52 protein-coding genes (2 of these 52 running past the window's edge) are annotated in these 56,264 nt (G+C 68.1%); 20 read left to right on the forward strand and 32 right to left on the reverse strand.

Annotated features, from left to right (window positions below):
• Positions 1–682 carry the 3' portion of a carbohydrate ABC transporter permease gene (locus ACT3UL_RS02995; RefSeq protein WP_444576648.1) on the forward strand. The gene continues 206 nt to the left of window position 1, outside the view, so the window shows 682 of its 888 coding nt (coding positions 207–888); its start codon lies beyond the left edge, outside the window; it ends in the stop codon at positions 680–682.
• Here ACT3UL_RS02995 and ACT3UL_RS03000 read toward each other — a convergent pair.
• Positions 619–1,926, reverse strand: a complete 1,308-nt coding sequence (locus tag ACT3UL_RS03000) for an acyltransferase family protein (protein WP_444576650.1) — start codon at positions 1,924–1,926, stop codon at positions 619–621. The genes ACT3UL_RS02995 and ACT3UL_RS03000 overlap by 64 nt on opposite strands.
• A gap of 121 nt (positions 1,927–2,047) precedes the next feature.
• On the opposite strand from ACT3UL_RS03000, the gene ACT3UL_RS03005 reads away from it, so the two are divergent.
• Positions 2,048–3,361, forward strand: coding sequence for a sensor histidine kinase (locus ACT3UL_RS03005; RefSeq protein WP_444576651.1), 1,314 nt, complete (start codon positions 2,048–2,050; stop codon positions 3,359–3,361).
• Entirely contained in the window at positions 3,358–4,002 is a 645-nt protein-coding gene (locus ACT3UL_RS03010) for a response regulator (protein ID WP_444576653.1), read from the forward strand. Before ACT3UL_RS03005 ends, ACT3UL_RS03010 begins: the two co-directional genes overlap by 4 nt.
• An 18-nt stretch (positions 4,003–4,020) precedes the next feature.
• Here ACT3UL_RS03010 and ACT3UL_RS03015 read toward each other — a convergent pair whose 3' ends face one another.
• The gene (locus ACT3UL_RS03015; RefSeq protein ID WP_444576654.1) at positions 4,021–4,905 is read right to left on the reverse strand and encodes a formyltetrahydrofolate deformylase; all 885 of its coding nucleotides are present in this window, start codon (positions 4,903–4,905) and stop codon (positions 4,021–4,023) included.
• 86 nt (positions 4,906–4,991) lie between these two features.
• Positions 4,992–7,187, reverse strand: a complete 2,196-nt coding sequence (locus ACT3UL_RS03020) for an MMPL family transporter (protein ID WP_444576656.1) — start codon at positions 7,185–7,187, stop codon at positions 4,992–4,994.
• Between the two features lie 101 nt (positions 7,188–7,288).
• Between ACT3UL_RS03020 and ACT3UL_RS03025 the strand changes: the two genes are divergently transcribed.
• The 4 genes from ACT3UL_RS03025 (at position 7,289) to ACT3UL_RS03040 (ending at position 11,959) form a co-directional block, all read left to right on the forward strand.
• Positions 7,289–7,873 carry a MarR family winged helix-turn-helix transcriptional regulator gene (locus ACT3UL_RS03025; protein WP_444576657.1) on the forward strand — a complete coding sequence of 195 codons (585 nt, stop codon included), beginning with the start codon at positions 7,289–7,291 and terminating at the stop codon, positions 7,871–7,873.
• Between the two features lie 229 nt (positions 7,874–8,102).
• A complete protein-coding gene (locus ACT3UL_RS03030) occupies positions 8,103–9,362 on the forward strand; it encodes an aspartate aminotransferase family protein (RefSeq protein WP_444576659.1) in 1,260 nt (419 codons plus the stop codon).
• A complete protein-coding gene (gene doeA, locus ACT3UL_RS03035; RefSeq protein ID WP_444576661.1) occupies positions 9,362–10,570 on the forward strand; it encodes an ectoine hydrolase in 1,209 nt (402 codons plus the stop codon). Before ACT3UL_RS03030 ends, doeA begins: the two co-directional genes overlap by 1 nt.
• A gap of 12 nt (positions 10,571–10,582) precedes the next feature.
• Complete coding sequence (locus ACT3UL_RS03040; RefSeq protein WP_444576663.1) at positions 10,583–11,959, forward strand: NAD-dependent succinate-semialdehyde dehydrogenase; 1,377 nt, start codon at positions 10,583–10,585, stop codon at positions 11,957–11,959.
• Positions 11,960–12,203: 244 nt separating this feature from the next.
• On the opposite strand, the gene ACT3UL_RS03045 is transcribed toward ACT3UL_RS03040, so the two are convergent.
• Complete coding sequence (locus tag ACT3UL_RS03045) at positions 12,204–13,253, reverse strand: tyrosine-type recombinase/integrase (protein ID WP_444576664.1); 1,050 nt, start codon at positions 13,251–13,253, stop codon at positions 12,204–12,206.
• Positions 13,254–13,781: 528 nt separating this feature from the next.
• Between ACT3UL_RS03045 and ACT3UL_RS03050 the strand changes: the two genes are divergently transcribed.
• Positions 13,782–13,994, forward strand: coding sequence for a helix-turn-helix transcriptional regulator (locus ACT3UL_RS03050; RefSeq protein WP_444576666.1), 213 nt, complete (start codon positions 13,782–13,784; stop codon positions 13,992–13,994).
• Between the two features lie 58 nt (positions 13,995–14,052).
• A complete protein-coding gene (locus tag ACT3UL_RS03055) occupies positions 14,053–15,069 on the forward strand; it encodes a tyrosine-type recombinase/integrase (protein WP_444576668.1) in 1,017 nt (338 codons plus the stop codon).
• Between the two features lie 52 nt (positions 15,070–15,121).
• Here ACT3UL_RS03055 and ACT3UL_RS03060 read toward each other — a convergent pair whose 3' ends face one another.
• The 8 genes from ACT3UL_RS03060 to ACT3UL_RS03095 form a co-directional block, all read right to left on the reverse strand.
• On the reverse strand, positions 15,122–15,451 hold the full coding sequence (locus tag ACT3UL_RS03060) for a metal-sensitive transcriptional regulator (protein ID WP_444576670.1): 330 nt from the start codon (positions 15,449–15,451) through the stop codon (positions 15,122–15,124).
• A 26-nt stretch (positions 15,452–15,477) separates the two neighbouring features.
• A complete protein-coding gene (locus ACT3UL_RS03065) occupies positions 15,478–17,664 on the reverse strand; it encodes a heavy metal translocating P-type ATPase (RefSeq protein WP_444576672.1) in 2,187 nt (728 codons plus the stop codon).
• A gap of 18 nt (positions 17,665–17,682) precedes the next feature.
• Entirely contained in the window at positions 17,683–18,981 is a 1,299-nt protein-coding gene (locus ACT3UL_RS03070) for an FAD-dependent oxidoreductase (RefSeq protein ID WP_444576674.1), read from the reverse strand.
• Positions 18,950–19,213 carry a hypothetical protein gene (locus ACT3UL_RS03075; protein ID WP_444576675.1) on the reverse strand — a complete coding sequence of 88 codons (264 nt, stop codon included), beginning with the start codon at positions 19,211–19,213 and terminating at the stop codon, positions 18,950–18,952. Before ACT3UL_RS03075 ends, ACT3UL_RS03070 begins: the two co-directional genes overlap by 32 nt.
• 36 nt (positions 19,214–19,249) lie before the next feature.
• A complete protein-coding gene (locus tag ACT3UL_RS03080) occupies positions 19,250–21,466 on the reverse strand; it encodes a heavy metal translocating P-type ATPase (RefSeq protein ID WP_444576975.1) in 2,217 nt (738 codons plus the stop codon).
• 105 nt (positions 21,467–21,571) lie between these two features.
• The gene (locus tag ACT3UL_RS03085; protein WP_444576676.1) at positions 21,572–22,318 is read right to left on the reverse strand and encodes a hypothetical protein; all 747 of its coding nucleotides are present in this window, start codon (positions 22,316–22,318) and stop codon (positions 21,572–21,574) included.
• Positions 22,319–22,518: 200 nt separating this feature from the next.
• Positions 22,519–22,734: a heavy-metal-associated domain-containing protein gene (locus ACT3UL_RS03090; protein ID WP_126988729.1), complete on the reverse strand. Its 216-nt coding sequence runs from the start codon at positions 22,732–22,734 to the stop codon at positions 22,519–22,521.
• Positions 22,735–22,858: 124 nt separating this feature from the next.
• Positions 22,859–24,424, reverse strand: a complete 1,566-nt coding sequence (locus tag ACT3UL_RS03095) for an MFS transporter (protein ID WP_444576677.1) — start codon at positions 24,422–24,424, stop codon at positions 22,859–22,861.
• A gap of 167 nt (positions 24,425–24,591) precedes the next feature.
• Here ACT3UL_RS03095 and ACT3UL_RS03100 point away from each other — a divergent pair, with 167 nt between their 5' ends.
• Positions 24,592–25,218 (forward strand): TetR/AcrR family transcriptional regulator, encoded by a 627-nt coding sequence (locus tag ACT3UL_RS03100; RefSeq protein ID WP_053916548.1) that lies wholly within the window; start codon positions 24,592–24,594, stop codon positions 25,216–25,218.
• An 877-nt stretch (positions 25,219–26,095) separates the two neighbouring features.
• On the opposite strand, the gene ACT3UL_RS03105 is transcribed toward ACT3UL_RS03100, so the two are convergent.
• The 10 genes from ACT3UL_RS03105 to ACT3UL_RS03150 all read right to left on the reverse strand — a co-directional run bounded on the left by ACT3UL_RS03105 (position 26,096) and on the right by ACT3UL_RS03150 (position 36,515).
• Positions 26,096–27,517: an NADH-quinone oxidoreductase subunit N gene (locus ACT3UL_RS03105; protein WP_245348810.1), complete on the reverse strand. Its 1,422-nt coding sequence runs from the start codon at positions 27,515–27,517 to the stop codon at positions 26,096–26,098.
• 15 nt (positions 27,518–27,532) lie between these two features.
• Positions 27,533–29,029, reverse strand: coding sequence for a complex I subunit 4 family protein (locus ACT3UL_RS03110; RefSeq protein ID WP_245348811.1), 1,497 nt, complete (start codon positions 29,027–29,029; stop codon positions 27,533–27,535).
• Positions 29,026–30,939 carry an NADH-quinone oxidoreductase subunit 5 family protein gene (locus ACT3UL_RS03115; RefSeq protein WP_444576679.1) on the reverse strand — a complete coding sequence of 638 codons (1,914 nt, stop codon included), beginning with the start codon at positions 30,937–30,939 and terminating at the stop codon, positions 29,026–29,028. Before ACT3UL_RS03115 ends, ACT3UL_RS03110 begins: the two co-directional genes overlap by 4 nt.
• On the reverse strand, positions 30,936–31,238 hold the full coding sequence (locus tag ACT3UL_RS03120; RefSeq protein ID WP_010534530.1) for an NADH-quinone oxidoreductase subunit NuoK: 303 nt from the start codon (positions 31,236–31,238) through the stop codon (positions 30,936–30,938). The genes ACT3UL_RS03115 and ACT3UL_RS03120 overlap by 4 nt, the downstream gene beginning before the upstream one ends.
• Positions 31,235–31,798, reverse strand: coding sequence for an NADH-quinone oxidoreductase subunit J (locus ACT3UL_RS03125; protein WP_209886466.1), 564 nt, complete (start codon positions 31,796–31,798; stop codon positions 31,235–31,237). The genes ACT3UL_RS03120 and ACT3UL_RS03125 overlap by 4 nt, the downstream gene beginning before the upstream one ends.
• Positions 31,799–31,801: 3 nt before the next feature.
• Positions 31,802–32,737: a complex I subunit 1 family protein gene (locus tag ACT3UL_RS03130; RefSeq protein WP_053916544.1), complete on the reverse strand. Its 936-nt coding sequence runs from the start codon at positions 32,735–32,737 to the stop codon at positions 31,802–31,804.
• A complete protein-coding gene (locus tag ACT3UL_RS03135) occupies positions 32,730–33,980 on the reverse strand; it encodes a hypothetical protein (protein WP_444576681.1) in 1,251 nt (416 codons plus the stop codon). The genes ACT3UL_RS03130 and ACT3UL_RS03135 overlap by 8 nt, the downstream gene beginning before the upstream one ends.
• Positions 33,971–34,315 (reverse strand): NADH-quinone oxidoreductase subunit A, encoded by a 345-nt coding sequence (locus tag ACT3UL_RS03140; RefSeq protein WP_010534535.1) that lies wholly within the window; start codon positions 34,313–34,315, stop codon positions 33,971–33,973. The genes ACT3UL_RS03135 and ACT3UL_RS03140 overlap by 10 nt, the downstream gene beginning before the upstream one ends.
• 417 nt (positions 34,316–34,732) lie before the next feature.
• A complete protein-coding gene (locus ACT3UL_RS03145; RefSeq protein WP_444576683.1) occupies positions 34,733–36,247 on the reverse strand; it encodes a multicopper oxidase family protein in 1,515 nt (504 codons plus the stop codon).
• Positions 36,248–36,278: 31 nt separating this feature from the next.
• Positions 36,279–36,515, reverse strand: a complete 237-nt coding sequence (locus ACT3UL_RS03150) for an SHOCT domain-containing protein (protein ID WP_443398544.1) — start codon at positions 36,513–36,515, stop codon at positions 36,279–36,281.
• Between the two features lie 190 nt (positions 36,516–36,705).
• Here ACT3UL_RS03150 and ACT3UL_RS03155 point away from each other — a divergent pair, with 190 nt between their 5' ends.
• Complete coding sequence (locus tag ACT3UL_RS03155) at positions 36,706–37,386, forward strand: response regulator transcription factor (RefSeq protein ID WP_443398545.1); 681 nt, start codon at positions 36,706–36,708, stop codon at positions 37,384–37,386.
• A 67-nt stretch (positions 37,387–37,453) separates the two neighbouring features.
• On the forward strand, positions 37,454–38,530 hold the full coding sequence (locus ACT3UL_RS03160) for a sensor histidine kinase (protein WP_444576976.1): 1,077 nt from the start codon (positions 37,454–37,456) through the stop codon (positions 38,528–38,530).
• A 27-nt stretch (positions 38,531–38,557) separates the two neighbouring features.
• On the opposite strand, the gene ACT3UL_RS03165 is transcribed toward ACT3UL_RS03160, so the two are convergent.
• The 4 genes from ACT3UL_RS03165 to ACT3UL_RS03180 form a co-directional block, all read right to left on the reverse strand.
• Complete coding sequence (locus ACT3UL_RS03165; protein ID WP_443398546.1) at positions 38,558–39,325, reverse strand: cytochrome c biogenesis CcdA family protein; 768 nt, start codon at positions 39,323–39,325, stop codon at positions 38,558–38,560.
• Positions 39,325–39,945: a TlpA family protein disulfide reductase gene (locus ACT3UL_RS03170; RefSeq protein ID WP_444576977.1), complete on the reverse strand. Its 621-nt coding sequence runs from the start codon at positions 39,943–39,945 to the stop codon at positions 39,325–39,327. Before ACT3UL_RS03170 ends, ACT3UL_RS03165 begins: the two co-directional genes overlap by 1 nt.
• 35 nt (positions 39,946–39,980) lie before the next feature.
• Positions 39,981–40,544 (reverse strand): CueP family metal-binding protein, encoded by a 564-nt coding sequence (locus tag ACT3UL_RS03175; protein ID WP_444576686.1) that lies wholly within the window; start codon positions 40,542–40,544, stop codon positions 39,981–39,983.
• A gap of 86 nt (positions 40,545–40,630) precedes the next feature.
• Positions 40,631–41,218 (reverse strand): YdhK family protein, encoded by a 588-nt coding sequence (locus ACT3UL_RS03180; protein ID WP_443398549.1) that lies wholly within the window; start codon positions 41,216–41,218, stop codon positions 40,631–40,633.
• A 221-nt stretch (positions 41,219–41,439) separates the two neighbouring features.
• Between ACT3UL_RS03180 and ACT3UL_RS03185 the strand changes: the two genes are divergently transcribed.
• Complete coding sequence (locus ACT3UL_RS03185; protein ID WP_444576688.1) at positions 41,440–41,850, forward strand: four-helix bundle copper-binding protein; 411 nt, start codon at positions 41,440–41,442, stop codon at positions 41,848–41,850.
• A gap of 76 nt (positions 41,851–41,926) precedes the next feature.
• On the opposite strand, the gene ACT3UL_RS03190 is transcribed toward ACT3UL_RS03185, so the two are convergent.
• The 6 genes from ACT3UL_RS03190 to ACT3UL_RS03215 form a co-directional block, all read right to left on the reverse strand.
• A complete protein-coding gene (locus ACT3UL_RS03190) occupies positions 41,927–42,760 on the reverse strand; it encodes a C40 family peptidase (RefSeq protein ID WP_444576690.1) in 834 nt (277 codons plus the stop codon).
• A gap of 409 nt (positions 42,761–43,169) precedes the next feature.
• The gene (locus tag ACT3UL_RS03195) at positions 43,170–43,487 is read right to left on the reverse strand and encodes a histone-like nucleoid-structuring protein Lsr2 (RefSeq protein ID WP_330883936.1); all 318 of its coding nucleotides are present in this window, start codon (positions 43,485–43,487) and stop codon (positions 43,170–43,172) included.
• 76 nt (positions 43,488–43,563) lie between these two features.
• A complete protein-coding gene (locus tag ACT3UL_RS03200) occupies positions 43,564–44,556 on the reverse strand; it encodes a hypothetical protein (protein WP_444576692.1) in 993 nt (330 codons plus the stop codon).
• Positions 44,553–45,005, reverse strand: a complete 453-nt coding sequence (locus ACT3UL_RS03205; protein ID WP_443343921.1) for a hypothetical protein — start codon at positions 45,003–45,005, stop codon at positions 44,553–44,555. The genes ACT3UL_RS03200 and ACT3UL_RS03205 overlap by 4 nt, the downstream gene beginning before the upstream one ends.
• The gene (locus ACT3UL_RS03210) at positions 44,998–45,933 is read right to left on the reverse strand and encodes a hypothetical protein (RefSeq protein ID WP_444576694.1); all 936 of its coding nucleotides are present in this window, start codon (positions 45,931–45,933) and stop codon (positions 44,998–45,000) included. Before ACT3UL_RS03210 ends, ACT3UL_RS03205 begins: the two co-directional genes overlap by 8 nt.
• Positions 45,930–47,747, reverse strand: a complete 1,818-nt coding sequence (locus ACT3UL_RS03215) for a nucleotide-binding protein (RefSeq protein ID WP_444576695.1) — start codon at positions 47,745–47,747, stop codon at positions 45,930–45,932. Before ACT3UL_RS03215 ends, ACT3UL_RS03210 begins: the two co-directional genes overlap by 4 nt.
• 107 nt (positions 47,748–47,854) lie before the next feature.
• Between ACT3UL_RS03215 and ACT3UL_RS03220 the strand changes: the two genes are divergently transcribed.
• The 7 genes from ACT3UL_RS03220 to ACT3UL_RS03250 form a co-directional block, all read left to right on the forward strand.
• Positions 47,855–48,553 carry a hypothetical protein gene (locus tag ACT3UL_RS03220; RefSeq protein ID WP_444576697.1) on the forward strand — a complete coding sequence of 233 codons (699 nt, stop codon included), beginning with the start codon at positions 47,855–47,857 and terminating at the stop codon, positions 48,551–48,553.
• An 88-nt stretch (positions 48,554–48,641) separates the two neighbouring features.
• Positions 48,642–48,848, forward strand: a complete 207-nt coding sequence (locus ACT3UL_RS03225) for a hypothetical protein (protein WP_444576699.1) — start codon at positions 48,642–48,644, stop codon at positions 48,846–48,848.
• Positions 48,849–49,916: 1,068 nt separating this feature from the next.
• On the forward strand, positions 49,917–52,982 hold the full coding sequence (locus tag ACT3UL_RS03230) for a hypothetical protein (RefSeq protein ID WP_444576700.1): 3,066 nt from the start codon (positions 49,917–49,919) through the stop codon (positions 52,980–52,982).
• 87 nt (positions 52,983–53,069) lie between these two features.
• Positions 53,070–54,533: a RecB family exonuclease gene (locus ACT3UL_RS03235; RefSeq protein WP_444576702.1), complete on the forward strand. Its 1,464-nt coding sequence runs from the start codon at positions 53,070–53,072 to the stop codon at positions 54,531–54,533.
• Between the two features lie 2 nt (positions 54,534–54,535).
• Positions 54,536–55,090 carry a hypothetical protein gene (locus ACT3UL_RS03240; RefSeq protein ID WP_444576703.1) on the forward strand — a complete coding sequence of 185 codons (555 nt, stop codon included), beginning with the start codon at positions 54,536–54,538 and terminating at the stop codon, positions 55,088–55,090.
• A gap of 185 nt (positions 55,091–55,275) precedes the next feature.
• The gene (locus ACT3UL_RS03245) at positions 55,276–55,836 is read left to right on the forward strand and encodes a hypothetical protein (protein ID WP_444576705.1); all 561 of its coding nucleotides are present in this window, start codon (positions 55,276–55,278) and stop codon (positions 55,834–55,836) included.
• Between the two features lie 50 nt (positions 55,837–55,886).
• Positions 55,887–56,264 carry the start of a hypothetical protein gene (locus tag ACT3UL_RS03250; RefSeq protein WP_444576706.1) on the forward strand. It continues 663 nt past the right edge of the window, so the window shows 378 of its 1,041 coding nt (coding positions 1–378); its start codon is at positions 55,887–55,889; its stop codon lies off the right edge, out of view.

A 56,264-nucleotide genomic window follows, 5' to 3' on the forward strand; every position in this document is an offset into this window, starting at 1 on the left:
GAGCCTCGGCAACTTCTCCGCGATCTGGAACGCGGAGACCACCTTCCGACCGCTGCTGAACTCGCTGATCCTGTGCGGCGGCGCGACGGTGGTGACGATGAGCGCGGCGATCCTGTGCGCCTACCCGATGTCGCGGTTCCGCTTCAAGGCCAAGCGTTCGCTGCTGCTGACGATCATCTTCTCGACCGGCCTGCCGATCACCGCGATCATGATCCCCGTGTACTCGTTGTTCGTGCAGGTGAACCTCATCGACTCGATGTTCGGGGCGATCCTGTTCCTCGGCGCCAGCTCGCTGCCCTACGCGATCTTCCTGACCAAGGGATTCATGGACGGGGTGCCGATCGAGATCGAGGAGTCGGCGTGGACCGAGGGCGCCGGGGTGCTGCGTGCCCTCTGGTCCGTGGTGATCCCGCTGATGCGCTCCGGACTCGCGGTCGCGACGATCTTCACCTTCGTGAGCATGTGGGGGAACTTCTTCGTCCCGTTCATGCTGCTGCTGAGCCCGGAGAACCTGCCGGCGGCGGTCACTCTGTACACCTTCTCCTCGCAGTACGGGCAGGTCGCCTACGGCCAGCTCGCGGCCTTCTCGATCTTCTACTCGCTGCCGGTCGTCGCCCTCTACCTGTTCCTGGGCCGCAACCTGGGCAAGGGCTTCGCGGCCGCGGGCGGTGTGAAGGGCTGAGCGGTCTCGCGCCGGCGGGCGAGGAGGGCCGACGGCCGACGGTGCCCGTTCAGCCACCTCCCGATCCAGGTGGGGCGCACCAGCAGGTCGTAGCTCAGCAGCAGCACGGTCATCACGACCCCGAGGGAGAGGACCAGCTTGACGAGCACGGGAAGTCCCAGATCGGCGAGCGGCACCGCGGCCAGGAGCAGCAGCGGGAAGTGCAGGAGATAGACCCAGTACGAGGAGTCCGCGAGGTAGCGCACCCACGGGATCTCGCGACGCACCAGACGCGCGCACAGTCCCAGGAGCCCGAAGACCCAGGCCCAGCCGGCGAGCGCCCCGGCGATGGCCACGACCACCGGCAGCGTCGGCGGGAGCAGGAGCGCCACGGGGGTGAGGACCCCGGCGATGACCAGGTGGAGGACCCATCGGCGTTCCACGCGGGCCAGCGCGCCGGGCCGGGAGCGCAGGAACCATCCCGCCACGAAGGCACCGCCGTAGGCGATGCTCGCGCCGGCCACGGGGACCAGCGTGAACGGCTCCGTGATGCTCGCGATGCCGTCGCCCTGGACGATCAGCCCCACCCCATAGGGCACCGCGACCACGAGGAGGCCGGCCCGGGATGCGAGCAGATCGCTGATCCGACCGGAGAGCCTCCCGGCCCGGTCAGCCCCCAGCACCCGCACGAGCACGGCCCGCACCGCCACCACCACGAGCGCGATCTCCACCAGGAGCAGCAGGAACCACAGGTGCATCGTGGGCAGGGCGAGGAAGCCGGTCGGAGCTACCGGATCAGCCGGCGGGGCGGACACGGGGCCGAGATCACGCACCACTCCGTTGAGGACCAGGGCGCCGACCATCAGGACGAACAGGATCGGCCCGAGAGTGGGGAGCGGGAGCCCGATGCGCAGCAGACGATCGCGCACATAGGATCCCGCGCCCCGGCGATGCAGCACCATGTGCCCGAAGTACCCCGCGAGCATCATGAACAGGACCATCCGGAACAGATGGATCACTCCGACGGCGGCGAGAGCGAGACCGGATTCGTGGACGTCGTCGACCAGCCAGAACCCGCCGGGCAGGAACGGCATCAGCGCATGCAGGAGCACGCCGAGCAGGAGCGCCCCGCCGCGCAGCGCGTCGAGGTGGTGCAGGCGCGGCGAGGGGCCGATGGACGGCGCCGCCGCCCGGGAGGCTGAGGTCGGGGAGGCGGACGTCGGAGAGGGCGGAACCTGGGCTCCGGGAGCAGGGTGCGAGGACATGGGGACGACGGTAGGGGAGCGGGACGCTCGGCACCTCGCCCGATCGGGGGCACGGCCCTCCACCGATCGGTGGAGGCCTCCGCCCTGGTGCGGGCGGGCATCAGCGGCGAGACTGGTGGGCATGGCGATTCTTCCCGCAACGACCCCGCGACGGGTCCGGGACGTGCCCGTCGGCGAGGACCCGGAGCTCGAGAGCCCTGATCTCGAGAGCCCTGATCTCGAGAGCCCAGACCTCGAGAGCCCCGACGTCGAGCCCAGAGTGTCCCCGGGCCCGCTCGGCGCAGCGATCGAGGTGTGGAGCCCCCCTGCCCTGCTGATCGTGTCCTGGATCGTGGGATGGATCGCGGCGCACACCTGGATGGAGGGCGACCCGGTGGGGTGGGCGCTCGTGCCCACCGCGGCCCTGCTGGCCCTGCGGATCGTGCTGGAACGGCTCCTGCGGCGAACGGGCCCCGATTCACCCCAGCTGATCGCCGCCTACGGCCTGCATCTCGTGTTGGTCCTGGCCGCGCTCCTGCTCAATCCCATGACCTGCATCTACGCCTTCTCCGGGTACCTGGACTCCGGCCGGTTCCTCGGTGGTGCGCGGGAGCGGGTCGTCGTCGTGGCGACCGCGCTGCTGTGCGCGATCGGCCAGGTGGGCGGGTACCGGGTGGTGCTCGCGGAGACCTGGTTCTTCGCCGGGCTCGCCGCGGTGAACCTCCTGATCGCGCTCGGGATGCTGCACCTGGCACGCGAGCGGGAGCGGCTCCTCGTGCAGCGCGAGCGGACCCTGACCGAGATCGCCCGGGTGAACCAGGAGAACTCACGGCTGCACGAGCAGCTGATGGCCGGGGCACGGCGCACGGGCGCGGGCGAGGAGAGGGCGCGGCTCTCCCGCGAGATCCACGACACCGTCGCGCAGGGTCTGGTGGGCGTGATCCGGCAGCTGGAGGCCGTGGGGCCGGGGATCGACGAGGCCGCGCGGCATCGTGTGAGCGTCGCGGAGGAGGCCGCCCGCGACTGCCTGCTCGAGGCCCGCCGTGCCGTCGAGGCGCTGGGGCCGCACCAGCTGCACGACGGCGACGTCGTCGACGCTCTGTCCTCCCTCGTCGCACGATGGGCACGGACCTATCGGGTGGTCGCGACCTTCGACGGGGACGACGCACCGCGTGAGGGTCGCCATGCCGAGACGCTGGTGCGCATCGCGCAGGAGTCGCTGGCGAACATCGCCCGCCACGCCGACGCCACCGCCGTGAGCGTGACGCTGACCGGGGACGACCACGATCAGATCCTGCAGATCACCGACGACGGCGTCGGCTTCGATCCGGCGACCGTGCCGCGGGGCCACGGCTTGGAGAACATGCTGGCCCGTGCTCGGGAGGCCGAGGGGGATCTCCAGGTCGGGGCCCGTGACGGCCGGGGCTGCACCGTGACGGCGCGGGTCCCTCGATGACGTCGGACGAGGAATCCGCGACGTGCCCGGTGCGGGTGGTGGTCGTCGACGACCATCCGGTGGTGCGCGACGGCCTGGTCGCGATGCTCGGCGCCGAACCGGACCTCGAGGTCGTCGGCACCGCAGAGGACGGCGTGGAGGCGCTCGTGGTGATCGCTGCCTCCGTGCCGGACGTCGTGCTCATGGACCTGAGGATGCCCGGCGGCCACGGCGTCGACGCGATCCGGGCCCTGCGCCGCGACGGCCGGACCGCCCCGCGGATCCTGGTCCTCACCACCTATGACACCGATCGTGACATCCGCAGCGCGCTCGAGGCGGGGGCCGACGGGTACCTCCTCAAGGACACCCGCCGCGAGGAGGTCATCCGCGCCGTGCACGACCTCGTCGCGGGCCGTGCGGTCCTTGCGCCGGCGGCCCTCGCGGCCCTCACCGGTGCTCCCGGGAACCGGGTCGCCCTCAGCGGCCGGGAGGCGGAGGTGCTGCGTCTGGTCGCGGACGGCTGCACGAACCGCGCCGCCGCGTCACGGCTCGGCATCGGCGAGGCGACCGTGAAGACGCACCTGATGCACGTCTACGAGAAGCTCGGCGTCGGCGACCGTGCGTCGGCGGTCCGCACGGCGTGGGAGCTCAGGCTGGTCTGACCGACCGCCCGTTGCGGATCAGCGGAAGATGATCGTGCGGGTCCCGTCCAGCAGCACGCGGGACTGGGCGAACCACGTGACGGCCTGACGGAGGGTGCGCACCTCGGCGTCCTGGCCGATGGCCATGAGCTCCTGGGGGGAGCGGGTGTGGTCCACGCGGATCACGTCCTGCTCGATGATCGGTCCCTCGTCGAGATCGCTCGTGACGAAGTGCGCCGTCGCCCCGATCTGCTTCACGCCGCGGGCGTGGGCCTGGCGGTAGGGGTTCGCGCCCTTGAAGCCGGGCAGGAACGAGTGGTGGATGTTGATGCAGCGCCCGGCGAGCTCCGCGCACAGCTCGGGCGAGACGATCTGCATGTACCTCGCCAGGACCACGAGCTCGATGTCGTGCTCCTCGATCGCCGCACGCACCCGGTCCTCGAAGGCGGCCTTGGCCCCTTCGCCCTTGGTGGGCAGGTGTTCGAAGGGGATCCCGTGGAAATCCGCGAGGGGTTCGAGGGTGGGGTGGTTGGCCAGGATCAGCGGCACCTCGATGGGCAGGTGGCCGGCATCGACCTGGAACAGCAGGTCGTTGACGCAGTGCTTGGCGGTGGAGCCGAGCACGAGGGTGCGCACCGGTCGTCCCACCACGTCGAGCCGGTGCTCGATGCCGAACCGTTCGACGACGGGGGCAAGCGCCTCGGCGATCTCCTCGGCGGTCGCCCTGGTGGTCAGCTGCAGGCGCATGTAGAAGCGATGCGAGCTGCCGCTCTCGAACTGGCGGCTCTCCGTGATGTTCCCACCCACCTCGACGATGGCCCCGGTGACGGCATGGACGATGCCGGGACGGTCCTCGCACACGAAGGTCAGGACGTATTCGACGGTGGGGGAGAGGGCGCCGGTGGCGGCGATCGGACTGCTCATGGCCGGAAGTCTAGGAGCGGACGGGGCCGAGTGCGATGACCGACCGCATGACGGGGCCCGGGAGTGGGGCGGACGTCACGGCGCGCTCACCTCTGCTCGGCGCGCCACAGCCGCGAGGGCCACCAGATGATTCGGCCGAAGTCGAGCGCGAGCGCCGGCACCAGGAGCGTACGGACCACGAAGGTGTCCAGCAGCACGCCGAAGGCGACGATGAACGCGATCTGCGCGAGGAACAGGATCGGGATGACCGCCAGCGCCGCGAAGGTCGCCGCCAGCACCAGTCCGGCCGACGTGATCACCCCGCCGGTGACGGCCAGGCCGCGCACCACCCCCTCCCGGGCCCCGTGCTGCAGGGCTTCTTCCCGGACCCGCGTCATGAGGAAGATGTTGTAGTCGATCCCCAGCGCGACGAGGAACACGAAACCGAACAGCGGCACGGCCGGATCGGCGCCGGGGAAGTCGAGGACGTGATTGAACACCAGGGCGGCCACGCCCAGCGCCGTGCCGAAGGACAGGACCGTGGTGGCCACCAGGAGCACCGGCGCCAGCACTGATCGCAGCAGGAGCATGAGGATCAGCAGGATCACCACCAGCACGACGGGGATGATCAGCGCCCGGTCATGGGCGGAGGCGTCATTGGTGTCGATGGACGTGGCCGTCACCCCGCCCACGATCTCCGCGAAATCCTCCTGATCCAGCGCGGCACGCAGATCCCGCACGGTCTGTTCCGCCGCGGAGGAATCCGGGGCGTCCACGAGGGTGCCTTGGACGAGCACCTTCCCGTCGAGCACGGTGGGTGCCGGAGCGGGGGTTCCCGGAGGCGCTTGGGCCAGGATGCCGTCGGCGCTCACCGTGGCGGATCCGCTCGGGGAGTCCGCCGCGACGACGGAGACGGAGCTGATGCCCTCGTCCGCGAGGAGCACGTCGGTCGTGGCCTGGAGGTCCTCCTCGGCGACGATGACCTCCACGGGGCTGCCGGCCCCCGCCGGGAAGTGTTCGCCGAGGGCGACCTGACCGTCACGGGCGGAGGAGGCCCCCAGGACGAGGTCGGATTGGGGGACGCCGTCGGCATCGAGCTGGAGCGCCCCGATGCAGCCCACGGCGAGCAGCACCGCGGTGAGGATCCAGAGCGGCCGCGGACGCCGCGAGACGGCAGCGGCGATCTTCCCCCAGAGGCCGTTATCAGCCGCGGAGGAGCTGTTCTGACCGGACGCGGGATCGTAGCGAGGGCGACGCGGCCAGAAGGCGACCCGGCCGGCGGCATAGAGGACTGCGGGCAGGAAGGTGAGGGCGGCGAGCATCGCGAACACGATGCCGATCGCCGCGACCGGCCCCAGCGTGCTGTTGGACTTCAGATCCGACAGGAGCAGGCAGAGCAGCCCCGCGATCACGGTGCCTCCGGAGGCGAGCACCGGCTCCACGGTGCCCCGCAGGGCGGAGACGGTGGCCGCCCCTCTGCCGTTGTGATGGTGGAGCTCGTCGCGATAGCGGGAGACGTACAGCAGCGAATAGTCGGTCGCCGCCCCGATGACCAGGATGAACAGGATGCCCTGGGTCTGTCCGCTCAGCAGCAGCAGATCGGCCGCCGCGAGGTGCCAGATCGTCAGCAGCGCGACACACAGGGCGAACATGCTGGTGGACAGCACGATCAGCGGCAGCAGCAAGGACCTGTAGACGATCACGAGGATGACGAACACCGCGGCCAGGGCCACGCCCAGCAGGAGACCGTCGATGCCGGCGAAGGCCGCACCCAGATCCGCCGAGAAGCCGGCCGGCCCGGTCACGTGGACGGTCAGACCCGTCGGCAGATCTGCAGACAGCTGCGCATCGAGCTCGTCGACGATGCTCCCGATGTCGGCATCGGCTTCGATCGGGACGAACACCTGCACCGCGAGACCGTCCTCGGAGAGGATCGGCGGAGAGACGTCGTCGACGACACCTTCCACGGACGCGAGCGACCGTGCCGCCTCGGTGAGTGCGGACAGCTGATCGGCGCTGAGCATCTCGTCGGAGGTCACGACGACGATCGCGGGGATCGCGTCGGACCCGAGGAATCCCTCGGCGAGCCCCTGGACCTGGGTGGCCTCCGCCGAGTCCGGGAGATACGCGGTGCGGTCGTTGGAGGAGACCTCATCGACCCGCCCGAAATAGGGGCCGCCGATACCCGCCGCGACCAGCCACACGAGGATCAGCAGGGCGGGGAGCACGATGCGCAGCGCCCTGGGGACGCGCGCGGCGGCACGTCGGTGGGTGGGTGCTGATCGGTCTGAGCGGTCGGGCATGACGATCCTTCGCTGAAGGGGAGAGCACGGCCAGTCTCCCATACATAGTTAGCCGAGTGAGATACATGTTCGGCGAGATGCGTGCTGGGTAGCATGCGGCCATGGCGAACATCGAGCAGGAGCCGCGCGACCAGGCCGGGGAGCCGCCCTCGCTGTACAGCGTCCTGGGGGCGGATCCCCGTGGGGAGCTCGTGGATCGTCGGGGGCTGTCGCACGAGGACCTCGTGCAGATCGACGAGCTCATGGCCGCGCTGGTGGCCCTGCGCGGCGCGGAGAAGACGCTCGCCGAGGCGTCGATGCGCTACATGAAGCTGGGGGAGACCGACATGCGCGCCCTGCATTTCCTCATCGTCTGCGAGAACACCGGCACTCTTGCGACACCGAGCTCCATCGCCCGCTCGCTGGGCATCTCCAGTGCGTCGACGACCAAGCTGCTGGACCGGCTGGAGCGGGCGGGGCACGTCCGTCGCGAGCGGCACCCCTCGGACCGTCGGGCGCTGGTGGTCGGCGTCGAGCCCGCCACCCGCGCCGCGGCGATGCGCACGCTGGGGGCGCAGCAGGCCCGTCGGGTGAACGCCGCTCGCCGCCTGGATCCGGAGCAGCGCGAGATCGTGATCGGCTTCCTCGAGGACATGACCGCCGAGATCTCGATGGACGGGGTCGACTGGGGTGCCGCTCCGGCCTGAGCGACCTTCCTGCGGCAGGTCGTGGGAGCTGGCCGATCTACCGACCGGTAGGCCCAGTGACCTGCGTCGCGTCCGCCGGTGAGCTCCGGGGGCGACCGGGCACTTGACGGGGTGGGGATCCCCGGGTGATGGTCGGCATACCGGTCCACACTTGCCAGATGGGGCGATCTTCGTTATAGGCGCCGGTCATGGAGATCGCGATCGCCCCCGTCATGAAGAGAGGTCTCCCATGGACGCCACAGTCTTCGAATCCCATGAATCCACCATCCGCGGCTACTGCCGCAACTACCCCACGGTGTTCGCCTCCGCGTCCAACGCGCGACAGGTCGACGAGGACGGGAAGTCCTACCTGGACTTCTTCGCCGGGGCAGGAGTGCTCAACTTCGGGCACAACAACCCGCGCATGAAGGACGCGCTGATCGCGTTCCTCCAGGCCGACGGCGTCGCCCACAGCCTGGACACCTACACCACCACCAAGCGCGACTTCATCGCACGCTTCCAGGAGGTGGTCCTGGAACCACGGGGGATGGACCACAAGATGCAGTTCATGGGCCCGACGGGGTCCAATGCGGTCGAGGCGGCGATGAAGCTCGCCCGCCTCGCCACGGGACGGCGGGAGATCGTGGCCTTCAGTCACGGCTTCCATGGCATGACGCTGGGCTCCCTGGCCGCCACCGCCAACCACGCGTTCCGGCAGTGGGCCGGTGTGCCGCTGGAGAACATCCAGCGGCTGCCCTTCGAGACCGCCCCGGGCGGTGCGTCCGCCCTCGCTGACTACGCGGCGGCGCTGCGGGACCCCTCGAGCGGGATGCGGCCCCCGGCCGCCTTCCTCGTGGAGGCGGTGCAGGCCGAGGGTGGCGTGAACGTCGCCAGCAAGGAATGGCTGCACGAGGTCCAGGACCTCGCCCATGAAGTCGGCGCCCTGTTCATCATCGACGACATCCAGGCGGGCGTCGGGCGCACCGGAGGCTACTTCTCCTTCGACGGGATGGGCCTGGACCCCGACATCATCACGCTCGCCAAGGGCCTGGGCGGCTTCGGCACCCCGATCGCCATGAACCTCAACAAGCCTGAGGTCGACGCCCACTGGTCGCCGGGTGCGCATACGGGCACCTTCCGCGGGCAGGGGCTGTCCTTCGTCGCCGGCACCGTGGCACTGGACTACTTCACCGACGAGGCCTTCCTCGCCGATGTCCTGGCCAAGGGGCAGCAGATGCGCGACCGGCTCGAGAGCATCGCCGCGAAGAACCCCGACCGGGGCTGGGAGGTGCGCGGGCGCGGCATGATGCAGGCCCTGGACACCCACGACGGCGCCTTCGCCAAGCGGGTCCAGCAGGCGGCCTTCGAGTCGGGACTGCTGATCGGCCCCTGCGGGAGCGAGGGGCGGGTGATCAAGCTGATCCCGCCGCTGACGATCCCCGAGGACGATCTCGCCGCCGGACTCGACCTGCTCGAAGGTGCCCTCGCGAGCGCATCGGACGCGGACTGATGCGCCGCCGGTCCGATATGACCTTCGCGACCGAAGAATACGAGCGGAGGCTCTCGGAGCTGCGGCAGCGGATGGGGGAGCGGGAGCTCGACGCGGTGATCATCACCGACCCCGAGAACCTGATGTACCTCACGGACTATCAGACCACCGGGTACTCGTTCTTCCAGGCCCTGATCGTGCCGCTGGACTCGGATTCGGTGATGATCACCCGTGCGCTCGAGGAGTCCAACGTGATCGCGCGGACCTGGCTCGAGCACTCGCGCGCTTATCCCGACAGCGGGGACGCGATCCTCGAACTGGTCAGCACCCTGCGTGACCTGCGCCTCGGGGACGCCAGAGTGGGGTACGAGCGCAACAGCTACTACTTCCCGGCCTATCAGCAGGACCGCTTCCACGACGCGTTCGGCGAAGGGTTGGTGGACTGCTTCGGCATCGTCGAGGAGGGCCGGATCCGCAAGTCCCCGGCCGAGATCGAGGTCATGCAGCTCGCCGCCTACGCCGGGGAGGCGGGGATGGCCGCGGGCCTGCGCGCCGCGATGGCCGGGGCCACCGAGAACGATGTGGCGGCGGCGATCACCTCGGCGATGTTCCGTGCCGGCGGCGAGTTCCCGGCGGTCGTCCCGTATGTCGCCTCCGGGCCTCGCTCGATGATCGGTCACTCCACCTGGGAGGGCCGGATGATCCGCCCCGGGGAGCATGTGTTCCTCGAGGTCGGCGGCTGCTACCGCAGGTATCACACGGCCATGATGCGCACCGCCGTCAACGGGGCGCTCTCGGACTCGATGCACTCCGCCCAGGAGCTCATGAAGCAGACGCTCGCCGAGCTGCGCAGTCTCATGAAGCCCGGGGTGACGGTCTCCGAGATCGCCGAGCTCACGCGCTCCCGCATCGAGAGCAACGACGTGGGGGCGCAGCTGGTCACCCGCGCCGGCTACTCGATCGGGATCGCCTTCCCGCCGTCCTGGGACGAGGGCTACATCATCTCCCTGCTGGAGGGGGACGAGCGCGCACTCGAGGAGGGCATGACCTTCCACCTGCTCCCGTGGATGTGGGGTGTGGACGGGAACAAGACCGTCGGCATCTCGGACACCGTGCACATCACCGCCGACGGCTGCGAGTCCTTCTTCACCCTGCCCGAGGACTTCACCGTCCACGAGAGCTCCGCCCGTTCATTCCGTGCCTCTGCCGTCGTCGCGCCGAGCTTCTGAGAGGAGCTGCACATGACCATGCTGACAGCCATCGATCCCACCACCGGCGCCGTCGTGAACGAGGTGCCCGCCGCGACCCCCGAGGAGATCACCGCGATCATCGACCGCGCCCAGAGCGCCTTCGAGACCTGGGGCACCACGAGCATCGCCGAGCGCGCAGAGGTGCTGCGGACCGTGGCGGCGCACCTGCGCGAGCACACCGAGGAGCTCGCTCCGGTGATGACGCAGGAGATGGGCAAGCCGATCACCGAGGCGCGGGGGGAGGTGGTGAAGTCCGCCTGGGCGGCCGAGCACTACGCCGACCATGCCGAGGAGTACCTCGCCACCGAGCACCTGCCCTCGGACGCCACCTCCTCGTACGTCCAGTACCTCCCGCTGGGTCCGGTGCTGGGGATCCTGCCCTGGAATGCTCCGTTCTGGGTCGCATTCCGCTTCTGCGCCCCGGCGCTCATGGCCGGGAACACCTGCGTCATGAAGCACGACCCCCATGTGCCCGGCAGCGCCTCGGCCCTGGAGGAGGCGTTCCGCGCCGCCGGAGCGCCCGAGGGCATCTTCCAGGCGGTGCATGCCGCGACGGAGGACGTGGAGCAGATCATCCGCGATCCGAGGATCCGGGCGGTCTCCTTCACCGGCTCGGACCGGGCCGGCGCGATCGTCGCGGCGACCGCGGCGTCCGAGATCAAGCCCGCCGTGCTCGAGCTCGGCGGCTCGGACCCGTGCCTCGTGCTGGCCGACGCGGATCTGGAGAAGGCGGCCGACGTGACCGCGCTGTCGAGGATCATCAACGCCGGGCAGTCCTGCATCGCCGCCAAGCGGATCATCGTCGAGCGCGAGGTCCATGACGAGTTCGTCGAGCTGCTGCGCGAGCGTCTCGCGGCTCTCGTGGTCGGCGACCCGAGCGAGGAGAGCACCCAGATCGGTCCGATCGCCCGCGCCGAGCTGCGGGAGAACCTGCACCGCCAGGTCACCGAGTCGGTCGCGGCCGGCGCCACCTGCGTGCTGGGCGGCGAGCTGCCCGAGGGTCCCGGGTACTTCTACCCGGTCACGCTGCTGACCGGGGTGCGACCGGGGATGACCGCCTGCACCGAGGAGACCTTCGGGCCGGTCGCCGTCGTGATCGCGGCCGACGACGCCGAGCAGGCGCTGGAGATCGCGAACGACACCCCCTACGGGCTCGGCGCGAGCGTGTGGACCACGACGGAGCGGGGCGAGGCGATGGCACCTCGCATCGAAGCCGGCCAAGTCAGCGTCAACGGCATCGTGAAGTCCGATCCGCGCCTGCCCTCGGGCGGGATCAAGCGCTCGGGCTATGGCCGAGAGCTGGGGCCGCACGGGATCCGCGAGTTCACCAACGCCCAGCAGATCTGGGTGGGACCGGTGCGTTCCTGACCACGTCGGCATCGACCTGACAGGGACATGACGAAGGCCGTCTCTCCGCATCCAGCGGATCGACGGCCTTCGTGTTCCGGTCGGGCTGACAGGATTTGAACCTGCGACCCCCTGACTCGGAGCGAACTAGGGGTAGATTCCCAGGTCGGACGACGAATGCGCTGGCAGTGAGCGGATACTTGTAGCCACACGCTTCACGGAGGTTCCGGGATGTGACCGCCAAATCCCGCCGCTAGCGGTCACTCTAGCGGTCACTTTCGAACATGGCGGCTGCCGCAGAGACCACAGCCTCCGTGCTCGTGACCGCCGTGTACCGCTGCCGATTCACGGCTGCCGTATGCCCGAACAACCGAGTGCGGGTCGCCTCCGGCAGCACGTCGTACAACAGGGTGTTGTTCGTCGTGCGCCACGAGTGCCCGCGCTCATTCTCGAACATCTCGATGTTCAGCTTCTCGCCCAGCTCCTTGTACATCGCCGCGAGCTTCCTGTCCCGGTTGCGCGGATCCCACGGCTTGGCCGGGTCCGTCGGCGACGGGAACAGCCACGGAGAGCCCGACTCCAGCCTCGCCGCCAACCGCTTGCTCACCGCAGGGGCGAGGACAGGGACCGGGCGACCCGTTCGCGTCTTCGTGGCCTCCGGCGACAACTCAACGATGAACGTGCCCGAATCGTCAACGTGGCAGTCCTCCGTGGGCCTCATGCACAGCTCGGAGGTCCGCAGCCCCGTCGTCGCCTGCGCGAGCACGATGTCGATGCACGCGGCCCGCTCGACCACCCGCTGCCCGTGCGTCCACCGTCCACGCTTCGGTGCCTCCACGTCCTCCGGATCGGCGGCCAGCAGGTACTCGATCGCCGCGCGGTACTGCTCCGCGGTCAGCGCCCGGCCGCCCCGCGAGTATGCGGGCCTCTTCGCTCCGGACAGGTCGAGATCCAGCTCGATCAGGGGGTTGTACTCGATCACCTCATCCACGCGCAGCGGCGCCGCCAGGTACTTCTTCGCGACCGTCTTGGCATGCTTCGCGTTGACCGCACCATGCTGCCTCCCGATCTCCTCCAGGCACGAGATCAGGGCTCGAGGCCGCATCGCCTCTCGCAGCGACAGACCGGCCAGAGAATGGGTGTGCTTGCATCCCTCGTCGCCGCACTCCCCGCGCAGAAGCCGGTACGCGAGCTCGTAGCGCCGGGTCGTCGTGTCGGCCAGTCGCTCGGCACGGATGGCCGGGAGCGTGACCTTGTCCAAATAGTCGAGGGTGTCGCTGGTGCCCTTCCACCTGCCGTCGCTGGAACTGCTCAACAAGTCTGCAGCCCGCGCCCTCGCTCGAGCCCTCACCTTGCCCTTTGTCGGCCCCTGAGTGAGCGGGCGCATGAGCCGCCCGCTGTTGAGCCGAATCGACCATCGGATGGCGAAGCCGTCGCGGTACGGGAACACCTGAGCCCGGTCGATGCTGTGCTCTCCAGGTTCCAACCTGGTGGTCGCGGCGCGAGACATGCACGCACCTCCTCTCGCCGATCACATCAGCCTACGGTCACCGCGTCCTCGACCAAAGACCCTCCGACGAACTCCCCAGCCCAGCGAAGGTCGACGCGGTCTGAGCCCTCGTCGCCCTCTGCACCTCCTGCACGGACATCGCGTGCGTCCCCCGCGTGGCCGTATCGAGGTATTCCTGCTGGTTCACGAGCAGGTCGGACCAGGCGCACATCGCGTGACGCACAGTGAGGCCGCCTGCGTGCGCCGTTACCTCCGCGACAGGTTCCGTGATCCCCCGCCCACTGTCGCGGAGCACAAGGGCCGAACCGCGGCCCCACCACTTCGGAGGTCACGATGCCCCGCAAGCCCGCACCCCGCGATGTCGTCGACGAACTGATGACCGCCAACGAAGTCGCCGACGTCCTCGGCCTCGCCGCCGGAACCCTCGCCAACTGGCGCACCCTCGGCCTGGGCCCTGCCTACGTCAAGCTCGGCGGCCGCGTCCGCTACCGCGTCTCCAACATCAACGACTGGGTCTCCAGCCAGGAGAATGAGAGCGCAGTCTGACGCCCGCTACCGGGCATCACGGGAGCCCCTGAGCTCTCGAGCTATCCAAGGAGCCCACATGAGCAGAGCCCTCGATGCACGGACGGCACCGCCCACCCCCGTCACGCTCGAGGACGCCCAGAGTGTCGGCGCCTTCCTCGCCAGCAGCCGCTCCGCCGAGACGCGACGCTCCTACGCCTCCGCCATGCGCACCTTCACGGCCTGGTGCCGGGTGCGGGGCTACCGGAGCAGCCCTACAGGTCCGGATGTGGTCGCGTCCTACATCGCGCACCGCGCCGAACTGGTCGCCCACTCGACGATCTCCCGGGATGTCGCCGCGATCTCCGCCGCGCATCTCGACAAAGGTCTCGGCGATCCCACCGCCCGTCACGGAGTCCGACAGGCGCTCCGCTCCGCCGGCAGGACGCTTGGGACCGCACCGTCGCGCCGGGCCACTCCACTGACGACCGTCCTGATGCGTCAGGTCATCGGCGCGATGGACGATCTCGAGACCGCGACCGGCAAGCGTGACCGTGCGATCCTCCTCCTCGGGCTTGCCGCCGCACTGCGTCGCCGCGAGCTCGCTGCCCTCACCACGAACGACATCGCCCGCCACGACGACGACCTGCTACTGCGGATCCGTCGCTCGAAGGCCGACCAGACCGGGAGAGGCGACCTCATCGGCATCCCACTCGGAGCCCACCCCGAAACCTGCCCCGTCCTCGCACTCGAAGCATGGCTCGAAACCAGCAGCAGGAAGCTGGGGGAGGGGAGTCCAGTCTTCTCCCGCATCTACAACCACTCCCGTATCGCCGACACCGCACTGTCGGACCGCTCGATCTCCCGCATCATCCAGACCCGCGCCGCAGCAGCCAGCATCAAGGGCAAGGAATACACCCACATCGCAGGAGTCGACCAGACCTGGGTCTCGGGACACTCACTGCGTGCCGGACACGCGACATCCGCCGCGGAGGCGGGCGTCGACGCGATGACGATTTCCCGCACCACGAGACACCGCCGATTGGATTCCTTGGCGCGGTACGTGCGCCCCGCCGGCGCCTTCGAAGACTCCACAGCAGGCAAGATCGGCCTGTAGCCGCTCTGCGGCCCGCCTACCAGGGAGAGCGCAAGCGGTTCTCGGGATCGCGTCACGACTTGACGAGGCGCCGTACTGCGTCGGAGGCCTCCTTCAGCTTTATCTCGGCCTCGTCTCCACCTTCGCGGGCGGCATCGAGGACGCAGTGACGGAGGTGATCGTCGAGCAGCCCCAGCGCCACGTTCTCGAGCGCGCTGTTCAGAGCGGAGATCTGGGTGAGGATGTCGATGCAGTAGACATCCTCATCGACCATCCGAGAGATTCCACGGGCTTGGCCTTCGATGCGCTTGAGGCGGTTGAGGTAGCGGGGTTTGTCCTGGATGTAGCCGTGGGGTCCGCTGTGGCAGGCCTGTTCCTCGGTGGGGTCAGTTGCAGTGCTCATGAGTGATTCCATTCGGTGAGGGAGGATCAGTGGCGAGCCCGGACGGCGGCGACGGTCGCTTCCGGACGCAGGTCGAGGCGTCGCAGGAGCTGGGCGTTCAGCGCGACGACGACGGTGGACAGGGACATGAGGATCGCGCCGACGGACATCGGCAGCACGAATCCGATGGGGGCGAGGATTCCGGCCGCGAGTGGCACGGACAGCAGGTTGTAGCCGGCTGCCCACCAGAGATTCTGCTTCATCTTGCGGTACGCGGCGCGGGAGAGCTCGATCACCGAGAGTACCGAGCGAGGATCGGAGCTGGCGAGCACCACACCGGCCGAGGCGATCGCGACGTCGGTGCCGGCACCGATGGCGATGCCGACATCGGCCTGAGCGAGTGCAGGGGCGTCATTGACGCCGTCGCCGACCATCGCGACCTTCTTGCCCTCCTTCTGGAGCTGGACGACCTTCGAGGACTTGTCCTCGGGGCGCACCCCAGCGAAAACCCTGTCGATTCCGAGCTCCTTGCCGACACTGTTCGCGACCGCCTCGGCGTCGCCGGTGATCATGACGACCTCGACGCCCAAACTGTGCAGAGCATCGATGGCGTCGCGAGATTCGGGGCGCACCTCATCGGTGAGCTTGAGACCGCCGATCACCTCGCCGTCGCGGAGGACGTGGAGGATGATCGCGCCCTCCTGGCGCCAGGCCTCAGCCTCGTCGACTTCGCTCACTCCGGTTTCCTCGAGCAAGCGGGGACCGCCCACGCGGATCTCGTGCCCATCCACCTGGGCACTCACGCCCAGCGCCGGGGTGGAGCTGACGTCAGAGCCCGCAGGAATCTGTGCTCCCTCGGCCTGAGCCCTGGCGACGATGGCGCGGGCGAGCGGGTGCTCGCTCTCCGCTTCGGCGGCAGCTGCCAGGGCCAGCACCTCGGTCTCGTCCGCACCGCGGGTGATGATCTCGGCGAGGGCGGGCTCGCCCTTGGTGAGGGTGCCGGTCTTGTCGAACAGGACGGCGTCGACGGTGCGCATTGCTTCCAGGGCCAGACGGTCCTTCACCAGAACACCGCCGCGGGCGGCCCGCTCGGTGGCGATGGAGACGACCAGCGGGATCGCGAGCCCCAGCGCGTGAGGGCAGGCGATGACCAGGACGGTCACTGTGCGAACAACGGCATCATCGGGCATGCCGAGCAGTGACCAGGTGATCGCGGTGATCACGGCGGCGCCGAGAGCGAACCAGAACAGCCACGCCGCAGCGGTATCTGCGATGCGCTGTGCGCGGGACGAGGAGTTCTGTGCTTCGGTCACCAGGCGCTGTATACCGGCGAGGGCGGTGTCGTCGCCCGTGGCGGTGACCTCGATGCGGAGGCTGGAGTCGGTGGCGACGGTGCCTGCCACGACGGAGTCTCCGGTGGAGCGCGTCACGGGGCGGGACTCGCCGGTGACCATGGACTCGTCCACGTCGGCGCGGCCTTCGCGGATCGTGCCGTCGGCCGGGACGCTCGCCCCGGGGCGGACGAGGACGAGGTCGCCTCGCTGCAGCTCGGTGGGCGAGATGCTCACGAGCTCGTCGCCTTCGATGCGTTCTGCCATGTCCGGGAGCAGGGCGGCCAGGGAGTCGAGTGCGGAGGTGGTCTGGGCGAGGGAACGCATCTCGACCCAGTGGCCCAGCAGCATGATCACGATCAGCAGGGCGAGCTCCCACCAGAACTCGAGCTGGTGGTCGAGGAGGCCGAGGGTCGCACCCCAGGAGGCGATGAACGCGACCGTGATCGCGAGCCCGATCAGGAGCATCATCCCGGGCTGACGGGAACGGACCTCGGAGACGGCACCGGTGAGGAACGGGCGGCCACCCCAGACGTACATGACTGTGCCGAGGGCCGGGGCGATCCCCATCGCGCCGGGAACATCGGGAATGCTGTACCCGAGCAGCATCGCGAACATCGGCGAGAACACGACAACTGGGACCGCGATGATCAGGTTGATCCAGAACAACCGCCGGAACTGCCCGACGTGGTCCCCGTGACCGGCGTGACCCCCGTGCCCTGAATGACCCTCGTGTTCCGAGTGGTCCTCGTGGTCTCCGTGAGTTCCGTGGTCGTGATGCGCGTCGGGTGCGTCGTGCTCAGCAATACCGGTGTGGGCGCCATGAGGCGTGGGGGAAGGATGAGAGTGCTGCATGCCGGGTTCTCCGTGGTCGTGACGGTGTGGGTGGTTGCCAGCGTTCATGCACCCGACCATATACCCCTAGGGGGTATGTGTCGAGGGGTTGGATTCCGCTGTCAGCATCGGCGTGATCGAGGTGTGGAGGCGCGGCACGAGAGCCATCACGTCGGGGCCGGCGTCCAAGCCGCTGACTCCGACGAGCCGGCCCGCTCGGTCGTGGGTGAGGACGAGGGGGCTGGTAGAGAAGGCGCGCGTAGTCCCGAATCGGCCTGTATGTCCAGCAGCGATGTAGAGGTGCTGGTGGATCTGTGCGCTGTAGAGGGCGCGGGGTCGGTAGGGCCCGGGGGTGTCCGCGAGCCCGAGCGAGGCCAGGACGCTGCGCGCGGCGTGCGCGCCCTGTGCCTCGGCGTCGCTCCAATGATCGATGCGCCAGATCGTGCCGTCAGACTCGTGGACCGCGACGCCTCCTGCGGCGTAGACGTTCTCGTGGTCACGGCTGCGCAGCCGAGAATCGACAGCGATCGCTCCACCCCAGGGGGAGGGGGAGAGTGGGCGCGTTCCAAGGGCGGTGATGGCCAGGTCCGCGGCAATGTCACGGCCGTCGGTGAACTCGGCGTGCAGCTCGCTCTCGACGAGCTCAAGGCGCGTCAGCGCGTGACCGAAGTGCGTGTCGACAGTGACCCGATGTGCCTGGGAAAGTTGTCCTGCGACCTGGGAGCCGAAGGCGGTGGCCCCTGGGATGGGCGAAGAGGCAGCGAGCGTGACCCTGCATCCAGCGTCGCGGAGGATTCCCGCGGTCTCGGCTCCGATGAACCCTGCGCCGTAGATCAGGACCCGCGGGGAGGGCGTGCGGTCAAGGACGCCGCGCACACGGAGCGCATCGTCCAGGGAATGCAGATGCGTCACCCGTCCGCTCTCCAGGGCGGCAGGGCTGGTGATACCCGGAGGCAGGGCGCGTGGCACGCTTCCCGTAGCGACGATCAGCGCGTCATAGTCCACGCGTGCTCCAGAGCGCAGGTGAACGGTCTGCTCTTGGGGGTCCACCGCATGGACGCGATCCCGGACTGGCGGAGCGGGCAGTACTGGCAGATGTGCGTGATGGGGTTCGAGAAGGCCGGTGGCGACAGCCTTGTTGACCAGAGTGCGGTTATACGGGGTGGTTTCCGTATCGATGATCGCGGTTGTAGTGATCTCTTCGTGCTGGGCGAGTTCCCGGATGGCGGCCGCCCCCGCAGCTCCTGCACCGATGACGAGAACGTGTGTCGTGTCGGGCATTGCCGAGCTCCGATCTATATGGGGGAGGGGGCGCACTGCCTGACAGTGGCCCCCTCCCGCTGAGCGGTGATCCTCAGGCGGCGACGTACTTCTGCGGGTCGGCATCGAACAGAGGGCCGCACCCGGCGCAGCACAGCCAGTAGCGGGTGCCCGCGTAGTCGCGGAACAGGCCCGCGGCCTCGGCGGCGCTCTTGACGACGGTTCGGCCCTCCATCACCGGGCACGTGGCCATGTCGTCCTCCGCGGGGCCCATGAGGTTCGGGCGTCCCTCGGACTCCACGGGGGAGTGGGAGGTGTGGCCGCAGCAGCTGGAGGCCTGGTCGGTGGTGTCGTTCATGGGGTTCCTTCCATAGTGGTTTCGTGCGGGGAGGGGTCAGTTCTTCGCGATGGAGGTGAAGCCGCGCAGGCGCAGGCTGTTGCCCACGACGAAGACGCTGGAGAAGGCCATCGCGGCGCCGGCGAGCATGGGGTTGAGCATGCCGAGCGCGGCGATGGGGATCGCGGCCGTGTTGTAGGCGAAGGCCCAGAACAGGTTGGTTTTGATGGTCGAGAGGGTCTTGCGGGACAGGCGGATGGCATCGACGGCGCTGCGGAGGTCACCGCGCACCAGGGTGATGTCGCTGGCCTCGATCGCGACGTCGGTGCCGGTGCCCATGGCCAGTCCCAGGTCGGCCTGGGCGAGGGCGGGGGCGTCATTGACGCCGTCGCCCACCATCGCGACGGTGCGGCCCTCGCGCTGGAGGCGGGAGACCACATCGACCTTCTCCGACGGCAGGACCTCGGCGATGACCTCGTCGATGCCGACCTCGGTGGCGATCTGGCGGGCCACGGCCTCGTTGTCGCCGGTCAGCAGGACCGGGGTCAGACCCAGCGCCTTCATCGCGGCGACGGCCTCAGCGCTGGTGGGCTTGACCGTGTCGGCGACCACCAGGATTCCCCGGGCGATTCCGTCCCAGCCGATGGCGACGACGGTCTTGCCCTGTTCCTCGGCCTCCGCCTTGGCAGCGGCGACCGCGGGGCTCAGGGCCATCTGCGTCTCGGCGAGGAGGCTCTCTCGGCCGACGACGACAGCCCGTCCTTCGACGGTGCCGCGTACACCCTTGCCCTCGACGTTGGTGAAGTCCGAGAGTGTCGGGAGTTCGCCGACCTCCTGGGTGGCGCCCTTGGCGATCGCTTGGGCGATCGGGTGCTCGGAGGAGTCCTCGACGGCGCCGGCCAGTCGCAGCAGCTCGGCGCGATCGGTGCCTTCATCGGTGACGACATCGGTGAGGGTCATCTTGCCGGTGGTGACGGTGCCGGTCTTGTCCAGCACCACGGTGTCGACCTTGCGGGTGGACTCGAGCACCTCGGGTCCCTTGATGAGCACACCCATCTGAGCTCCGCGGCCGGTGCCCACCAGCAGCGCGGTCGGAGTCGCCAGACCCAGCGCGCAGGGGCACGCGATGACGAGAACGGCGACGGCGGCGGTGAAGGCCGCGGTGACGGGGAACCCGGCGCCGAGCCACGCGCCGAGGGTCAGCGCGGCGACCAGGATGACGATCGGTACGAAGATCCCGGAGATGCGGTCGGCCAGGCGTTGGACCTCGGCCTTGCCGGTCTGGGCGTCCTCGACGAGCTTCGCCATCTGCGCCAGCTGGGTGTCGGAGCCGATGCGCGTAGCACGGACCACGAGGCGTCCGCCGGCGTTGACGGTGGCGCCGGTGACGGCGTCCCCCTCACCCACCTCGACGGGGACCGACTCCCCGGTGAGCATGGAGGCGTCGACCGCGGAGGTGCCGGAGACGACGGTGCCGTCGGTGGCGATCTTCTCGCCGGGGCGGACGATGAAATCGTCACCCTCTACGAGATCGTCGATGGCGATCTTCTGCTCCTGGCCTCCGCGCAGCACGGAGACTTCTTTCGCGCCGAGCTCGAGCAGGGCGCGCAGTGCGGCGCCGGCCTGGCGCTTGGAGCGCTTCTCGAAGTAGCGGCCGGCCAGGATGAACATCGTGACGCCCGCACCGACCTCGAGGTAGATGTTCGCCGCCCCGTCGGAGGGCGCGATCGTCAGCTCGAAGGGGTGGGTCATGCCAGGGGTACCGGCGGTTCCGAAGAACAGTGCATACAGGGACCACAGCAGGGCAGCGGACGTGCCCATCGAGATGAGCGTGTCCATCGTGGCTGCGCCGTGCTTGAGGTTCGTCCAGGCCGCCTTGTGGAACGGCCAGGCGCCCCACACGATGACCGGGGCCGCGAGCGCGAGCGAGAGCCACTGCCAGTAGGGGAACTGAATGGCGGGGATCATCGCCATCGCGATAACCGGGACGGTCAGCACGACCGCACCGATCAGCCGGTGGCGCAGCGAGGTCAGCTCCGGGTCGGAGCTCTCCTGATCGTCCCCAGGCGTATTCGCTGAGTCCTTGCGGGTGGCGGGCTTGGGTAGCGCGGCGGTGTAGCCGGTCTTTTCGACTTCACTGACGAGCAGCTGCGGATCGTAGCCCTCCGGGACGGTCACCTTGGCTTTCTCGGTGGCGTAGTTGACGGTCGCGGTGATGCCGTCGAGCTTGTTGAGTTTCCGCTCGATCCGATTCGCGCAGGATGCGCACGTCATGCCGCCGATTTCCAGCTCGATGCCGGCCTCCGCAATGAGCGGTGCTTCGGTGTTCACTCCAGGTCCTTTCCGATCTGTTGCGACGGTCGATACGGCCCGGAGGGGTCAGTGACCGTCCGGGTGCGCATCGGCGCTCTCGTTCTCGGTGCCCTGCTCCGCCTCGACGATGAACTGCGCGGTGTGCACCTCGCCATCGATCTGGAAGTCCAGATAGAGGTAGTAGCGGCCGGCCGTAGGGGCCTCCGCCATGAAGGAGATCTCCGGGCCGGAGGTCTCCCCGGCAGCCGGGTCCTCGCCCTCGGCGTGGACGTGGAGGTACTCCATATCGCCCTCGCGCAGGGCGACGAGATGGCCGAAGGCGCCGAGGTAGGGCTCCAAGGTGGTCACCGGAACGCCGTCCTGGGTGACGCTCAGCGTGAGGTCGCTGGACGTCCCGGCAGTCAGGTCCCCGTCCAGAGTCACCTCGAACCCGTCGACCTCGTCCTTCGCAGAGAGGGGACGGTCGGTGACCGGCGTGAGTTCGCCGGCAACGTCAACGGTCCGCGACAGCGTCAGAGTGTCCTCACCGTCGCCGGTGGGGGCGAAGTCGGCATAGATCTTGTACGTACCGGCTTCCTCCCACTGCCAGGGCAGCGACCAGCTGCCGGTGGACGGGTCCAGCTCCGGGTGCACATGGCGGTACTGGGTGCCGTCGGTGCGGACCACGATCAGGTGCATCTCCTTCTCGTGGGCCTCCTGATACTCCGTGACGGGGCTCCCGTCAGGCCCGGTGATCGTGTAGGCGAGCTCTCCGGCCTGCTCAGCGGACTGCGGAGCGGAGACCTCGGACAGCACGTATCCCTGCGATGACATCGATACTCCCTTCTGCGGTGCGGCCTCGGGCTGCGTATCCGCGCCTCCACCGTGGTCGGGATCGTCGTGCGATGTGTCGGCTGCCTGCGCCGACCATCGCTCGACGACCCGGTCCGGGACGACGGCGCCGGCTGCGACGAATGCGCCGCCGAAGGTCACTGCGATCGCAGCGCCGTAGGCGATCAGTCGTCCCGCGGCATTCATCGGGTCTTGACCGCCGAGTAGCCGGCCTCCTCGACCGCGGTGAGGACCTGTGCGTCGTCGAGGGGCTCCTCGGAGGTGACGACGAGGCGGCCCGTCTGGGCGCTGACCTGAATGTCAGTCACCCCGGACAGCTCGCCGACCTCCTCGCGGACGGACATCTCGCAGTGCCCACAGGTCATTCCGGTCACCTGATACTCGTTCGTCGTCGTCATGGTCGTGCTCCTCTCAATTTGTATACCCCCACGGGGTATCTTTCCGGGGTTGAGGCTATACCCCCTCCCGGTACCACGCAAGGCCTGTGGCTACGAGTGCCGGACAGCGGCTCTCCGGCTCCACTCACCGCACGGATTCCTCGGCGGGCCTCGATTCGGACGCGGACTCACCGGTGGGTCGGATATGGCGCAACCGCGTAGCGGCAATGAGTGCGGCGAGAGCGGCGATGACAGCGGAGACCATGCCGGCGGTGTTCAGCCCGCTGGTGAACGCCTGTTGCGCCGCGGTGGTCAGGGCTGCGCCGACCGCGTCGGGCAGCTGTCCCGCGGTGGCGAGGGCTCCATCGATGCCGGACTCCGCGGCGACCGCTGCTTCTGCTGGCACGCCGTCGGGCATGGTGTCGGCGATCTGGCCGCGGTAGGTGGCAATGCCAATGCTGCCGATGACCGCCACCCCCAGGGAGATGCCCAAGTCGTTCACGGTGGTCGCCAAACCGGAGGCGCCGCCGGCCTTCTCCGGCGGGACCGAGCTGACGACCAGTTCCGTCGTCAGCGCCATCGATGGTGCAACCCCCGGGTATGTGACCACGAAGCTCGCGATCACGAGTGCGAGGCCCGTGCCGGCGTCCAGCTGCGTGAACAAGATGTACCCGACGATCTGCGTGAGCAGGCCGAGCGCGATCACGTTGCCAGGACGGAATTTCCGGGCCAGCATCGGGGAGAGGGTGGAGACGACGATGAGGACCGCCGCGGCGGGGATGATCGATAGCCCCGCCTGCATCGGTGAGAGCCCCTGAACCTGTTGCAGGTACTGGGTGAACAGGGAGTACACCCCTCCCAATGCCGCAGCCGACAGGAGGAAAACGGTGAGCGCTCCGCTGACGGTGCGGTTGGCGAACAGTCGCACATCCAGTAGAGGGTGTGTGGCCCGCAGCTGCCGGATCACGAACCATAGACCGATCAGCGCTCCGGCGACCAGCAGTCCGATCGTCGGTCCGACCGGCTCCTGGGTAGCGAAGCGCTTGATGCTGTAGATGATCCCGAGTAGCGAAGTGACGAGAAGTAGTGCGCTGAACAGGTCGATCTTCGCAGTACGGTCCTTGTGCTCAGGTAGTAGCAGCGGGGCACCGATCGCGACCAGCGCCATCACCGGGACGGCGACCAGGAAGGTCGACTGCCAGCCGAACGCCTCGAGCAGGAGCCCGCTGAGCAGGGGGCCGAGCGCGACGCCTGCGGAGATGCCGCCGGCCCACACCCCGACCGCGATGCCGCGGGCCTTCGGGTCGGCGAACAGTACGAAGATCAGCCCGAGGGTGGAGGGGAGCATCATGGCTCCTCCGAGCCCGAGAACGGCTCGCCAGAGGATCATCAGCTCTGGGCTCGTCGTCAGCGCCGCGGCGATCGAGACGATCCCGAACACGATGGCGCCAATCACCATGAGCCGGCGCTTGCCGACGCGGTCGCCGAGGACGCCCATCGCGACGAGGAACCCGGCCATCACGAACCCGTAGATGTCGAGGATCCATAGCAGCTGTGCGCTCGTCGGGCTCAGGTCCGCGGCCATGTTCGGGGCCGCGAGGAACAGGATCGTCAACATCATGAACAGCAGCGTTGAGGGGATCACGAGTACCGCAAGACCCCACCACTGCTTCACCCCCGTCTGGGGCACAGGTGCATCTGACTCAGACATGACGCACCTCGTTCGTCTCATGCTTCTTCGTTCTCATGGCCTCTGGCCCTTCCGTCCTTGACTGCGTTCCCGTGGGAGGGGCCCCACAACACCGAACTCAGACATCGGTGTACGGGTTACAACGGATAGAGTAACCCATACATTCCCGTACGAGTTAGAGGTGGAAGATGCCGAACGTCAAGGGCACGACCGCAGCAGGTGAACGCGGCAAGAGCGGTCTGGGGGTCAATCAGCGTGCCGACGCACAGCGCAACCGGGCGAAGATCCTCGCCGCCGCGCCGGTCGCGCTGCGCAAGAACCCGGACGCTTCCGTCGCCGACATCGCCGCCGAAGCCGGCGTGGGCCGCATGACCCTGTACGGGCACTTCGCCAACCGTGCGGCACTGATCGATGCGACCCTCGCGGACAGCCTCGAGCAGGCCGAGGACGTCCTCGGGAACGTGCCCCTCGACGGGGACCCAGTGGCAGCGCTCGAAGCCCTCATCACGTCGAGCTGGTCTCTCCTGGAACGCGTCCGCTCTGTGCTCGTAGTGGCACAGCGCGAACTGCCGTCAGCGCGCATCCGTGAGATGCATGAGGTGGCCGAGGGGCGCATGCAGGGTCTCTTCGAACGCGGACAGCGTGAAGGGGTGTTCCGCGCAGAGCTTCCGGTCAGCTGGCTGCTCGCCGTCACCCATTTGGCCATGAACGCTGCCGCCGAAGAGGTGACCGCCGGCCGAATCGAGCTCAAGGACGCCGCCGACCTCATCATCGGAACCCTGCTCCCAGCCTTCACCGTTCCCGAGATGCGCTGAAGGCCATACGAGTGCAGCAGGAGGCTCTCGCTCCCGCTGCCCCATTAGTGCCCGCTTTCGTCTCCCTCGACGTCAGGGGCGTGACCGTACGTCGTCAGGACGCGGGGTCGGTGCCTCGACGACTCGGTACCCCGCTCGCTGCCACACGTCGCTGAGAACTGCTCCGTAGGAGCCAGTTCCTTCCACAACGATCAGTACACCGTCGAGATCTCCCTCGGTTCGGCGTGAGATCCAGTCTCGGGCGCGTCGCAGCTCTGCAGGGCTGATCGGGAAGACGTTCTGATCTATGAAAGCGCCGTTCGGGACTTCGATGATCGCGTAGGAGTGGGTTGCGGCGTGGGTGTCGACGCCGACGACTTATCGGTGGATGTCCCCTACAGTGGCAGGCAGCGTGTTCATGACGATGTTCCTCTCGAATCGCTGGGACGGGACGTCGTTGCTGGCGTCGGCCCAGGATGAGAGTTACTACGAGGTGGGCCTGTAATGAGCCACGCCGTCGGGATCGTGATCTCGACGGTGGACATGCTTCTGATCAAGCCATCGTAGTGGGCCAGGGCTGGCGCCGGCACCCGGTCCCTGCCGGACAGATCCCGGGAATGACACCCCGTAGGGGTCAGCCGATTCAGGAGTCACGACGGGCGCCGGACTACCAGCCCCAACCCTGCCAGCCAGCCCCCGGGCCGGCCACCACGAACACTTACAGCCGATTCACACGTGCCGCCACGAGGGGTTGGCGAAGCCGGGAGAGGCTCAACGTCTCGAGAATGCGCTGGGATAAGCCGTGCCCAAGTGGCCGAGAGGCCATACCGAGCGTGGCGCGTCAGACGCGAGGATCACGCCGACGGCAGCGATGGTGACGTCCATGCCGGCACCGTCTTTAGAACAGCAGGGGTCCTTCCAGAGCCGCCCACAGGAAACCGGCCAGGATGCCGAGCCCCAGGCTCGCGGTGGCAGCCACCCCGGCGGTGGCTGCCGGCCAGGTGGCCGCTCCGCCCGGGCGGGGGAAGCTAGCGCCGTTATCGGTAGGACGGGCGAACGCGGGCGCGAACCAGCGCAGGTAGTAGAACAGGCTGAGCACGCTGTTGAGCATCACGACCAGCGCCAACCAGCCGTGCCCGCCGTCCCAGGCTGCGGTGGCGGTGGTGAGCTTGCCGACGAACACGGCCAGCGGTGGGGTGCCCACCAGGCCCAGCAGCGCGACGAGCAGAGCCAGGGCCAGCCCGGGGCGGGACCGGGCCAGACCTCGGTAGTCACTCAGCTCGCGGTGGTGGGGCAGCGCTGCGGTGACGGCGAAGGCGGCGACGTTGGCCAGGGCATAGGCGGCGAGGTAGAACAAGAATGAGGGCAGTGCCAGATCACTGCGACCCGCCGCGGCCACCGGGACGAGCAGGAACCCGACCTGGGCCACGGTCGACCAGCCCAGCAGCCGGCGGGGATCGGTCTGCCAGTACGCGGCAAGGTTGCCCACGACCATGGAGGTCGTGGCCAGCACGCCTGCGACGACCAGCCAGGAGCCGTCGCCTTCGGAGATCGTGGCCACGAATCGGTAGACGGCTACCAGCGCTCCGATCTTGGGGACCGTGGTCAGGAACGTCGCGGCGGTGCCGCCGGTGCCCTGTGTGGCGTCGGGTACCCAGAAGTGCAGGGGCACGCCGCCGGCCTTGAACAGCAACCCGGCGAGCACGCCCAGCACGCCGACCCCCACGGCTGCGGCCGGGGCCCCGGGTAGCACGTCCCGCAGCAGGGCGTAGTCGGTGCCCCCGGCCACGGCGTAGAGCACGGTGACCCCGAGCATGAGCAGGATCCCGGACAACGCGCCCATGAGGTAGGTCTTCATCGCCGCTTCGGCCCCGGCCCGGCCGCCGGTCAGGCCGATAATCCCGTACAAGGGGATGCTGACCAGCAGGAATCCGGCTACGAGCACGAGCAGGTCGGTGGTTCCGGCTAGCACCATCACCCCGGTGGTGGCGAAGAGCAGCAGCGCGTAGGTGTCGGACTCTCGCGGCGAGCCGGCGAGTTCCCCGGAGGCCACCCCGAGGACCAACAGGGTCGTCAGGGCCGCGATTATCCGGGCGGCTCCGGTGGCGACGTCCACAGCGAAGGTGCCTGAGAACGCGCTCTGTTCGGGGCCGGTCATCGCCACGGCGGCGGCGACCGTGGCACCGAGCAGGGCTACCGCGGCGACGGCGCGGGCGATCCACTGCCGCTGGCGGGGCAGGAATGAGCCGCCCAGCAGCACCACCAGGCCGCCGATGAAGACGAGGATCTCCGGCAGCAGCAGGGCGGGCCGCATCTGCATCGAGGCCTCCACCGGTTACCTCCCGACCAAGGAGACCAGGGCCGCGGAGGCCGGCTCGATCACCTCGAGCAGGACTCGAGGCAGCACCCCGATGAGCACGGACAGGGCCAGCAGCGGACCGACCGACCACAGCTCCCGGACGCGCAGATCCGCGAACCCGGGCGATCGGCCCTCCGTGGGGCCGGTGAACACTTGCTGCAGCGCCCGCAGGAACAGGGCGGCCGTGACCAGGATGCCCGGCAGGGCGATGGCGGTGACCGGGGCGACCGCGATGCTGCCGGCGAAGATCTGGAACTCGGCGATGAATCCGGAGAACCCGGGCAGGCCCAGGGAGGCGAAGGCACCGACCGCGAACAGCGCCGCATACCGCGGCGCGGGACCGGCCAGGCCTCCGTAGGAACCCATGTCATAGGTGCCGGCCCGATCCTGCATCACCCCCGCCAGCAGGAACAGCGCGGCGGTGATCAACCCGTGGCTGACCATCTGCACCACCGCACCGGTGACCGCCACCGAGCGGGCCTGCTCGGCGCCCTCGGCGACCAGACCCGCCGCACCCAGGGCCAGGACGATGTAGCCCATATGATTGACGGAGGTGTAGGCCACCATCCGCTTGAGGTCCGTCTGAGCCAGCGCCACGAACGCTCCGTACAGCACCGAGACGATACCGATCGCCACGATCACCCAGGCCCAGGACCGCCACGCCTCCGGGAGCATCGGCATGGCGATGCGCACGAACCCATAGGTCCCCATCTTCAGCAACACCGCAGCCAGCACGGCCGAACCGGTCGCCGGGGCGTCGGTGTGGGCCGGTGGCAACCAGGTATGGAAGGGAACGGTGGGGGTCTTCACCGCGAGACCGACCACGATCGCCGCCAGCACCAGCCCCCCGGTCAGCGGGCTGTCATCGAGCGGGGTGGCCGCGACAAGCTCGGGGATGTCGAAGGTGTGCGGTGCGGCGGCCACGTAGAGCCCGATAAAGCCCAGCAGCAGGGCCAGTGATCCCAGAAACGTGTAGAGGAAGAACTTCAGGGCCGAGCGGGCAGCGTTGCCATGGCCCCATCCGGCGATCACGAAGTACATGCCCACGATCGAGAGATCGAAGAACACGAAGAACAGGATGAGGTCGGCTGCCACGAACACCCCCAGACTCACGCCCTGCAGGAACAGGAACAGGGCCGCCTGAATCCGGGGCCGGTCGGGCTGGCGCAGGGCGTAGACGGCACAGGCCAGGAACACGATCGTCGTCATGGCCACCAGCGGTAACGAGAGACCATCCACGCCCACGTGATAGCTGCTGTTCACCCCCGGGATCCACGGCACCTGCTGCTCGTACGCCAGTGCGTTTTGCCCCGGGTCCTCATAACCGACCCACAGCACTCCGACGAGCACCAGCTCGACCGCGCTCACGGCGACCCAGGCCCAGCGGGCGACCGCAGGGCCGACCGCCGGCATCGCCGCCAGGACGACGGCGCCGGCCAGGGGCAGGAAAACGATCAGACTCAGCATGCTCATCCCATCACGGCATAGACGGACCAGGCCACGACGCCGATCGCGAGGACCGCGACGGCCTGGAGGAAGTACTGGTGGATGGCTCCGGTCTGCGGGATCCGGGCCAGATGCCCGAGCCGGCGGACCCGACCGGCGAGGATCTCCACCCCACGGTCCACTCCGTCGTCATCGACCCTCGCCGCCAGGTGACCGGTCACGTCGACGGCGTGCGCGGTGGCGTCGAACCCGGCGTCGAGAAACCGGTCGTCGGCACGGGCGGCGATTCGCGCTAGCACAGGCACCGCCCCGGCGGCGGCCATCACGGTGCGGTCCAGGACGTGGTCATCGAACCGAGCCAGGGCGTGCGCCAGGGACAGGGACGGGCGGACGACGACGGCATGCGCGATCCTCTCCAGCCCCAGCCACTCACGGGCCCATCTCGGCTCGGGGGCGCGTAGCCGCAGCATCAGCAGCAGCACGGCCGCCGCGATCACGGCCGAGAGAGCCAGCTCGACGGCCGAGACCTCGCCGTGCCCGCCCAGGGCCTGGGCGAGGGCCCGGCTGAGCGGGGGCAGAGCGAGCACGACGAGCCCGGCCGCGCCGGTGGCCAGCACGACCAGCGGCGCCTGCGCCAGGGCCCCCACCTGGCCGGTGCCGCCCGCACGGACTCCCGCGCCGTCCCCGCGGCGCCAGATCGCCCACAGGGCCTTGCCGGCATAGGCGGCCGACAGGGCGGACGCCAGCAACCCGGCGGCATAGAGCCACGGGGAGGCCTCGAGCGCAGCAGCCAGCACGGCGTCCTTGGTCGCCCACAGGGACAGCGGGGCGATCCCCGCCAGGGCCAGCGCCCCCACGCTCGCGCAGACCCCGACAACCCGCCACCGACGCCCCACTCCGCGTAGTCTCGCGAGATCTTCGGTGCCCACCGCCGTCAACCATGCCCCGGCAGCCAGGAAGAGCAGGGCCTTGGTGGAGGCGTGCGCCACCAGATGGGCCGCGCCGCCACTGACCGCGCCGACGCCGGCAGCGAGAACGACGAACCCCAGCTGGGCGACCGTGGAGGCGGCCAGGAGCTGTTTGAGCTCCCGCTGGGCCAGCGCCACGATGCCCATCAGCACCGCGGTGAGCATCCCGAGCCAGGCGGCCACTGGCCCGGCCCACCCGGTCGCAGCCAACAACGGCTCCACGCGCAGAAGCAGAAAGCCGCCCATGGCCACCATCGCCGCTGAGTGCAGCAGCGCGCTCACCGGGCTGGGACCCTGCATCGCCCCGGAGAGCCAGAACGAGAAGGGCAGCTGTGCGGCCTTCCCCAGGGCAGCGACCAGGATCCCGGCCGCGACGACGTGGCGCCACGGGTCCGTCGCGGCGGGGAGGTCAGCCAGCGCCATTCCTGCTCCGCCGGCCAGGGCGGCGCCGGCGGCGACGTAGAGGCCCAGGTCGGCGGTGCGGGTGGTGAGGAAGGCGGTGAGCCCCGCCGAGACCCGGTGCGGTTCCCGCCACCAGAACCCGATCAGGGCGTAGGAGGTCGCGCCCATCACCTCCCAAGCGAACAGCAGCGCCGGGATACTGGCGGCGGAGGCCGTGACCAAGGCCGCGGCGGAGAAGATCAGCATCAGCCCGTGGAAGCGGGCCCGGGACTCCCGGATGCTCCCAGCCGCGAAGACCAGCACCAGGAAGGTCACCGCGGCGATCATCGGTGCGGTCAGCGCCGCAAGGGCATCCACCTCCAGTGCGAAGTCGGCGCCGGCCAGGAACGGGGACGACAGCGCCGGCCTGGCCAGGGCGACGACTCCCGCCAGTGCCGTGGTGAGCCCAGCGGTGGCCACCGCGATCGGTGTCGCAACGCGTTCCCACCGGCGGGTCAGGGCCAGCGCGGCGCCCATGCCCCCCGGGAGCAGCACCATGGCGAGCAACGCGCCCTCGGCCCCGCTCATCGGGACAGCTCCTCGGCCATGTCCGTCATGTCGGTCTGGCGCCGGCGGTGCAGCAACGTGGCCACGGCGAAGCCCATGGCCATCTCCACGGTCATCGCCGCCAGCACGACCAGCAGCAGCACCTGCCCGGAAGGGTCCGGGGCCAGGAACCACCAGAATCCGGCGGCGGCCAGCAACACCCCGTTGATCATCAGCTCCAGACCCATCATCACCATCACCACCACCTGCTGGGACAGCGCTCCGTAGAGGCCCACCGCGAACAGCGCGGCGGCCACCACCAGCACGGCTTCCAGGGTCATCGGCCCACACCCCCCGGCTGGGGATCGTCGGCCGGCCGGCGGCGTAGGTCGTCACCGAACCGGTCGTAGCGGGTGCGATGAGCGGCCAGCACCACCCCGGACACGATGGTTGCCACCAGGACCGCACCCACCACGACCATGACCAGCATCTTCTCGTCCATGATCGCCAAGCCGATCGCCTGCGTGAGGTCCTCGGGCGGGGCGCCGCGTCGCTCCGGCCAGGGGATGAGCAGGGCGCCGGCAGCCAGCAGCCCGAAAACGCCGGCCGAGGCGCCGATCGCCGTCTTCTTCCCGTGGGTCATGTCCATCGGCATCAGCGCCGGGTTCATGCCCATGAACATCACCATGTAAACAGCCATCACCGCCATCTCCATCACCATCATCAAGATCGTGATGACCCCGAGATAGCTCTGCTGCAAGAGGAGGATCTGCACTCCCACGGCGATGAACGACAGCGCCAGGGCGTAGGTGGCCCGGGCCATGGAGTCCACCACGAACACGGCTACGCCCGCGGCCACGGCCACCACGGCGAGTACCCAGAACACGATTGTGAACAGCACGGTTCAGCCCTTCCCGACGACGACGAGAGACACGACCAGGTCCTGGGCCACGGCCGCAGGCAGCAAGACCACCCACCCGATCTCCATGAACCGGTCCGGTCGGAACATCGGCAGCTTCCGCCGCAACCACACCAGCACGGTCAGCACCGCCACGGTCTTCACCAGCACCCACGCCCAGCCCGGCAGCACGGGCCCGGCGCCCCCGCCCAGGAACAGCGGTACCGCGAAGGCCGCCCCGGCAGCCAACAACGCGTAGCGCCCGGCCAGGAAAACAAGGCGGTCCACCCCGGAGAGTTCACTCAGCACACCACCGGCAATGTCCGCGGAAAGGGCCGGGGCGAACGGGCCCCACACCGAGAACCCGGTCACCCCGATCAGATAGACCAGGAACGCCACCGGCATCCACACCACGAACCACAGGCCCTCCTGCGCGGCAGCCACCTCCCCGACGCGAAGACTGCCAGCCGCGATCGCCGGGGCCACCAGCGCAAACATCAAGGGGAGCTCGTATGCCAGCCCATGGGCAAGGAACCGGTAGCCACCCACCAGGCTGTGCGTCGAATTGGCGCCCCACCCGGCCAACCACACCAGGGCCCAGACCATGACGTCCACGGCGTTGAACCACACCACCCCCACGTCCAGGTCCGCCAGCGTCCAGCGCCCCAACGGGATCACCGCGACCATTACGAACGCCCCGACCAGCAGGCCCGCGCCACCGATCCGCCACAGCAGCGTGTCCGCGGCCACGGTGGTCCGGCGCCGCTGCCGCAGCAGCCGCGCGGTGCGGGCCACGGGCGCCACCCAACCACCGGAGGCGCCGTGGGCGCGAGCGGACAATGCCGCCTCCAGAGCAACAGCGAAGAACGCGAGGCCGCCCAGAATGATGGCTGCCAGTACGGCCCATCCGGCAGAGACGGTCGTCACCACGGACTCAGACATGCCTCGCCTCCTGGACGGCCGGGAACGGAACAAGATCCAAGCTCGCCACCGCCAGCCGCACAGAGGCCACTTCCACCCCTGGCACCAGGTGCGGCACAATCTCCCAAGGCACCACACCTGTCTCGATCGGCGCCACGGGCTCCTCGTTGCGTGTCTCGGCCCGGATCACGTCGAGGCTCCACAGCAACCGGTCGTGGGCGTCCCCGAGACAACGGCTCGGCAAGCCATGACGCTCTAGATCAGCGGAGGTGAGAGGCAGAACGCTCCGCAGAGACCAACGCAGCAGCCGCGATTTCCGCACTGTGCGGTACAACCGCTCAACGGCGTCCTGGGCAGCATCTTGTTCGCCGTGCAGCAGTGTGTCCCGGGCATGGCGGGCACGGGCTGCCGCATCTTCCGCCCCCGCAAGTGCCAGCAACGCCAGGGCACTGTCACACCGCACCGCCGGGGACACGGGGCCGGGACGCTTCGCCTGCACCGGAGTCCCGTAGCCCCCACCATCGATCACAGCTGCCTCGGCGTCGACCACGACATCGCCCTGCAACGAGCAGCGAAGGACCAGCCCTGCCGGCCAGAACGGCAAGACAGGACCCAGCGCCAGATGCAGGACATCCATCTCCAGACCGTCACGGTCTTCCCCGCCCTGGGCCAACGGAATGCCCCCCGGAGCCATGTCCATTCCGCCGTGGCCGCCATGACCCTCGTGGCTCTCGTGGCCGCCATGACCCTCGTGGCCGCCATGGCCGTCGTGGTTCTCGTGGCCCGCCTGGTCATGTTCCATCTCGCCATGGTCTGGGTTCCTCATACCGGGGTTTTCTTCGGGGGGCGTCCCGTCGTGTTCACCATGGTCGAGGTCCCCGTCGTCCATGTCGTTGGAGTCGTCAGAAAGCTGAGGTTCCTGCAGTCGGCCCTGCGCATCTGCTCTATGACCGGGAGTGTCGAGAAGGAGGTCAGCGGCGGTGCGTAGAGCCAATGCCACAGCGTCGGGCGAGCTGATGCTGGTGCGTACCCGCGGACCGGGCATCTGCTCCCAGATGAGGTCCACCAGTTCCGCCAGTTCAGGGCCGGGCACGCCGCACACCGCAAGGACGTCCGCATCGGCTGGGGTCCACGCCCGTCGCCATCCACGGCGCAGCATCTGATGTTCGAGCTCCACACGTATCGACCACTGGCCCGGCGGCTCGACAACGAGGACGTGGGCAGCACGGACGGCGAGTCCGGCGAGGAGTTCGTTCAGACCCATCGAAACGCCCCTTCCCGCCAAGCCCAGGCCACAGCGACAAGCAGAGCGCCGAGAAAGAGGAACATCTCGACGACTGCGGAGAGCCCCTTCTCAATCACGACCACGGCCCAGGGGTACATGAACAGCATCTCGACGTCGAAGGCCAGGAAGATGATGGACGCAAGATACCAACGCACGTGGAAGCGCGATAGGGCGTGCTCCTGGGGCACCCATCCAGATTGGGCAGGCAACGAGGTCAACGGATCGACGTGAACCGTCAAGACACGATGCGCCGCGAACAGCGCCACGAGGGTCAGCATCGCCACCAAGGCCATGGCCACAATCCCGAAATACATCACGATCCGACCTTTCGGCAGGGCGGGGCATAGAGCTCTGGGCTCCATGATAGGGAGGAACCCACCGTAGCGAGATCTTCCCTCTCACTCTGAATCATCTGACTGAACCGGCCTCCTCGACTGCGCCGAGGACCGTGGTGTCGTCGATTTCGTTCTCGGAGGTGACGACGAGGCGAACCGTCTGGGCGCTCACCTGGAGGTCGGTCACCTCGGAGAGCCCCCGACAACGTCGGAGGGTCTCCCCTGGCGGGGGACAACGGGAAGGCACGCTCCATGCGGGCCTTCCGGCGAGCAGGTTGGTCGCTGGCACACGTCTGTTCGTGAACGCCGCGGACGATGAGGTGACGGTCGGTCGAATCGATCGCAGTGACGCAGCCGGTCTCACCGTGGCGCCCTCGGGGGCGTGGCCGTACGGCGTCAGGGCGCGTAGTCGATGCCGGTCATCATGCCGGCTTCCTGGTGGTACGCGTTGTGGCAGTGCGCTGCCCACCGGCCCGGATTGTCCGCATCGAAGTCGAGGGCGAACGATTCCATGGGCGCGAGCATCACCGTGTCCTTCCGAAGTCCCGACGGCAGGGCGAAGGTGTGGCCGTGGATGTGGAGGGGGTGGCTCATCATCGTCTCGTTGGTCGCGGTGATCCGCACCCGCTGCCCCTCGCGGATGCTCAGCGGAGTGTTCTGACCGTAGGGCGCTCCGTTGATGGCCCACTGGTACGGCTGCATCGAACCTTGGAACGCGAGTTCGAGCTCGGTGTCGACGGCGCGGTCCTCGAGTCGCGCGGCCTCGGCCGGTTCCAGGGTGGACCCGATGAGGACCTCCCCGTCGAGCTCTCTGACCTGGACGTCCGGAGCGGGAACGGAGCCAGCACCGGTCCTCAGCACCGCGAGCCCCTGGCCGCCGCTGGTCTTCCCGACAGGACGCGCCACCAGAGGGAACATGCCGTCTTTCACGGTGACCACCACGTCGTACCGTTCACCCATGCCGAGATAGAGCGCCTTGGCGGTGACCGGTTCGACGGAGAATCCATCCGAATGGGTGACCGAGAGATCGTGGTCTCCGAGCGCGAGGGCGAAGATGGTGTCGGCGGAGGCATTGATCAGACGGAGCCGAACACGCTGGCCGGGCTTCGCCTCGAAGATCTCCGGCGCTTCGGGAACCCGGCCGTTGAGGAGGAAGTGGGGGTAGGCCACGTCACCCGCGTCGCCCCAGGGCTCGCCACCCATCGGCATACCGCCGTGGTCCATGCTCCCGGATTCACCGTCGGCGGGTTCGTCGCCCATGGGCATGTCGCCGTGGTCCATGCCGCCGGCATCCGAGGGGCCGGCGCCGGTGAGCGCGGCCAGGACCTCGTCGGGGGTTTGCCCGGTGCCATCGATCCAGTCATCGAGGGTCACGATCCATTCTGCGTCGTAGTCACCGGGTTCGTCGGGATCGTCGATGATCAGCGGGGCGTAGAGCCCGCGGTCGAGCTGCAGGCCGACGTGGGAGTGGAGGAAGTAGGTGCCGGGGTCGGGGGCGACGAACTCGTAGGTGAAGGAGGTGTCCGGCTTGACCGGGTCCTGCGTCATCCCCGGCACCCCGTCGGCTGCATTGTGCAGCCGGATGCCGTGCCAGTGAATTGTGGAGGTCTCGGGCAGGCGGTTCTCGAGCGTGATGCGCAGCAGATCGCCGGCTGTGGCGCGGATCAGCGGCCCGGGGAGGCTCTCGCCGTATGCCCAGGTCGAGACCGTCCTCCCTCCGAGGTCCACAATCGTCGGTGCCGCGGTGAGGGTCTGGGTGACGACGTTCTGACCGGCTTTCGGCGTCAGGGCAGGAGGCGGTGCGAAGGTCCCCGCCTCAGTCGGGGTGGTGCGGTTACCGCATGCCGCGAGTGTCAGCGCTGCCGCGCCGAGGCCTCCGGTGAACACGGTGCGGCGGGAAAAGGTCTTCAAAGGTGCAGTCCTTCTGGAGTGAGGGGTGGTGTCATGGCCGAAAGGCATTCAAGACCAGTCGTTGCCGTTGCTCGAACTCTTCGGCCGTGATCTCTCCTCGAGCCAGGCGCAGGGAGAGTTCCCCGATCGCCTCGTTCTCGTCCCGAGCGCGTCGGGGGCGCCCGGGCAACACGGTGCGTGCCAGCAGCAGTGCCGAGGCCCAGAGGAGAACGAGGAGACCGGCGACCATCGCCCACATCAGCCACGACATCGCATCGGTCGGCATCATCGGGGGTCTCCCTTGGTCGAGTACGTACGCGGCACGGTCCCCACCAGGTTCCCCGGGGCGGGCGAAGTTCCCGTTGAGAGTTCCTCAAGATCTGGTCCAGATAGTCCGCCCGCACCTCCGAAAACGCTCGGTGTCCAGGAACGGGGACCAGACTGGAGCCATGAGGAGTGAAACGGATCGAGCAGCGGCGATGGTTCTGGTCGTCGAGGACGAGGTCGCGCTGTCGGACGTGGTCCAGGCGTATCTCGCGAAGGCCGGCTACGCGACTGCGAGCGCGCGAAGCGGTCCCGAAGCGGTGGAGGCAGCCCGCACCATGTCGCCGGACGTGATCGTCCTCGACCTCGGCCTGCCTGGTCTCGATGGCTTGGAGGTGATGCGCAGGATCCGCGCCTTCTCGGACTGCTACGTGCTGATCACGACGGCGCGATCCGAGGAGGTGGACCGCCTGGTGGGGCTGTCGGTGGGGGCGGATGACTACCTCACCAAGCCGTTCAGCGTGCGTGAGCTCGTCGCCCGGGTCCATGCCGTGCTGCGGCGGCCTCGCGTCGAGTCAGGGAATGCTTCAGGCATGGTGCGTACGTTCGGCGAGCTGGAGATCGACACGGCTGCGCAGGAAGTGCGCCTCGCTGGCCGGGTGGTCCCGTTGACCCCTACCGAGAGGGGGCTCCTGATGACCCTGGCGCACCGGCCGGGCCAGGCTTTCAGCCGCGGCCAGCTGATGGAAGCCGTCTGGGGCGACAGCTGGATCGGCGACGACCATCTCGTCGATGTGCACATCGCCAACCTGCGACGAAAACTCGACGAGTCGGCTGAATCTGCACGGTTCGTGACCACCGTGCGCGGTATCGGATACCGGATGGGGAAGGGATGAGCTCGTGACCGCCCGCAGTACCTCTCCTCGAACGGTTCGCCCTGGCACCAGCTTGGCCTCGCGCCTGATGATCGGCCAGCTCATCGTGCTGCTCGCCGGCGCACTCACCATTACGGTGCTGACGGTGATCATCGGGCCTGCCGTCTTCCACTACCACCTGCTCCAGACCGATCTCCCGGTGGGCAGCGACGAGCTCGTCCATATCGAGCGCGCCTACCGTGACGCGCTCGCACTTGCCCTCGGGGTCGGACTGGTGGTCTCCCTCCTGGCCGCGGGACTGGTCACCTGGAACCTGGCACGACGACTCCGCCAGACGCTTCACGGCCTCACCTCGGCTGTCGACGAGCTGTCCCGTGGCCACTACTCCACACGCGTGCCGTCCGTCGGGGCCGGGACCGAACTCGACTCTCTAGCTGCCACGCTCAACGACATGGCTGCACGCCTGGATGCCGTCGAAGAGACCCGACGCCAACTGCTCTCCGACCTCGCCCATGAGCTACGCACCCCCATCGCCACCCTCTCGGCACATCACGAGGCGATGGCCGATGGTGTCATCGAACCGGAGACGGCCATGCCCATCCTCGCCGGCCAGACCGTGCGCCTGTCCCGGTTGGCTGACGACATTAGTGAGGTGTCCCGGGCTGAAGAGGGCCAGCTCGCAGTTGAGCTGCGGCCCTTCGCCGTCCACGACTTGCTGGAGTCGATACTCCGGGAGTGGGAGGAGAGGTTCGAGACCGCGGAGGTGGCTCTGCACCTAGAAATGGCGGCGCGTCGATCGCCGATGCTGGATGCGGACCCGCACCGTCTCGCCCAGGTTCTCGGAAATCTTCTGAGCAACGCCCTGCGGCACACCTCACCCGGAGGCACCGTCACGCTCTCGGCCACGATGGAGAGCAGCACCGTGGTGATCTCCGTGGCGGACGACGGCGAGGGTTTCACCGCTGAGGACCAATCACGCCTGTTCGAACGCTTCTTCCGCGCCGACAGCGCTCGCACCCGTGAGAACTCCGGGTCAGGTATCGGCCTGACGATCAGTCGAGCCCTCGTCGATGCGCAGGGCGGGACCATGGACGCGGCCAGTGAGGGCCCAGGATGGGGAGCCACCTTCACCATCCGGTTGCCCCGAGCGATCGCTGATCGCTGAGCCCGCCGCACATGGCAAGCTCAGCTCTCAGACGATCGTGGTGAAATTGCCGATCCGCACCTGCAGCAGTGCCATCCACTGCTCCCACAGTCCGGAGACCAGTAGGAGTCCGATGGCGATGAGCACGGAGCCGCCGATGATCTGGAGCGTGCGGCGATGCCGGGACAGCACCCTGGAGATTCCGAGGGCGCGCCGGAAGACGAGGGCGAAGAGGATGAACGGGATCCCGAGCCCAATGGCATAGCCGAAGGCGAGGAGTGCGCCGCGGCTCGCGGATGCCTCTCCGAGGCTGAGCGCCGCGACTGCGGCGAACGTCGGGCCGATGCACGGGGTCCAAGAGAAGCCGAACGTGATCCCGAGCAGTGGCGCGCCGGCGAGTCCGGCATCGGGGCGCTTCCGGATCCGTTTCTCACCGGAGAGGCGGGGGAAGATGCCTACGAACACCAGGCCCATGAGGATGACCAGTACTCCGGAGATCCGATTGATCGCGCTCGTGTACTGGATCATCAATGACCCGAGTGCACCGACGAAACCGCCGATGACCAGGAATACCGCCGTGAAGCCCGCGACGAACAGGACAGCACCGGTGACCAGGCGCCATGGCCGTTCCCCAGGATCGCCGGTGCGGCGTGGCCCGGCGCTTCGTTCTGTGAGCCCGGTGATGTAACCGAGATAGCCGGGGACGACAGGAAGCACGCACGGGGAGAGGAACGCGACCAGACCGGCCACCATCGACAGGAGCAGGGCTGCGGCCAGGGGTCCGCTTAGCACGGTGGTGGCGAACAGTTCACCCATCAGGCGGCCTCCGCCAACACGGTATCCAGGAGGCTCTCGAGAGTGCTCTGATCGGCCGCACCCGCGATCCGGGCGGCTACTCGTCCCTCAGCATCCAGGATCAAAGTCGTGGGGACGGCGTTGGGCGAGACGCTGCCGTCCATGGACGCGATCACCGCGCCGTCGGGGTCGGGGATCGAGGGGTAGGTGATGCCGAAGGTCTCCTCGAACGCAGCGGCCGGCCCAGCCTCGTCCCGAGTGTTCACGCCCACGAATCCCACTCCCAGGGCGCCGTACTCGGAGTACACGGCCTTCAGCGCCGGTGCTTCGACCCGACACGGCGGACACGACGCGTACCAGACGTTGATCAGCAAGGGCGCACCGCGCAGCGCCGTGGAGGCGAAGTCGTCGCCGTCGTAGGTGGTCCCCTGGATCGCCAGAGGATCGACGCGTCCCTCCGGGGGGATCTCGACGACGACACCATCGCCGGAGACGTACCCGGCGTTCGCCTCACTCGCCACATCCGAGGAACCGCTGCACGCCGCAAGGAGAGGAACGAGGACGAGCAGGCTCCCGCCCAGCCGCAGCGCGGTCCGACGACTCAGGCCTGGTGTCACGCTCCGCCCCGCGGGGCTGACCATCGAGTGCCAGAAGGCGGGGCGGGTGCTTCGCCTGCTCACGTCAGCTGGAGACTGGTCAGACAAGTCAGATCATCCTCCGCCTGGGTCGAGATGGACGCGGCACCCGTGTAGTCCTCGAGGGTGCACGTGAGCTCCGTGGTGATGCCACGTGGCAACCAGAGACCGAGGAACCCGTTGTCATGAGAGGTGCGAGTGCCCTCCTCAAGGACCTCGCCCGAGCCACTGTCGACCACCCTCACGGCGACCTCGCGGCTGCGCAGTTCCCCGCGGCATGTCGTCAGGCTGTGGAAGGCGCACTCGTGGGTGGTCTCCACGAACGGGGCCACAGACAAATAGAACTGGTCCTCGGGAAGAGGCAGCTCGGCCTCGCGCCCCGAATCGTCACTGAGCTGGAGAGACGTCGGAGTGACGCTGGCGATAAGGTCCTGCGGTCGCTCAGCCACCGGGAGCGCTTCGAGCCGGTCGATGATCTCGTGCGCGCCCGCGTCCGCGAAACCATGTTCCAGGAGCAGGTCTTCATTACTTGAGACGGAGGCGCGCTTGGAGCCACGGGTCCCGCAACCGGCGATCACGAGCGGGAACAGGCCGGCACCGATCAAGAGTGATCGTCGCGGCAACCGGCCGATGCGGCGACGGGGTCCACCGCCGGAGGAGGCGAACGAGCCGCGAGGGCTCGACGGGGTGATCACTGGATGGGCTCGATCTCGCTCTCAATGACCCACTTGTGGTTCGTCATCATCATCCCGTCGGCCTCGTAATCGACCATGTACACGGTCTCCTCGGTGGCACTGTCGATGGTGGCTTCAGCACCCTCCATGCCCGCCATGTGATCAGCGGTGATGACCACCTCGGTGCCCTCCGCCAGCGGTGCCTCGCCCGGGTTCTCGAGTTCCTCGTGGACGACCCACTTGTGGTCAGTGACCGGCTCGCCGCCGTCGGTCGGGGTGAAGCTGACCGAGTAGGTCGTGGTGTCGAAGGCGCCAGAGATCGTCGCCGTCGCGCCCTCCATACCTTCCATGTGGTCCGCCGTGAGCGTCACCTCCGTGCCGACCGGGAACTCGGGATCTTCCGCAGGTGCTATCCCCTCAGGCGCAGGGCCGCCATCCATCGGGTGTTCCATGCCCCCGTTGCCACCACCATCGGACGCCTCCGAGGCCTCGGACCCACCGGACGTCTGGCCGTTGTCAGACCCGTTGTCGGTGCACCCGGCAAACACAATCGCACCGGTGAAGACGACGGCCGCGAGGCGACCGAAAGAACGACGAGAACGCATAATTTCTCCTAGTCAGAGGACACTTTGGGCCAGCCTATGAGCCCCAGGTCAAGATCCCCTCAAGGTCAGATCTGGACTTCTTGAGCACAGCGCTGACCAGTCGGCACGCACTGCCTCCGAAACGTACGGTCCACTCGCTTCCGTCCTACGGGGCGCCCTGGCTATCGTCGTCGGGCGGGCTGGTATCCGCCGGTCCGCTCGGAGCGAGAAGGAGCACGGCCATGACCCATCACGTCGCATCAATGCTTCAGACCTACCCGAAGGACCTCGGCATGATCGACCAGCAGAAGCTCGCCGAATGCATCGAGGCCTGCTTCGAGTGCGCCCAGACCTGCACCGCCTGCGCGGACGCCTGCTTGGCCGAGGCCACGGTGGCGGAGCTGACTCAGTGCATCAGCCTGAACCAGGACTGCGCCGACGTCTGCGAGACCACCGGCCGAGTCCTATCCCGTCAAACGAGCAAGAACGTCGCCTTCAACCGTGCCCTGCTCGAGGCGTGTCAGGCAGCGTGCCAGCCCTGCGCCGAGGAGTGCGAGAAGCACGCCGATATGCACGAGCACTGCAAGGTCTGCGCCGACGCCTGCCGTCACTGCGAGCAGGCCTGCGCCGAGCTGCTGGCCTCAATCAGCTGACGACGCTGCCTCTACACGCAGAGGGAGCCCCGACCGGTGGTCGAGGCTCCCTCTGCGCTGGCGTTGTGGCGTGCGGTCAGCGGAAGCTGACGAAGGTGGGGTTGCCCCAGATGGTCCGCTCGGTGACAGCACCAGCGCTGTTGCCGGCGTCGATGACCGTGTCGCCACCCGCGTAGATGCCGAGGTGGCCGGGCCACACCACGAGGTCGCCGGGCTGGGCCTGCGACTTCGAGATCGTGGTGCCGGCCGCCTCCTGCTGCGACGAGGTACGGGGCAGGTCGATACCGGCCTGTGCGTACGCGTACGAGCTCAGACCGGAGCAGTCGAAGCTAACGCCCGGCTTGGAGGTGCCCCACGAGTACGTGACGCCAACCTGGCTGCGCGCGGCGTCGACGATCGCCTGCCCCGAGCTGCTCGTGGAGGAAGCGGGGGCAGGAGCAGACGTACCTCCACCGGAGACCGGCGCGTCGCTGCCATTCAGCGCGTTCTGGGTCTTCGGACCCACGACTCCATCGACCTGAAGATCGTGGCTGCTCTGGAAGTCCTTCACGGCCCCATGCGTGAGCCGACCGAACTTGCCGTCGACGGACAGCGATGCGCCGTGCTCGTTCAGGGTCGACTGGAGTTGCTCGACGGCGGTGCCCTCGGAACCCCACCGCAGCTTCTCGGATGCCACGGCAGACTTCGCGTGTGCAGGAGCCGGCGCGGCCGGAGCGGCAGCTGCCGCCGAAGCGGCAGGCGCGGCAGGCGACGCAGCAGGGGCGGCCTGTGCCGGGCCTGCCAGCAGGGCGGAGCCGATGACGACTGTGCCGAGGACAGCGGCACCGCCGGTGCCCCGCAGAGCGCGGCCAGCGGTCCCGACGGGGGTGACAGCGCGGCCGAAGGCGCGGTGGGTGTTGGTCTGGGCCATGGTTCTACTCCGTAATTTTCCCTCCTCGAGACGAGAGGGAGTCGATGACTTCGTCAGCGCCACAGCGACGGCAGAGCGAGCAACGAAACGCTGGCTCATGTCGTGGGCAGTGAGACCAACGTACGGGCCAACCCGCGCAAACTACGGAAGCATGGGGCGACCTGCTTGAAGCTTTAACCGCGTCTTTACGTGCGCTCCAGGGATACCCCCGGAGGGTAGGCGGGGACTTTACATGTCCCGTCGAAAGGATGACTCGCGAGATCGAACGCAATCTCTAGGTTTCCTCTAGGTCCTCAAGGTCTTCTCTAGGCGTTGCTGCGCCGATCGGCGGAATAGTCCTGCTGAGAGATGCGGACGCGCTACTGCCCGGCACCCTCTCCAGGGGCCGGGCAGCATGAGAGAAGGACGGTCAGTTGGCCTTCGCGTAGGCCTCACGAATCTGGGCCGGGATGCGGCCCCGTTCGGAGACCTTGTAGCCGTTTTCGCTGGCCCACTGTCGGATCTTCGCTGCATCGCCGCTGGTGCCGGAGCCGGTGCCACGCTTTGCTCGACCACCGGTGCGCCGTGCCAGGGCTGTCCACTTCTCCAGCTCGGAGCGCAGCTGCTGCGCGTTCTCGTCGTTCAGGTCGATCTCGTAGGAGACGCCGTCAAGGCCGAACGTGACGGTGTTGTTCGCGTCCGTGCCGTCGATGTCGTCGACGAGGAGAACTTGGGTCTTGCGAGCCATTGGGACCTCCAGTGATTAGAGAGATTGCGCGGACAGTGTAGGCACACTTCCCTTGAGGAGTCATGCATATTGGCGGTCACTGGTCGTTTCGGTAGTCCGCGAACTGTCGGCGAGAGATCGCGAGGATTTCATTGAGATGCGATCCGATCTCGCGGCGACTGGCCGGCTCCGTCACGCCGAGCTCTGCGACCAGCTCCTTGCGCGTAGGGAACTCTCCCTCGCAGTGATGCGCGAAGAACACCCGCGCCACGCTCGCCATAGGGACCGGCCGACGCTTCGGCGCGCGAAGACGCGAAGCCTCTCGTTCGGCGTCTCTCCGCGCGCATTCGGCCACGATCGACCGAATCCGCGCAGTGCGCTCAGACGCCCCCTCATCCGGTGCATCCGTCCAGGCCAGACGATCCTCACCGAACAAGGACGGATCCTCCAACGGTATCGACCGGAGACTGCCGAGACCCCGGATCGTGATCAGGACGGACTGCCGCGCGGCGTCCTTTCGAGTCGCGTACATGCGCGTGTTGTGGAAGTCGACGAGTTCGGCATCGGAGGGGGTGTGTGCATGCTCGGCCTCGAACAGTTCACGGGAACGCTTCACCAGCTTCGCCCGACGATCATGAGAGCTGTCGCCCGGGACCCCGGCAGTTCCGTTCAATAGACCCTTTCGTCGGTCTTCACGGATCCAGTACCGCGTCTCCGCCTCCAGGATCGTCGGCAGGTTTCGTGAGTAGTTGAACACACTGCTGGTCCCGGGCCCGGACTTCGCCCTCCACCGCGCCTCGAGCATTCTCATCAGCGCATCTCCGAAATAGGAGAGGACCAGATCCTTGTCGTGGTAGTCCAGACGCGAAATATGCTGCGCCCTCTTCAGGACCCGCGCAATTTCGCTTTCATGTGTGTACAAAAATTCGTCGAGAAGGGCGCGCTTCTCGACCCGGTTCCGGGCGTGGAGTATCTGGCACATCTCGGCCTTCCACGGCGTCTCGAGCGTGTCCCGATCGCAGTCGCAGCGACGATGATGATCAGCCCGCCGGCGGAGCCTCGCAGTGGTGTTCAGCAGCAGCGCGGTCATCGTGCATCCTCCCTGGGAAGCGGGGCGGCGGCGAAGGGGAATCCCGGCCAGACGGTGAGGTCCTGGGCCTGCTGGATCAGGCCATGGGAGATGAATGCATCCAGCACCGCCAGCAGGCGCCGTCCGCGGGCCTGCTCGTCGAGGATGTAGGCGAGGGTGACGTGCCCGTTCGCGGTGCGGGACTCGGTGGCCTCGAGGATGTGCAGCACCTGGGCGATGACGGCGCGGGCGCGTGCGGCGCCGATCCCCGGGCCGGCGGTGATGATCTGCTCCAGGCGCAGACGCAGCAGCGGCTTTTCGCCAGACGCCGCGGCGGCGATGATCGCCTCCCACGGGGTGATCGTGCCGTCCGTGATCAGCTGCAGAAGTTCGCCGCGCGCTGCGTTGGCGACTCGTCGCTGGCTGATGAGTAGCGTCATGTCGATCTCGTCGGTGGGGTGCTCAGACATCACTGGCCTCCACGATGTTGCGGACGGCGGTGGATTCGAGCGACGGGGCCACGGTCAATGCCCGGATGGCGCGGGTGGTGGACACCCGGTCAGAGGGGTGGAGGCCGTTGTAGCGGTCGATGATCTGCTCGAGGCCGGCGCCGGTGCCGAGTGAGCGGGCGACGCGACGGACTCGAGGGCCGACCTGGGGATCGCCGATGGCGACGCGGACCTGGTCGCCGAGATCCCGGCGAATCTGGGTGGTGAGATACCGGATCGGGTCGACGTTCCGGGTGGTCGCCGGGTCCAGGCAACGGTCCAGGGAACGCAGAATTCGACTGTCCGGGCCGGCAGCGCCGTAGAGCACGTGGGTGACGACGAGGTCGAGCTGCTGATCATCAAGCAGCCGCACCGCGGTCTCGTGCTCCTCGATGCCGGTGATCTCCCGGCAGATCGACGCCGCAACCTGATGGACGCACTCCTGGGCAAACCGCTCCAGGTGCGCGAGCATCGTCCACCGCGCGAGCTCACCGCGCTCGATGAACTCATCGAGCAGCCGCGTCGCCTGATACGCGGACAACACGGGTGCACGGTGCGCGGGCCACATCGTGCCCGTGGGGCGCCCGAGATCGGTGAGCCCTTCGGCGAGGTCGATGGCGCCGGCCAGGTGGGTGCCGGCGGCGTCCACGCTCCATCCTGCGGAGACGGGGTGCCCCGTGGCGGGGTCGGCGGCGTGCAGGGTTCCGTTCCGCCAGTTGATGGTGGCGGGCAGAGTGCCGGTCCGAGCGGCTTTGTGGCCGCCGACGCCTCGGGCTGGTCGGATCCACATGGTCGGCGGCAAGGCGTGCAGCCGCACCCGGTGCCGAGGTCGCGCCTGTTCGGTGGCGCAGCGCGCCCAGATCATCTGGTCCAGGAGCGTGCACAGCTGCTCGGAAGTGGCCCAGTTCATCGTCGCAGCCACCTCTTCCACCACGGCCGTCCAGAGGGCACGTTTCTCGAGTCTCGAAGGTCGAACTCTGGGTCGCCGGTGACGGAGAGGAGGACGTCCATGACGACGCCGTACAGGGTGGGGACCGCATAGGGGATGCGCCGGGCGACGAGGTCGTCGTAGATGCGGTCGTCATAGTGGATCGCGCCCTTCCACGACGAGTCCCTGCCCAGCAGCAGCGGCAGCTTGCCGTAGTCGGTGATCGACGGCCGGACCTTGTTCGCGATCGACATCATCCGCGTCGCCTCGGCGCCGTGCTGACGAAGCGACTCCATCGCCACCAGCAGGTTCTCCACCCCCGGCGTGGTGAGCTCGCAAATCCCGACCCCGTAGCCCCCGCGCGCCAGCAGCGGCGCAATGACCCGGTCGATCACGCCGGTCGTGTCCAGGCCTTCGGTGATCTGGGTGTCGATGATGACCAGGTCGAACCGGGCCCGTGCGATCTGTAGGACCTCGGTGTAGTGCTCGGCCGTGACCGTAGCGATCTCCGCAGAGATATCTTCGCTGCCCTTGACCGGTCGGGGCGCCTGGACGAACGAGAACGCGAGGTGATCGCCGCGGCCTTGCCGTGCCTGGTTCAACTGCTCGGGGGAGAGGATCGCCGAGGCGATGTCTCCGATCATGACGGCGTCGTAGATCGAAGGGAGGTCCGTGGTCCGTATCCGCAGGTAAAGGCCGAGATCGCCCTGGGCACGGTTCGCGTCGATCAGGCACACCGACTTGCCCCCGATCTCGGCGGCCGCCTGCGCAAATGCCAGCGCGAGGGTGGATTTACCCTCCCCGCCCTTCCCGGAAAAGCAGGCGATCACCTCGGAGGGGGCGGTGCTGCGCCGGCTGCGTCTGGTGGCACTGGCCTTGGTGACGTCATCCAGCGCGGTATCGGCATCGACCTCGCCCTCGACGGCTGGCCCCTCGAGGCTGTCCGTGAGGCCGTCGAAGAGCTCCTCGTCCAGGAGATCGAGCTGCCGATCCGGATCGGAGATCGGCGCTGAGTCGGTGCCGGCGGCGAAGGTCGGCAGGGCGATCCGACGCCTGCCCGGAAAAACCGGCACGCTCTCATCCGGTAACGGCTCGACCCGGGCACTGCGCGAGCCTTGCTGCGGGGTGGGGGAGTGGAACCCGTCGAACTCCTCCTCATCCTCCGCTTCCGAGCCGCCCGACAGCGCTGCCGCGGGCTCGGAATCATCGTTGGAATCCTCGAGCCAGTCCGTCAGCGCCGACTGCGCCGCGGCGCGTTCGGTGACGGGCGCAGGCTCTGCGAGGGACGGTGCCGGATGCGCGGCATCGTCGCCCTCATCGTCCAGCCAGTCCTCGACAGGCTCGGCAGGCGCCCGATCAGACGAGTCGGGCTCAGTCGTGGTTGAGTCGACACGGTGCTCCCGGACTGGGAGCGTTTCGGGTTGGGGATGGGGGATTGTGCCGTCGGCCTCGACGCGGATGCCCTGCAGCATCGGGTCAAGATCCTGGAACCCGAGCGCACCGAGATAGTCACCGAGGCTCGACGCCATCGGGATCGAGCTGCGCGTCTCTCCAAGGATCGGGTCAGCACCGCGCACGATCACCACGGGAGCTGTCTCGGGCAGGCGGGAGATCAGCTGCTCGAGCCCGATCTGCTTGTGATCCTCAACCAGGACCGGCAGCGCCGAAGCGGCCGCCGCCTCACGGATCCGCCTAGAAACCTCGGGGAACCCGTCGCCGGAAACGACCTCGAACCCGAAGCTCGCCAGCGCTTCTCGCACATGGGGCAGTCCGATGACTGCGAGTGAGTTGCTCATACTGGTTATATGCCAAGGTGCACCGAATCAAGTGCACGAGACTTCGTTCCTGCAGGCAGACATGGAACGATGACCTGATGCAGTTCGAGCGGACGACGGGCGGAATCATGGAGATCACACGCGAGGAAGCAACCTCGCGCCGGCGCACCTTCGCCCAATGGGCCGCCGCCGCGCACGACCCCCTCGTGCCCATGACGACCCGCGTCGACATCGACCGCCGCTTCCGCGAATGGACCCGCCACACCCCCGCCTTCACCATCGCCTGGGCCACAGGCGTGACCGCCACAATCCTGGACACCCTGCCGCCGTCGGACCCCTGGCGGACCCCGCACCCGGGCTTCGGCACCTTCCGCGACGGCAGCGACGTCACCTTCGTGCCCGACGACGAAGACGAATGGGACCGCGAACGGCTGCTGCTGGACATCAACCTGATCGCCATCGCCGACCCCATGCCGCCCGGCGCCGCCCGCGTCATGGCCGCCTGTGCCGCCAGCAGCGAAGACGGCCAGTTCACCCTCACTGAGCTCCGCAAAGGGACCGAGTCCCGCCGCGACGCGGTCACTGCCGACATCGCCCAGTCGATCGTCCTCTGGTCGCTGTGGCGCCGACGCAGCTACTGCGGCAACGACGACGAGTTCCCGCTGTCGATGATGTACGGCTGGCTCTCCTACGCCTCCGCCGTCGAGGACGGACGGCCCGTGCCGCACGAGATCATCGACCCCGACATCTTCACCGCCGCGCTCACCGACGAGGACTACCGTGCTATCGCTGTCCCCGAGGAAGAGACGGATCGTGGCGACTCATGAGCGTCATCGGCTAGCTCACTGAATCGACATCGGGCAGCGTGCCGACGTGCGCCGATGCCTGAGCAATGACGACCGCTGGGAGGCCAACATGATGACCGTCAAAGAGTTCTGGGCTCGGGTGGCGATCAATGCCGTGATCATCGTGATCGGTGTCGTCATGCTGACCGCTGAGATCGGGCTCGGCGGACTAGTCCTGGTCGTCGGGCTACTCGGGATCATCTGGACCGCGATCCGAGCGATCCGGCAGACGTCAAAGATGAACCGAGCGATCGAGGAGAAGCGCAGGAGGTCCTGACTCCGACGGCACCTGCCAGAGTTGCGGCCCGTGGAGGCCAACAGGCGCTGTGTCTCGAGGGGGAGATGCGTACAAGATCGAGCCCGTGCGTACCGGTGGTCGCTTCGATCGGAGACAGTTCAGCGCCCGGATCGATAGACATTTCCCTTATAAGGTCACACCGGGAAACGTGGGATATGTGGGCGAACGCGGGCTGACCTGCGCGTTATGCGTTGGCACCACGGTGGCACTGCGATCTCTGTCCGGAGCTCGAAAGCAGGCCTCACCTGCGCAAACGGATGAAACGTCCACGGCCGCAGATGTTGGCGCTCCGTTGGTGAACCCGGAATGACCTGCACGGATGGCGACCCCGGACGTCTGGAGCCGTTTTGAGGGACCGATAGACATTTCCCTTATAAGGTCATACCGGGGAACGTGGGATATGTACGCAAACCCGGCCTGACCTGCACGTTTCACGTTGGCGCCATGGTGGCACTGCTCTCGCCGGGCGAGTGGCGGAAACGGTTCCCGACCTGCACGAACAGACGAATCTCGTGGGGAACGCGGCTGTTGGCGCACCGTTGGCAAACCTGGGGTGACCTGGGTAAACGATCAACGCCTTTGAAGTGGTCCAGGACGCCGAATGGGCTGGGGTCCCGCCTGTCGAGGCGTGCATGGTGGCGCAGCGCCAACGAACGCCGCAACAAAACTGCAGGTCAGGCCGGGTTTGCCAACAGCGCCAACGGAGCGCCAACGTCTGAAGGTCGGTGTTCGTGCAGGTCAGACCCCGTTTGACACCAAATCCCACATTGCGCGCCGGAAACTGCATACGTATAGGGGATCTGGTTTCATATCTCCTCTTACTACTACTACCTACTTCTCTATAAAGGTTATAGTGGGAGATGTGGGATATGGGGGTAAACGCAGACTGACCTGCACGTTTGATGGGTGGAGCGCGTTGGCGTTGGGGTGGAGAAAATCGCCGAAAGTGTAGATGACCTGCACGAACGCTCCGTTGGCGCATGTTGGCGCTAGTCGATCTGTGGGCGAGCGTCCTGCGAGAGTTCGCCTCCGCCCACTGCGGCCACCATGAACACCCCGGATCCGCGCGCTCAGGCCCAGCACCCCGCCGATCAGGACGCCCACGCCCGCCCCGCAGACCCGAACCCTGCCGCCACCGCTGATGGCGACGACGCCGCGTTCGACGAGGACGACGGACTGTCGGTCGCCGACATCGACACCGCGATCTCCGCCATGCGGGAAGAACCCTTCCCCGCCTCGCACTACCCCGGCTCCATCGGCGACGTCTCGGTCACGAAGCTGCGATCCTCAATCGTGGCTCCGCTCGTCGCCCAAGCCCGCGGCTACCGCACGATCTCCGGCACCGACGACGCGAAGGACTCTCTGCGCCGCTTCGGGTTCGACGGCAGGCGGAACCCCGGCCGGCACCTGCTGAGCCTTGCCAGGCAGGGCGCGTGGATGGAGATCCCGTACTTCAAAATGGATTCCATCGCCCGGGGCGAACCGATCCTCGGCACGCTCCAGCTGCGCCCGGAGAACGACCCACCTGCGGGATCCAGCTGGGCGAAGTACATGTTCCTCGCCGGCTCCGGCACCGCGATCGACGCCCACCCCGCCACGCCACCGGCATGGTTCGCCGACCCCACGGTCCCGATCCTGTTCACCGAAGGCGTCGTCAAGGCCGACTCGGTCCTGACCGCCATCCTGCGCGACAGCGGCGTCACCAGCGAGGCGCTGCGCACCGCCGTAGGCGCCACCGACCCCCTCAAGCAGCTGCAGAAACTGCTCACGGCCATCCCGGCGGAGAAGCGGATCCTGGTCCTCGCGATCCCCGGGGTGCAGTCCTGGCGCCGCAACGACGAGTGGAACACCGTGAGCATGCGCGACCGGGACGCGATCATCTGCTTCGACGGCGACATCGCCCGCAACGCCGCCGTCTGGGACGCTGCCTACGGTCTGATGGACTTCCTCGCCAAGCGCAACGTCGCCTCCACGCGACTGATCGACCTGTCTCCGCGCGGTGACGAGACCGTGGACCCCAAGCGCGGCATCGACGACTTCCTGGCCTACTCCGGCCGCTGGAGTGACGCCCTGGACCTGCAGATCACCGACCTGCCCGAGCGGCCCGTGGACGACACCGGCGAGAAGGGCCAGACGCGCGTATCCCAGGACGGGTTCGCGATCGAGGTGTGCAACGTCCGCCCCGACCCCGCCGGCGGCCCCGAGCTGAAGAGTTGGCAGAAGATCGACGACCTGGGTGGACGCCTGGTCAGCTTTGAAGAGTTCCGCCTGCCCACGGCGGACGAGCTCGACGGTGGACGGATTATCCCCGGCGCCGTCTCCCGCACTGAGCGCCAGGTGGTCGTCGCGGTCCAGTGGCGCACGGCCGACGGCCTGGTCGATACCGCCACGATCCGCGGCCCCAAGGCGATGCTGGATGAGGACCCCGCGAAGTGGGAGACCCGCTACGGCGCCGACATCCCCACGAAGGTCTCCGCCCTGCCGTCCTGGCCGCCCCGCTCCGGAATCAACTTCACCCGCGCCATCAAGGACTACCGCGCCTCGGAGACCACTGACGACGTGCTCTGGGGCTGTCAAGGCTGGGTCCCCACAAAGGACGGCATCCCCTCGTTCATTGCCGGACGCCAGGTGATCGGACCGGCCGGGGAGGGTGACGAGCGCGCCCAGGCCGGCCTGACCGCCGACGAGTTCGCCACCATCGACGACTTCGGCGTGATCGACGAGGAGATGAGCCCGGATCAGCAGCGCGACCTGCTGCGCCGCATCATCGAGGCGTACACGTCCCCGGACACGTTCGTCGACCCCCGCTTCGGGATGGTCGCCCTACTCGCCGGAGTGCGACCCATCGTCCCGATCACCCCGCACAGCGTCCTGTACATCGTCGGCGGACGCCGCTCGGGAAAGTCCTGGCTCGCGTCGATGATCCAAGGATTCTGGGCCTCCCGCGGCGGAGCCTGGAGCGCCGAACGGCTACCGGGCTCGGCCATGGACACCAGGGCGTGGATGGAGAACTCGGTGTCGAAGTCGATGATGTGGGTGATCGATGACTTCGCCCCGAATTCGGATCAGCGGCAGTGGGAGAAGCAGACCAGTGACCTGGAGGCCATGGTCCGCTCCGCGTTCAACGGCGCCGGCAAGGGCCGCATGACCTCTGATATGAAGACTCGCGTGCAGAACCCGCCCCGCGCGTTCGTGGTCGTCACCGCCGAGAATGAGCTGCAGATCGACTCTGTCCGCGACCGGATGCTGACGCTGTACTCCGACGGCGGGGGAGGGTTCATCAACTCCGCCACCGCAGACCCGCTGGCGACGCTGAACGAGATGCTCGTACGTGGCGACCAGGCTCGCCTGTCCGCGCAGATGCTGCGCTGGATGGGCAGCTGGTCCGCCCGCTCCGGATACCCGGCGGTCCGGACCACGTTCGTGCTCGAACGGGACGATTCGGCCCGCGACGCCAAGCGCCACGTGGAGGCGGCGCTCGGCAGCAAGGTCAACGCCACCCGCCACTCACAGATCATGAGCGAGTATCTCCTCAGCGTCGCCCTGCTTGAGCAGTACGCGATCGGTCTCGACATGGACGAGGCGTTCCTCGCCCGTATCGAGGCGATGCGGGAGGATCTCGCGGAGCTGACCGTGGACCTCTCCCGCACACAGCAGCAGCGCACTGCCGGCCACGCCCTGGTGGACTCGCTGCGGTACCTGTTGGAGAGCCAGAAGGGGTACGTGGAGTCGGTGGTTCCGAAGGATGTCGGGGCGCCGCCGACGAACGACACGAGCCTGAACCTGCGCCTGGGATGGCCGGCAGGCAGGGACCCGCGCGGGGAGCTCCTGGGACGGTACGTCGCTGATGCTCGTGGCTCTGGTCGCGATGTCATCGTGTTCAACCGTGACGCGTTCCAGGTCGCTCGCCAGCAGGCCCGGCACCTGATCCCGGCCGGGCAGACCGCGCGCACGAGCTGGCAGGCGGTCTGGCACGAGGGACTGGTCGCCGAGGGGATCTGGGAGCCGCGGGTCCGTGACGGTCTCCGGACCGGGGACGTGGAGACGCGGACCGGTGGGGCCAGGGTGCGCGGGGTCCCGATCGACGTGTCCACTCTCTTCGACGACGAATGACGAGGATCTACGCGAGGAAGGGTGTCCTGCCAAGGGACGGGTTCGCCCACTGTCACCAGGTCCAGGATCTTCACGAAGGGAGCAGGCATGGTCTCCACGCTGACCCGCCAGGGCCTGCACCTCGACACCAACGACGTCGCGAAGGTGCGGCGCACGGCGCTGTCCGCGTCGACCGCTAAGGCGCTCTCGCACAACTGCGCGGCAGGCTACGCGTTCGGGAAGCTCCTCGGCGAGCAGGCCCCGGATCCGTTCGCCGCGACGACGCAGGGCACGGCAGTCCATTCCGTGCTCGAGGAGCTGTACAAGTTGCCGGCTGGCAAGCGGACTCGGCGGCGGGCGGCGAACATCCTGTTGTCGATGGTCGCGCAGTGGCGCCATGGTGACTTCCCGCAGCTCAGCGACCCGGTGACCCGGCAGTTGTTCATCGCCGACGTGATCGGCAAGTACCAGGGGATCTTCGACATCGAGGACCCGCGCGAGGTGGACGTGGTGGCGACCGAGTGGCCGCTGCGGGGGATTGAGCTCGGGGGAGTGCCGTTCATCGGTTTCGTCGACCTTACCCAGCGCGTCACCGCCCGGGGCCGTACCGGCCTGCGACCGGTGGACCACAAGACCAGCAACAAGATCCCTGACAAGCGGAAGCTCGAGCTGTACGGCGATGACCACGGCGACCAGATCCGCCTCTACGCGGCCGGGCTCCGGAAAGTTCAGGACGAGCCGGTGATCGAAGGACGCGTGAACTACACCCGCCATGGCAAGTCCCGAATCGTTGCGGTCTCCGAGAAGCGGGTCGCCCAGACCGTCGGGGAGTTCGCCCGCGCCTGGGACACCCACAACGAGATGGTTCAGGAGGCGATGTTCCCGACCCAGACCGGGCCGCTGTGCGGATGGTGCCCCCTGGTGAACCTCTGTCCTGCCGCGCAGGCCTCGAAGTTCAACACCGATCGGACCGACTCCCAGACCGCGCTCTGCCAGACAGATCTGCTCGACATCGAGGCTGCGGTCCCGTCCCGCGAGGAGCGGGTTTCGCCCACTGCCGTGATGTCCCCGGCAGAGCCGGGACCGACGACGCAGACTTCGATGGAGGGACTGATCATGGCCGAGCACGCACTTGCCGAGGACAAGCCGTGGGAGGAGGTCGTGCGGGGCAAGCTCAACGGAGCCAGCTACGCGGCGACCGGCTACTTCGGCATCTCCAGCCTCGCCTACGAACTGCTGGGCACGCACGGCGTCCCGATCCAGCGGATCGCCGTGGACGCCGTGACGAACGTGCTCGCCTCGATCGTCACCGACGTGCAGGAAGGCCTGTCCGGTTCGACCTCGTTCCAGGAGGGCACCAACACCCGCATCCGGGGCGTGCTGCGCACCGTGCTCGTCTCCGTGCCCCCGCCGTTCGGTGAGGACGCCGAGACGTGGGCGACGTGGATCAAGATGATCACCGGCCACACCCGCTCGATTGCCGCCGCCGCCGTGCGCCTCGCTGGCACCGACGAGGTCACCGCCGATATCGACACTCTCGCGAGCATCGCCCCGCTGCGGAAGGAGGCCTGACCATGACCGCTGCTACTGATCACGTCCAGATCATCATGGCCGCCCACGACCGGGTCGCGAAGCTCGAAGTCACTGACGACGGCCTGGTGAAGGTCCCTGGTATCGAGCGGGCTGTGCCCCGCCAGGTAGCGGTGTCCAAGGCGATCCGTGAACTCGTCGCCGAACTGTCCGAAGGCTCCACGTCCTGGAAGCTGATCGACCGCCTCACCGGCAACGCCGACGGCCTCGAGCTGAAGCGGTTCGTGGGCACGGTCGTGAAGGTGACGCGGGAGAAGACCTCCACCCGCGGGAAGCTGCTGCTGTACACGGGCACAAAGAAGGAGATCGACGGTGTCGACCCGGGTCACGAGTACGTCCGCACCGAGCGGACCGATGACCCGGAGGGTCTGATGCTCGCCTCCGAGGCGAAGGCCCTGATCGGTCACCGCGTCCTGCTGTGGGTGGTCCTCGAGCCATGGGCCAACAACGCGGACAAGAAGACGCGCGTGGTCCTGCACCTCATGGACCTCGGCGCCGACACCCACTACGACGCGGACAGCCAGTCCATCGCCGCCTGACCCCTTCACCCGAAGGAGGTGCATCCGGGGCCGCATCCATTCCCAGGCCGGGGAAGGGTGCGGCCCCACCCTCATACCCGGCCTCACCGGCCAAAGAGGCAGGGGCGCTGGGGGTAGTGACGAGACCGAGAAACGCCGCCCACTAGCCACCCCGACACCGACCCAGGCACACGTCAGGAGCATCCATGAGCGAGCAGACCGTCCTCGACCCGCCCTCCCAGACCGACCCGCCCGAGGTCCTGAACGACGCTGAAACTCCGGCGGAGCGTAAGCCCCGCAAGCGCCGCAGCAACCCGGCGAAGACGCCCGCGAAGCGGGGACGACCCTCGGCACGGACCGCGAAGGCCACGCTGCGACGCATCGCCACCAAGGCCGAGGAGATCGCCGTAACCGACGACGACACGCGCCTCCTCGCCGCGGAGCTCACCGGCGCCGACTCTCCCGGCATCGCTGACCTGACCACCACGATCATGGCAGCGAAGACCTCCCCGCTCGAGGCTGCTGTCGCGGACCTGACCATCATCCAGGCAGGCACCATCCCAGAAGCGGTCGTGCACCTGGTCGGCATGTCCCAGCCGGAGCTGCAGGCCCTCACCCAGCTCGTCACCGCATTCTCCACCCAGGACCTGCCGGCAAAGCTGCCCGGGAAGTCGACCGACGCGGCGCTGATGCTCGTGGATCCGGTCCGGGCCGCAGTGATCGACGATGGCGCACTGCAGCGCCTGATCCGCCTGCTCGCCACGTGACACCGTCCGCCGCGCCGAGACACACGACGAACTGACGAAGGAGCATCGGGATGGGGACCAGGAGACGCCATCAGGTCACCGACCTGTTCGACACCGCCGACACCGTGCCAGATACGACTGCACGCAGCCGCGGAATCCGCCGATACCGGACCGCGCGCAGGGCACTGTTCGCAAGCATGATCCTCGCGCCGTTGAACGTGATCGGCCTGATTCTCATGTTCAGCGTCGTCCTCAATGGCGTCCCAGCCACAGGCCCCGCCAGCGCCCAGATGGCCGCCACCGAGACCGGCCGCACCGAGGCCGAACAGGCACTCGAGCAGTGGCTCACGAGTGACGAGTCCGTGTTCGCTGACGCCGAGATCACCTCTTGGGACGGCACCAGCAATCACGAGAGTGTCGAGGCGACCGAGCAGGACATCGGCTACCAG

It is taken from the genome of Brachybacterium sp. 107, from assembly GCF_052379725.1.
Lineage (GTDB): Bacteria > Actinomycetota > Actinomycetes > Actinomycetales > Dermabacteraceae > Brachybacterium.

What these genes read in the sequence shown, in the direction of transcription:
- ACT3UL_RS03180 (WP_443398549.1), bottom strand. Translation starts at nt 41,218, where the DNA reads ATGCGTTCTCGTCGTTCTTTCGGTCGCCTCGCGGCCGTCGTCTTCACC.
- ACT3UL_RS03190 (WP_444576690.1), bottom strand. Translation starts at nt 42,760, where the DNA reads ATGGCCCAGACCAACACCCACCGCGCCTTCGGCCGCGCTGTCACCCCC.
- ACT3UL_RS03055 (WP_444576668.1), top strand. Translation starts at nt 14,053, where the DNA reads ATGAGCAGAGCCCTCGATGCACGGACGGCACCGCCCACCCCCGTCACG.
- ACT3UL_RS03185 (WP_444576688.1), top strand. Translation starts at nt 41,440, where the DNA reads ATGACCCATCACGTCGCATCAATGCTTCAGACCTACCCGAAGGACCTC.
- ACT3UL_RS03115 (WP_444576679.1), bottom strand. Translation starts at nt 30,939, where the DNA reads ATGAGCGGGGCCGAGGGCGCGTTGCTCGCCATGGTGCTGCTCCCGGGG.
- doeA (WP_444576661.1), top strand. Translation starts at nt 9,362, where the DNA reads ATGCGCCGCCGGTCCGATATGACCTTCGCGACCGAAGAATACGAGCGG.
- ACT3UL_RS03240 (WP_444576703.1), top strand. Translation starts at nt 54,536, where the DNA reads ATGACCGCTGCTACTGATCACGTCCAGATCATCATGGCCGCCCACGAC.
- ACT3UL_RS03015 (WP_444576654.1), bottom strand. Translation starts at nt 4,905, where the DNA reads ATGAGCAGTCCGATCGCCGCCACCGGCGCCCTCTCCCCCACCGTCGAA.
- ACT3UL_RS03235 (WP_444576702.1), top strand. Translation starts at nt 53,070, where the DNA reads ATGGTCTCCACGCTGACCCGCCAGGGCCTGCACCTCGACACCAACGAC.
- ACT3UL_RS03215 (WP_444576695.1), bottom strand. Translation starts at nt 47,747, where the DNA reads ATGAGCAACTCACTCGCAGTCATCGGACTGCCCCATGTGCGAGAAGCG.
- ACT3UL_RS03150 (WP_443398544.1), bottom strand. Translation starts at nt 36,515, where the DNA reads ATGATGCCGACCGATGCGATGTCGTGGCTGATGTGGGCGATGGTCGCC.
- ACT3UL_RS03195 (WP_330883936.1), bottom strand. Translation starts at nt 43,487, where the DNA reads ATGGCTCGCAAGACCCAAGTTCTCCTCGTCGACGACATCGACGGCACG.
- ACT3UL_RS03050 (WP_444576666.1), top strand. Translation starts at nt 13,782, where the DNA reads ATGCCCCGCAAGCCCGCACCCCGCGATGTCGTCGACGAACTGATGACC.
- ACT3UL_RS03100 (WP_053916548.1), top strand. Translation starts at nt 24,592, where the DNA reads ATGCCGAACGTCAAGGGCACGACCGCAGCAGGTGAACGCGGCAAGAGC.
- ACT3UL_RS03090 (WP_126988729.1), bottom strand. Translation starts at nt 22,734, where the DNA reads ATGACGACGACGAACGAGTATCAGGTGACCGGAATGACCTGTGGGCAC.
- ACT3UL_RS03200 (WP_444576692.1), bottom strand. Translation starts at nt 44,556, where the DNA reads ATGACCGCGCTGCTGCTGAACACCACTGCGAGGCTCCGCCGGCGGGCT.
- ACT3UL_RS03205 (WP_443343921.1), bottom strand. Translation starts at nt 45,005, where the DNA reads ATGTCTGAGCACCCCACCGACGAGATCGACATGACGCTACTCATCAGC.
- ACT3UL_RS03020 (WP_444576656.1), bottom strand. Translation starts at nt 7,187, where the DNA reads ATGCCCGACCGCTCAGACCGATCAGCACCCACCCACCGACGTGCCGCC.
- ACT3UL_RS03085 (WP_444576676.1), bottom strand. Translation starts at nt 22,318, where the DNA reads ATGTCATCGCAGGGATACGTGCTGTCCGAGGTCTCCGCTCCGCAGTCC.
- ACT3UL_RS03135 (WP_444576681.1), bottom strand. Translation starts at nt 33,980, where the DNA reads ATGGGTCTGAACGAACTCCTCGCCGGACTCGCCGTCCGTGCTGCCCAC.
- ACT3UL_RS03110 (WP_245348811.1), bottom strand. Translation starts at nt 29,029, where the DNA reads ATGAGCATGCTGAGTCTGATCGTTTTCCTGCCCCTGGCCGGCGCCGTC.
- ACT3UL_RS03010 (WP_444576653.1), top strand. Translation starts at nt 3,358, where the DNA reads ATGACGTCGGACGAGGAATCCGCGACGTGCCCGGTGCGGGTGGTGGTC.
- ACT3UL_RS03220 (WP_444576697.1), top strand. Translation starts at nt 47,855, where the DNA reads ATGGAGATCACACGCGAGGAAGCAACCTCGCGCCGGCGCACCTTCGCC.
- ACT3UL_RS03080 (WP_444576975.1), bottom strand. Translation starts at nt 21,466, where the DNA reads ATGACGTGCGCATCCTGCGCGAATCGGATCGAGCGGAAACTCAACAAG.
- ACT3UL_RS03030 (WP_444576659.1), top strand. Translation starts at nt 8,103, where the DNA reads ATGGACGCCACAGTCTTCGAATCCCATGAATCCACCATCCGCGGCTAC.
- ACT3UL_RS03075 (WP_444576675.1), bottom strand. Translation starts at nt 19,213, where the DNA reads ATGAACGACACCACCGACCAGGCCTCCAGCTGCTGCGGCCACACCTCC.
- ACT3UL_RS03230 (WP_444576700.1), top strand. Translation starts at nt 49,917, where the DNA reads ATGAACACCCCGGATCCGCGCGCTCAGGCCCAGCACCCCGCCGATCAG.
- ACT3UL_RS03005 (WP_444576651.1), top strand. Translation starts at nt 2,048, where the DNA reads ATGGCGATTCTTCCCGCAACGACCCCGCGACGGGTCCGGGACGTGCCC.
- ACT3UL_RS03155 (WP_443398545.1), top strand. Translation starts at nt 36,706, where the DNA reads ATGGTTCTGGTCGTCGAGGACGAGGTCGCGCTGTCGGACGTGGTCCAG.
- ACT3UL_RS03105 (WP_245348810.1), bottom strand. Translation starts at nt 27,517, where the DNA reads ATGCAGATGCGGCCCGCCCTGCTGCTGCCGGAGATCCTCGTCTTCATC.
- ACT3UL_RS03245 (WP_444576705.1), top strand. Translation starts at nt 55,276, where the DNA reads ATGAGCGAGCAGACCGTCCTCGACCCGCCCTCCCAGACCGACCCGCCC.
- ACT3UL_RS03025 (WP_444576657.1), top strand. Translation starts at nt 7,289, where the DNA reads ATGGCGAACATCGAGCAGGAGCCGCGCGACCAGGCCGGGGAGCCGCCC.
- ACT3UL_RS03170 (WP_444576977.1), bottom strand. Translation starts at nt 39,945, where the DNA reads ATGGTCAGCCCCGCGGGGCGGAGCGTGACACCAGGCCTGAGTCGTCGG.
- ACT3UL_RS03095 (WP_444576677.1), bottom strand. Translation starts at nt 24,424, where the DNA reads ATGTCTGAGTCAGATGCACCTGTGCCCCAGACGGGGGTGAAGCAGTGG.
- ACT3UL_RS03070 (WP_444576674.1), bottom strand. Translation starts at nt 18,981, where the DNA reads ATGCCGACCCGCAGAAGTACGTCGCCGCCTGAGGATCACCGCTCAGCG.
- ACT3UL_RS03000 (WP_444576650.1), bottom strand. Translation starts at nt 1,926, where the DNA reads ATGTCCTCGCACCCTGCTCCCGGAGCCCAGGTTCCGCCCTCTCCGACG.
- ACT3UL_RS03165 (WP_443398546.1), bottom strand. Translation starts at nt 39,325, where the DNA reads ATGGGTGAACTGTTCGCCACCACCGTGCTAAGCGGACCCCTGGCCGCA.
- ACT3UL_RS03225 (WP_444576699.1), top strand. Translation starts at nt 48,642, where the DNA reads ATGATGACCGTCAAAGAGTTCTGGGCTCGGGTGGCGATCAATGCCGTG.
- ACT3UL_RS03065 (WP_444576672.1), bottom strand. Translation starts at nt 17,664, where the DNA reads ATGAACGCTGGCAACCACCCACACCGTCACGACCACGGAGAACCCGGC.
- ACT3UL_RS03130 (WP_053916544.1), bottom strand. Translation starts at nt 32,737, where the DNA reads ATGTCTGAGTCCGTGGTGACGACCGTCTCTGCCGGATGGGCCGTACTG.
- ACT3UL_RS03210 (WP_444576694.1), bottom strand. Translation starts at nt 45,933, where the DNA reads ATGAACTGGGCCACTTCCGAGCAGCTGTGCACGCTCCTGGACCAGATG.
- ACT3UL_RS03040 (WP_444576663.1), top strand. Translation starts at nt 10,583, where the DNA reads ATGACCATGCTGACAGCCATCGATCCCACCACCGGCGCCGTCGTGAAC.
- ACT3UL_RS03120 (WP_010534530.1), bottom strand. Translation starts at nt 31,238, where the DNA reads ATGACCCTGGAAGCCGTGCTGGTGGTGGCCGCCGCGCTGTTCGCGGTG.
- ACT3UL_RS03160 (WP_444576976.1), top strand. Translation starts at nt 37,454, where the DNA reads ATGATCGGCCAGCTCATCGTGCTGCTCGCCGGCGCACTCACCATTACG.
- ACT3UL_RS03060 (WP_444576670.1), bottom strand. Translation starts at nt 15,451, where the DNA reads ATGAGCACTGCAACTGACCCCACCGAGGAACAGGCCTGCCACAGCGGA.
- ACT3UL_RS03140 (WP_010534535.1), bottom strand. Translation starts at nt 34,315, where the DNA reads ATGTATTTCGGGATTGTGGCCATGGCCTTGGTGGCGATGCTGACCCTC.